Origin of the sequence: uncultured Sphaerotilus sp. (genome assembly GCF_963924895.1) — a bacterium.
In the GTDB taxonomy this organism is placed as follows: Bacteria; Pseudomonadota; Gammaproteobacteria; order Burkholderiales; family Burkholderiaceae_C; genus Sphaerotilus.
Genome location: NZ_CAWURG010000049.1, coordinates 54,969 through 112,639, shown reverse-complemented (window position 1 = coordinate 112,639; position 57,671 = coordinate 54,969). Strand labels below are relative to the sequence as shown.

Below are 57,671 nucleotides of genomic sequence, written 5' to 3'. Positions count from 1 at the left end.
CACGCCGTTCGGCAGCGTGTCGATCAGGCCCTTTTCCACCGCGGGGATGAACTCGCGCGGCACCACGCCGCCCTTGATGGCGTCGACGAACTCGAAGCCCTTGCCCGGCTCCTGCGGCTCGATGGTCAGCACGACGTGGCCGTACTGGCCCTTGCCGCCCGACTGGCGCACGAACTTGCCTTCGACTTCGGTGACCTTGTCGCGGATCGTTTCGCGGTAAGCCACCTGCGGCTTGCCGACGTTGGCTTCCACGCCGAATTCGCGCTTCATGCGGTCGACGATGATTTCCAGGTGCAGCTCGCCCATGCCGGAAATGATGGTCTGGCCCGATTCTTCGTCGGTGCGCACGCGGAACGAGGGATCTTCTGCAGCCAGACGGCCCAGCGCGATGCCCATCTTTTCCTGGTCGGCCTTGGTCTTCGGCTCGACAGCCTGCGAGATCACCGGCTCCGGGAACACCATCTTTTCCAGCGTGATGATCGCGTCCGGATCGCACAGGGTTTCGCCCGTGGTCACGAACTTCAGGCCCACGCAGGCGGCGATGTCACCGGCCAGAATTTCCTTGATTTCTTCGCGCTGGTTGGCGTGCATCTGCAGGATGCGGCCGATGCGTTCCTTCTTGCCCTTGATGGGGTTGAAGACGGAAGCGCCGGACTGCAGCACGCCCGAGTACACGCGCACGAAGGTCAGCTGGCCGACGAACGGGTCGGTCATCAGCTTGAATGCCAGCGCAGCGAACTTCTCGGTGTCGTCGGCCCGGCGGCTGGTTGGCTCGTCGTCTTCGTCCATGCCCTGGACCGGCGGGATGTCGATCGGCGACGGCATGAAGTCGATGAGCGCGTCGAGCATGCGCTGCACGCCCTTGTTCTTGAACGCGCTGCCGCACAGCATCGGCTGGATTTCGCAGGCGATGGTGCGCGTGCGCAGGGCCAGCTTGATCTCGTCTTCGGTGAGGTCACCGGTTTCGAGATACTTGTTCATCAGCTCTTCGGTCGCCTCGGCGGCAGCTTCGACCATCTTCTCGCGCCATTCGGCAGCGACAGAGACCAGATCAGCCGGGATTTCCGCGTAGTCGAACTTCATGCCCTGGGAGGCTTCGTCCCAGAAGATGGCCTTCATCTTCAGCAGGTCGACCACGCCCTTGAAGCCTTCTTCTGCACCGATCGGCACCACGACGGGCACCGGGTTCGCGCGCAGACGCGTCTTCATCTGCTCGACGACCTTGAAGAAGTTGGCACCGGTACGGTCCATCTTGTTCACGAACGCGAGGCGGGGAACCTTGTACTTGTTGGCCTGGCGCCAGACGGTTTCCGACTGGGGCTGCACGCCACCCACGGCGCAGTACACCATGCAGGCACCGTCGAGCACGCGCATCGAACGTTCGACTTCGATGGTGAAGTCCACGTGTCCGGGGGTGTCGATGATGTTGATGCGGTGTTCCGGCAGGGAACGGTCCATGCCCTTCCAGAAGCAGGTCGTGGCAGCCGACGTGATGGTGATGCCGCGTTCCTGTTCCTGCTCCATCCAGTCCATCGTGGCCGCGCCATCGTGGACTTCACCGATCTTGTGGTTCACGCCCGTGTAGAACAGGATCCGCTCGGTGGTGGTGGTTTTGCCGGCGTCGATGTGGGCCGAGATACCGATGTTGCGGTACCGCTCGATGGGGGTCTGGCGAGCCATGGTGTCACTCCAAATGCAAAGACTGCCCCAGACGGTCGATCGGACCGAAGAGGGCAGTCAGGGGGTTCAAGGTCGGATGGACCGGATCAGTCTTGGTTTCTGAATCAGAAACGGAAGTGCGAGAACGCCTTGTTGGCTTCAGCCATGCGGTGCACTTCGTCGCGCTTCTTCATCGCGCCGCCACGGCCTTCGCTGGCTTCGAGCAGTTCGTTGCACAGACGCTGTGCCATCGACTTCTCGCTGCGCTTGCGGGCGGATTCCTTCAGCCAACGCATGGCCAGGGCCATCCGGCGGACAGGGCGAACTTCCACGGGAACTTGGTAGTTCGCACCGCCGACACGGCGGGACTTGACTTCGACCATCGGCTTGACGTTGTTCAGCGCGGTCATGAAGATTTCGAGCGGCTCCTTGCCGGCCTTCTTCTCCACCTGCTCCAGCGCACCATAGATGATGCGCTCGGCGACGGCCTTCTTGCCCGATTCCATGACGACGTTCATGAACTTGGACAGATCGACGGATCCGAACTTCGGATCAGGCAGGATCTCGCGCTTGGGTACTTCGCGGCGACGTGGCATTTCAATTCCTTTCGAGGCTTCAGTTGGCTACCGGTGCCCGAGTCATTCGGGACATGTTGGCGGCCTTGGATGTCACTCACAGCCTGGACATCCACTTACTCCCGACAGCCTGGCCTTGACCATACGGCTGAACGGTGACGAAGTGACGACCGGATCCGGTACGTCAAATCACGGACAGGCTTATTTGGCCTTGGTGTTCTTCGGACGCTTCGCGCCGTACTTGGAACGCGATTGCTTGCGGTCCTTGACGCCCTGCAGGTCGAGGGAGCCGCGCACGATGTGGTAACGCACACCCGGCAGATCCTTCACACGACCGCCGCGCACGAGCACGACCGAGTGTTCCTGGAGGTTGTGGCCTTCACCGCCGATGTACGAGATGACCTCGAAACCGTTGGTCAGGCGCACCTTGGCGACCTTCCGCAGAGCCGAGTTCGGCTTCTTGGGGGTCGTGGTGTAGACGCGGGTGCAGACACCGCGGCGCTGCGGGCAATTCTGCATCGCAGGCGACTTGGACTTCGTGACTTCGACCTCACGGCCGTGGCGCACGAGCTGGTTGATGGTGGGCATGGGTAACTTGTTCCCGTTTGAAGTTACGATGGTTCCCGGTCGTTCCGATGACCACTTCGCATGGCGATTTGCCAATGCCGAGCGCTCGGAAATTTCCGAAAAGCCTTCGATTGTACGCGTCTTCGCGCAATGGGGGCAATGCGGAGTGACATCGGGCGCGATCGGGTGCGACAGCGGCGCGACACCGGGGGCTTCCGCTAGAGTCCGGGCATGCCCTTTCCTGCCGCTCCCGCCGATCCTTCCGATGTCCGGTTTCCTTCGATCGAGGGCCTGCGTGCGTTCGAGGCGGTGGCACGGCTGGGCTCCTGCGAGCGTGCGGCCGATGAACTGTCCGTCACGGCCAGCGCCATCTCCAAGCGGGTGGCCACACTCGAAGATCTGCTCGGCACGCCGCTGTTCAGCCGCAGCCTGCGCGCCCTGTCGCTGACCGCCGCCGGCCGCGAGTACCTGGAGCAGGTGCGCATCGCCCTGGGCTTGCTGGCCGCCGTGCCGCTGCACCGCCGGCAGGCACAGCGTGTGCAGCGCCTGCGCGTGAGTTCGCCACCGACGTTCGCGCGCCAGATCCTCGTGCCGGCGCTGGCCGACTACACCGCCGCCCACCCCGAGGTCGAACTGGAGATCGTGCTGTCGATTCCCTACATCGACGGCGGGCAGGCCGATGCCGACGTCGAGATCCGCAACGGCGACGCTGCCGCGGCCGGGGTCGATCCACTGATGGACGACGTGCTGGTGCCGCTGGCCTCGCCGGGGCTGCTGGCGCGGCTGGCGCCGATCACCGTGCCGGCCGATCTCGCGCAGGCGCCGCTGCTGCGCACGCCGCTGGAGCCGTGGACGCCATGGTTCCGCGCCGCCGGGCTGGACTGGCACGAGCCGACGCAAGGCCCGCGCCTGGTCGACCTCGGCCTGACGCTGGAGGCCGCCGTCTGCGGACAGGGTGTCGCGCTGGCCAGGCCTTCGCTGGCGCGCCACTGGCTGCGCAGCGGGGCGCTGGTGCCGCTGTTCCAGATCACGGCCCGGCCGGCGCATCTCTATTACGCCGTGGCCCACAGCGCGCACGAGCCAGCCTTCGGCTTCATCGACTGGCTGGCGGCGGTGGCCACCGATCTGGCCGACGAGGCGACGCAGGAACTTCTTTCCCGTCCAGCCTGACGAAGCTTCCGCGCACGCGGGGCGGGGCGGGCCTACGATCTGCTGCACCAAGACCGAGCCAGACCGAGCCAGACCGAGGAGACCGCCACCATGACCGTCATCACCTGCATCGAAGACCTGCGCCAGCTGGCCGAGCGTCGCGTGCCCCGCATGTTCTACGACTACGCCGACTCCGGCTCCTGGACCGAGGGCACCTACCGCGACAACGAACAGGCTTTCCAGCGCATCAAGCTGCGCCAGCGCGTGGCGGTCAACATGGAGAACCGCAGCACCGCGGTGAAGATGGTCGGCATCGACGCGAAGATGCCGGTGGCGATCGCGCCGGTGGGCCTGACCGGGATGCAGCACGCCGACGGCGAGATCCACGCCGCGCGCGCCGCCGAGAAGTTCGGCATCCCCTTCACGCTGTCCACCATGAGCATCTGCTCGATCGAGGACATCGCCCAGAACACCACCGCGCCGTTCTGGTTCCAGCTCTACATGATGCGCGACCGCGAGGCCATGGTCCGCATGATCGAGCGCGCCCGTGCCGCGAAGTGCAGCGCGCTGGTGCTCACGCTGGACCTGCAGGTCATCGGCCAGCGCCACAAGGACCTCAAGAACGGCCTCACCGCCCCGCCGCGCCCGACGCTCAAGAACATCGTCAACCTGATGACCAAGCCGCGCTGGTGCCTGGGGATGGCCGGCACGAAGCGCCACACCTTCCGCAACCTCGTCGGCCATGTGAAGGGCGTCAGCGACATGCGTTCGCTGTCGGCGTGGACCAACGAGCAGTTCGACCCGCGGCTGTCGTGGGCGGACGTGGCCTGGGTCAAGGAACGCTGGGGCGGCAAGCTGATCCTGAAGGGGATCCAGGACGTCGAGGACGCGCAGCTCGCGGTGGCCAGCGGCGCCGACGCCATCGTGGTCAGCAACCACGGCGGGCGGCAGCTCGACGGCGCGCTGGCCAGCATCGAGGCGCTGCCGGCCATCGTCGAGGCGGTGGGCTCGCGGATCGAGGTCTGGATGGACGGCGGCATCCGCAGCGGCCAGGATGTGCTCAAGGCCTGGGCCCTGGGCGCGCGCGGCACGATGATCGGCCGCGCCATGGTCTACGGCCTCGGCGCGATGGGCGAGGCGGGCGTCACCAAGGCGCTGCAGATCCTGCACAAGGAGCTCGACGTGACGATGGCGTTCACCGGCCACACCCAACTCACGCAGGTGGACCGCAGCATCCTTGTCACCGGTACGATTCCGCGGTAACTATTGGTTTCTGCGGGCTCTGCCCCACGGAGGGCTGAGCACTGGCTGAACGCCTCGGTAGCATCGACCGCAGTCGATCCTTCCCCGTCCCGTTTGCCCTGTGTGAGTCTGTCCGTGCCGTTTGCCACCTCCATCGAAGACCTCCGCAGCCAGGCGCAGCGCCGCATCCCGCGCATGTTCTACGACTACGTGGACGCGGGCTCCTGGACCGAGGGCACCTACCGCGCCAACACCGAGCGCCTGCGCGACATCCGGCTCTGCCAGCGCGTGGCCGTCAACCTGGATGGCCGCCATGTGCGCTCGACGATGCTGGGCCAGCCGGTGGCGATGCCGGTGGCGCTCGGGCCGGCGGGGCTGGCGGGGATGATGCATCCGGACGGCGAGATCCACGCCGCCCGCGCTGCCGAGGCCTTCGGCGTGCCCTTCGCGCTGTCGACGATGAGCATCTGCTCGATCGAGGACGTGGCCGCGGCGACCACGAAACCCTTCTGGTTCCAGCTTTACCTGCTGCGCGACCGCGGCTTCTCGGCCAGCCTGATCGAGCGGGCCAAGGCCGCGCGCTGCTCGGCGCTGATCCTTACGCTGGACGCACCCGTGCTGGGCCGCCGCTACAAGGACGTGCGCAACGGCCTGAGCACATCGCCGCAGTGGTACCGGCCGCGGGTGCTGATGGACTTCGTGCGCCACCCGCGCTGGTGCATGGACATGCTGAAGACGAACCGGCGTGTCTTCGGCAACATCGTCGGCCATGCGCCCGGCGCAGACGACATCGCGAAGATGTCGGACTGGAAACACCTCGAAGTCGACTCCAGCCTCACCTGGGACGACATCGAGTGGGTGCGCCGGCAGTGGGGCGGGCCGCTGATCCTCAAGGGCCTGATGGACCCGGCCGACGCCCGCCGCGCGGCGCAGATGGGGGTGGCGGCCATCGTCGTCTCCAACCACGGCGGCCGGCAGCTCGACGGCACCCCGACCACGATCGATGCGCTGCCCCGCATGGTCGACGCGGTGCAGGCGGTGCCGGGGGCCTCGACCGAGGTCTGGATGGACAGCGGCATCCGCAGCGGGCAGGACGTGCTCAAGGCGCTGGCCCTTGGGGCGCAGGCGACGCTGATCGGCCGGGCCTACCTCTACGGCCTCGCCGCGCAGGGGCAGGCCGGCGTCACCCGCTGCCTGGAGATCCTGTCGGAGGACCTGGAGCTGTCGATGGCCCTGTGCGGCCATGTGCGCGTGGGCACGCTGGACCGCAGCGTGCTGGTCGCCGAGACCTGCCCGACCTGACCCACCGTCCCCGCCGCGCCACCAACAGCGCAGCGAAACCCGGTGTTCTCCAGCGCTGACCCCGGCGGCATCCCCGCCAGACTCACAGGCATCCTGCCCTGAGTCTGTCCGATGCACGCCCTGACCCGTCCCGCTGCTCTTGCCCGTTCCGCGCCGCCCGCCGCCGCGCTGGACACGGGTCTGCCTGCCGCTGGCCGCACCGCGCTGGCGTTGCAGGCGGCGCTGCTGGGCTGTTCGAATTTCGATGAAGGTGCGCGGGTTGCCGTGCGCGAACTGGCGCTGCGCCTCGGCTTCGAGCGGGTCTCGATGGCGCTGGCGCGAGAGAGCACCTTGCAGCTCGTGGCGGTGTCCGATGGCTCGGCCACCGACGCGGCCACACCCGTGCGGTCCGCCTTGCTCGCGGCGCTGGGCGAGACCTTCGACCAGCAGGCCGGCGTCGTCTGGCCGGAGCCGCGGGGCCACACCGGCGTGCCACGCATCACGCGGGCGCACCGGGTGCTGGCGCCGTCGCGTGGGGATTCGGTGGCTGGCGTGCCGCTGGTGGTGCAGGGCGCCTTGCTGGGCGCGCTGTGCTGCGAGCGCCGTGGCGGTGTGCCGGTCGATCCGGATGAACTGGCGACGCTGGAACAGCTGGCCACTTGCATCGCGCCGGTGCTGGCGCTGCTGCGCGACCGCGAGCGGCCGTGGTACCAGCGTCTGCAGGCGGTTGCAACGACCCGCGTGGCGCCGTGGCGCCGCATGTCTCTGATGGGCGCCGCGGTGCTGGCGCTGCTCGTCCTAGTCTGGCCGGCCGACGTGCACCTGGGTGGACAGGCCCGGCTCGAAGGCGCCGTGCAGCGCGTGCTGGCCGTGCCGGCGGACGGTTTCGTGCAGCAGGTCCACGCCCGTCCCGGCGACAGCGTGCGCGCCGGGCAGGTGCTGGTGGAACTGGCCGACCAGGATCTGCAACTCGAACGCCAGCGCTGGCAAAGCCAGCTCGCGCAGCACCAGGACGCCTGGGCCACTGCCAACGCCCGCGCCGACCGCGCCCAGCTGGTGCAGAACCAGAGCCGCATCGACGAGGCGCAGGCCCAGCTCGATCTGGTCGAGGCCCGCCTGCAGCGCGGCCGGCTGGTCGCACCTTTCGACGGCCTCGTCGTGCAGGGCGACCTCAGCCAGCAGCTCGGCGCGCCGGTGCACCAGGGCGACGCGCTGATGACGCTGGCGCCGGGCGACCGCTTCCGCGTCATCGTCGAGGTGGACGAGCGCGACATCGCGCAGGTCCGCATCGGCCAGACCGGCACGCTGGCGCTGACGGCGCTGCCCTGGCAGACGCTGCCGCTGCGGGTGGCGCGCATCAGCCCGGTGGCGAAGGCGGTGGAGGGCCGCAATGTGTTCGAGGTCGAAGCCGCCTTGCCGGAACGCCCCGCCGACCTGCGCCCCGGTCTGCAGGGCCACGCGCAGATCGACGCCGGCCGCGCCGCCAACGGCTGGCGCTGGACCCGCCGGCTGGTGGAATCGGCCCGGCTGGCACTGTGGGCGTGGTGGGGCTGATGGACGCGCCGCTGCACAGCGCGCAGTGGTTCCGCGTGGCCGGGCTGCGGCCGCGGCTGGACGAACAGGCCGCCGTGCAGCGCATGGCCGTGCGCGGCGCGGTCTGGCAGGTGCTGACCCGGCCGGACGGCACGCGCAGCGTGCGCCTGAACGCCACCGCCTGGGCGACGATCGGCCGCTGCGACGGCCGCCACACCCTGCAGCGCCTGTGGGAGATGACGCTGGCCGAGCTGCGCGACGACGCGCCGACGCAGGACGAGCTGCTCGGCCTGCTGGCACGCCTGCACCGCGCCGGCCTGATGAGCTTTGACCGGCAGCCCGACTTCGGCGCGCCGTCGCCGGACGCTGCCACCGACCGCACCACCGCCGATGCGGAGGCACCACGGCAGTCGCTGCTGGCGTGGCGCATCCCCTTCGGTTGTCCGGACGTGGCGTTCGGCTGGCTGGCCGCGCGTCTGCGCTGGCTGTTCACGCCCGCTGCACTGCTGCTGTGGCTGCTGGGCGTGGGCGCGGCGCTGGTTGCCGCCTGGCCGCATGCCGCCGAACTGTCGGCGCAACTGCGCGACTACATGGGCACGCCCCGCGGACTCGCCTGGGCGTGGCTGGCCTACCCGGTGATGAAGGTGCTGCACGAAGTGGGGCACGGTGTGGCGGTCCGGCACTGGGGCGCGCGTGTGCCGCAGTGGGGCGTGACGCTGCTGATGGGCACGCCGGTACCGTATGTGGACGCGTCGGCCACCGCCGCGCTGCCGAGCCGCCGCCAGCGGGCGGTGGTGGCGGCGGCCGGCATCCTGGTCGAGCTGGCGCTGGTGGCGCTGGCCCTCGGCGTGGCGCTGGTGGTGCAGCCGGGCGCGCTGCGCGATCTGACACTGGTGGTGGTGGCCATCGGCGGGCTGTCGTCGCTGCTGGTGAATGCCAATCCGCTGATGCGCTTCGACGGCTACCACCTGCTGTGCGATCTGGCGGACCTGCCGAATCTGGCGCTGCGCAGCGCGTCGCACTGGCTGCACGCCCTGCGCACCCGCGTGCTGCGCATGCCGGGCGAGGCGCCGGTCGTTGCGCTGCCGGGAGAGACGCCGTGGCTGTGGGCCTACGCGCCGGCGGCGCTGGTGATGCGCTGGAGCGTGGCGCTGGGCATGGGCTGGTGGCTCGCCTCGGTGTCCTCGGTGCTGGGCGCGTTGGCGGCGCTGTACTTTGGCTGGACGCTCGTCGGGCAACCGCTGCGGGCGCTGGCGCGCTGGCTGACGGGCTGGTCGCTGGCGCCGGCCGAGCGGCGGCGGGCCGGGTGGTCGATCGCGGCGCTGGCGCTGGGCGTGCTGGTGCCGGCGCTGGCCGTGCCGCTGCCGGACGCCGCGCTGGCGCAAGGCGTGCTGTGGCCGCCGGAGGATGCGCTGGTCCGCACGCAGACCGCCGGGTTTGTCGACACGGTGCTGGTCACCGAAGGCCAGGCGGTGCAGCGCGGCGACCCGCTGCTGCGTCTGGCCGCCCCCACGCTGCTGGCCGAGCGCGAACGCCTCGCCGGCCGCATCGAGGCGCTGCAGGCCGACCGGTTCCAGGCGCTGCGGCAGGACAAGGCGCAGCTCGCGGCGGTCGACCACGCGCTGCAGGCCGCCGAGGCCGAACTGGCGCAGACCGAAGAACAGATCGCCGGCCTCACCGTGCGCGCACAGGCCGGCGGCCGGGTGCACCTGAGCGGCGTGGACGATCTGCCCGGCCGCTGGCTGGTGCGTGGCGCGCTGCTCGGGCATGTCGACACCGGCGAACCCGGCCGGGTGCGCGTGGTCGTCGCGCAGGCGGATGCGGCCGTCATCACCGCCCACCGCGGCCCGGTCGACGTCTGGCTGATCGGCTCCGCCGCGCCGCCGATGCGCGGGGCGCTGGTCGGCACACCGTCCGGTGGTGGCGCACCGCTGCCGAGCGCGGCGCTGGGCGAGCGCCACGGCGGCGGCATCGCCACCGATCCGGCCGATCCGCAGGGGCTGAAACCCGCGCAGCCCGTGCTGCAGGCCGATGTGCGGCTGGAGCAGGCCACTGGCGAGCGCATCGGCGCCCGCGCCTGGGTGCGCTTCGAGCAGGGCCGCGCCCCGCTGGCGTGGCAGGCCGCACGGGCCTTGCAGCAGCAACTGCTGCACCACCTCTCCCCGCAGCCATGACGCCCACCGCGCTCCTGCCCCGGCCCGGGCCGCTGCTCGGGGCCTATCCGCTGCGTGGCCCGTCGCCACCGGCCGCGTGGTCCGGCTGGTGGAGCCGTGCTCCCGCGCCAGCACCTGTGAACCGGGTGGCGGCGATCCGGGCCCAGCAGGCGCGCTGGGCAGCGCTGAGCGAGCTGGAGTTTCGCGCCCACCTGCGCCGCCTGCGCGCCCGGCTGGCGCGCGACGGCTTCGGCGGCGCGCAGCGGGTGCGCGCGCTGGGCTGCGTGGCGGCGGCGGCGCAGCGGGCGCTGGGCCGCAATCCCTACGACACCCAACTGCTCTGCGCCGAGGCCTTGCTCGACGACCACCTCGCCGAGATGGCCACCGGCGAGGGCAAGACGCTGGCCGCCGCGCTGGCCGCCGCGGTGGCCGCGCTCGCCGGCGTCCCCGTGCACGTGATGACCGCCAACGACTACCTCGCCGCCCGCGACGCCGCGCAGCTCGGCCTGCTCTACGGCGTGCTCGGGCTGCGCACCGGCGTCGTGCTCGGCAGCACCGCGCCGGAGGCCCGCCGCGCCGCCTACGCCTGCGACCTGACCTACGCCACCGCCCGCGAGATCGCCTTCGACCACCTGCGCGACCGCGTCCACCTCCAGGCGCAGGGCAGCGAGCTGCAGCGCTGCGCCGCCCGGCTGGCGGGCGGGCGAGGCGCTGCCACCGCTGCTGCTGCGCGGGCTGTGCATGGCCATCGTCGACGAGGCCGACAGCCTGATGATCGACGAGGCGACGATGCCGCTGGTGCTCGCCGAGACGCAGGACGACCCGACCCACCGCGCCGCCTGCTTCCAGGCGCTGATGCTGGCGCGCCGCCTGACCCCGGGCGAGGACCTGCACCTGGACGCCGAGCAGCTCGCCGTCCACTGGACCGAGGCCGGCGCCGAGCGGCTGGAGCAACTCGCCGACAGCCTCGGCGGCGCCTGGCTGAACCGCCGGCACCGGCAGGACCTGGTTGGCGCCGCGCTCGTGGCGCTGCACGGGCTGGAGCCGGACCGCCACTACCTCGTGCGCGAGGGCCGGGTCGAACTGCTCGACGCCGTGACCGGCCGCGCCGCGCCGGGCCGCGTCTGGGCCCGCGGGCTGCAGACGCTGGTCGAGCTGAAGGAGGGCTGCCCCGTGACACCGCCCACCCGCACCAGCGCGCAGACCAGCTACCAGCGCTTCTTCCTCGGCTACCTGCGGCTGTCGGGCATCAGCGGCACGCTGGCCGAGTGCCGGGCGGAGCTGCGCGCGGTCTACGGCCGGCAGATCGTCGCGGTGCCGCTGCGGCGGCCGGGGCTGCGGCAACTGGCGCCGCCGCGGCTGTTCGCGACCGGGCAGGCGCGGGCCGAGGCGATTCCCGCGCGGGTGCAGGCGCTGGTCGCGCAGGGCCGGCCCGTGCTGGTGGGCGTCGACACCGTGGCCGAGGCGCAGGCGCTGTCCGCGCGCCTGAACGCGGCGGGCATCGACCACCAGGTGCTCGACGCGCGCCACGACGCCGACGAGGCCGCCGTCGTCGCGATGGCCGGACAAGCTGGCACCGTGACGGTGGCGACCCGCATGGCCGGGCGTGGCACCGACATCGAACTCGGCGCCGGGGTGGCCGCGCGCGGCGGGTTGCACGTGCTCTGTTGCCAGGACAACGCTTCGGCGCGGCTGGACCGGCAGTTCATCGGCCGCGCCGCGCGCCAGGGCGATCCGGGCAGCGCAGAGGTCTGGCATGCGCTGGATGTCTCGATCTGGCAAAGCGGCGGGGCTTCAGTCGGCTGGCTGCAGTGCCGACAACAGGATGCGCAGGGCGTGCTGTCGGTGCCTGCCACGGTGGTGCTGGCCTGGAGCCGGCGCCTGCAGCGGGCGCACCAGGCGCAGGAGATGCAGCGGCGACGCCGCTTGTTGGAGCAGGACAGGACATGGCAGACACGACTAGCTTTCACACACCTGCACGCCTGAGCGTGCGGGCACGCACCGCCGTGCGGGCCGCGGCCGTGCTGCTGGCGCTGGCGCTGCCCGGCCGGATCTTCGCGGCGGCCCCGCCGACCGGTTCGGTGACGCTGCCGGTGTCGCCGGCGGCTTCCGCGCCGGCGCCCGCCACGCCCCGCGCGGCCAAGCCCACGCTCGGCTGTCTGATCAGCCCGGAGCGGGTGGCCGACATCGGCTCGCCGGTGGTGGGCGTGGTGTCGGAGATCTCGGTGGACAACGGCACCATCGTGCAGGCCGGACAGCCGCTGGTGGTGCTGCGCTCGGACGTCGAGCAAGCCGGGCTGCACGCCGCGCAGGCCCGCAGCGCCATCGAGGCTGACGTCCACGCGGCCAAGGCCAATCTGATGCTCGCCCACCAGCGACACGCGCGTGCGATCGAGCTGCTGAGCGAGGGCTTCGTCTCCGCACAGGCGGTGGAGCAGGCCCGCGCCGAGCGTGACGTGGCCGACCAGAAGCTGCAGCAGGCCCGCGGCCAGCAGGAGGTCAGCCAGCAGGAGCTGCGCGTCGTGCAGGCCCAGCTCGGCCAGCGCACCGTGCGCAGCCCCTTCCGCGGCGTGGTGGTCGAGCGCTTCGTCAATGCCGGCGAGCGCGTCGAGGACAAGCCGCTGCTGCGGCTGGCGATGCTCGATCCGCTGCGGGTCGAGATCGTGATGCCGGCCGGCCGCTGGGGCAGCGTCGCGGTCAACAACACGCTGTCGGTGGTGCCGGAGCTGCCCGGCGCGGTGTCGATGCCGGCGAAGGTCACCCACGTCGACAAGATCATCGACGCGGCCAGCAACACCTTCCGCGTGCGCCTGTCGCTGCCGAACCCGGGCAACCGCCTGCCGGCCGGGGCGCGCTGCAAGGTGGACGAGCCGGGCTTGTCGGCCACTTCGCTGTCCACACGCGGCAGTCTCTGAGCGTCCGGACCTTCCCACGCATGCCGTTGCCCGCCGCCCGTGTCCGCGCCCGTGTCCTGATGGAGACGCTGGAGCCGCGCATCCTCTACTCGGCCGATCTGGCGGCGGTGGCGGCCATGGCGGGCGGTGACGCCGGGTTGGCGCAGGAACAGCGGCTGCAAAACACGGCGCAAGCCACTGCACAAACCACCACGCAGACCGCAGACCAGACGGCGGTCCGCACCGAGATCGCCTTCGTGGACCTCGGCCTTCCCGAGGCGCGCACGCTGGTCGACGGCCTGCTGGCGGAACGCGCCGCCGGCCGCCCGATCGAGGTCGTCACCATCGCCGCGGACCAGGACGGGCTGGCCGTCATCAGCCGCACGCTGGACGAGCGGCAGGCGGCGGGCGAGACCTTCGACGCCGTCCACGTCTTCAGCCACGGCCAGTCGGGCGTGGTGGCGCTGGGCACGTCCACGCTCGATGCCGACAGCCTGCTGCGGCGGGCGGGCGAGATCGCCGGCTGGGGCAGCGCGCTGAGCGCACAGGCCGACCTGATGCTCTACGGCTGCGATGTCGCCGCCGGGGCGAACGGGCTGTTCCTGATCGAGGGGCTGGCCGCGCTCACCGGCGCCGATGTGGCCGCCAGCGACGACCTGACCGGCAGCGCCGCCCGCGGCGGCGACTGGCTGCTGGAGCAGCACACCGGCCAGATCGAGGCGGCGGTGGCGGCGGACGCCGCGCTGCAGCAGAGCTGGGACGGTGTGCTGGGCAGCGAGAGGCAGGTCAACCTCACCACCGCGGGCAACCAGAACACCGACGCCGAGACCCGCGGCAGCCAGCAGGCCGTGACGCTGGACGCTGCCGGCAACTACACCGTCGTCTGGACCAGCGGCGGCCAGGACGGCGGCGGCAAGGGCGTCTACGTGCGCCGCTTCGCCTACGACGGCACGGCGCTGACGGGCGAGATCCTGGTCAACACCACCACCGCCAAGGACCAGAAAAACGCCCGCATCGTCGGCGACGCTTCGGGGCAGTTCGCCGTGGTCTGGACCAGCCAGGACCAGGATGGCACGACCGCCAGCGTCTACTTCCGCCGATTCGCCGCGAATGGCACCGCGCTGACCGGCGAGATTCGCGCCAACGCCAGCGACAGCGGTGACCAGCTCAACGCGGTCATCGGCCTGAATTCAGGCAATGGCGACCTCGTCGTGGCGTGGGAAGGCGATGGTCCGGGTGGTCAGTCGGTCTTCTTCCGCCGTTTCGCGCAGGACGGCAGTGCCCTGGATGCCACGGACCGGGCTGCGGGCACGTTGAACGGAGAGCTGAGCCCCGCTGTGGCGATGGATGCGACCGGGCGATTCGTCATCGCGTGGAATGACGGGCTGCACATCCGCTTCCAGCGCTACGACGCCACTGGGGCGGCCGCCGGTGCCATCACCCAGGTCGACAACGTCTTGTCCGAAAGTGCGGGGGCCTCGATCGCGATGGACAGCACCGGCAACTTCACGCTGGCCTACACCGAGACGAAGACTCTCAAGGGCATCTGGGGCCGCGCCTACCATGCCGATGGCAGCAGTCGTGGCACCTGGTTCTATGTCGATTCCGCCACCGATGCCACCAGTCCGTCGATCAGCCTGGCGCCGGACGGCACGGCGGTGGTCGTCTACCAGAAGGGCGGCGACGGCGGCGGCAAGGGGAGCTACGCCCGGGTCGTCAACGCCGATGGCACCTTTCCGTCTGGCGGTGCTGCCTTCCTGGTCAACCAGACAACGTCAGGTGACCAGCTCTCGGCCTCGGTGGCGGTGCACGATGCCAGCCACTATGTGGTCGCATGGAGCGGCGAGGGGGCGGTCGACAATCTGGCGGTGAGCGTCCGCACCTTCGAGCCGGCGAACACCGCGCCGCAGATCACCAGCGACGGCGGCGGCGCCACGGCGGCGGTGTCCATTCCGGAGAACACCACGGCGGTCACGACGGTCCACGCCACCGACGCCGACTGGCCGGTGCAAGCGCTGGTCTACGCCATCACCGGCGGCGCCGACCAGGCGAAGTTCGCCATCGACAGCCAGAGCGGGGCGCTGACATTCCTCACGCCGCCGAACTTCGAACTGCCGGCGGACGTCGGCGGTAACAACGTCTACAACGTCGTCGTGAGCGCCAGCGACGGGCAGCTCAGCAGCGCCCAGGCCCTGGCGGTGACCGTCACCAATGTCCTTGTGAACGACCAGGTCAGCGCCAAGCCAGACCAGGTCAGCATCGCCTACCAGACCGCCACCAGCGTGAACGTGCTGGCCAACGACCTGCTCGGCACCGGCCCCGCGCTCACGCTGCTGGACCTGGTGCAGCCGACGCACGGCACGGCCGCGATCTCCGCCGGACAGGTGCTCTACACGCCCGACGCCGGCTACGTCGGCAGCGATACGCTGCAATACCGTGTGATCGACAACAGCGAAGGCCTCGCCGGTTACTGGGCGCTCGACGACAACGTCGGCGCCAATGCCGGTGAGCCCAGCCCGGTGGCGGGGGTGCACGGGCAGGCGCTGCAGTTCAACGGCGTCGACGACCGCGTGGCGCTGGCGGGTGTGTCCTACACCCAGGAGTTCACGCTGTCCTACTGGTTCAAGCTGGCCGACAACGTCGGCACCGGCTACCACTATCTGTACGCAGACGGCGCGTCAGGCGCCCAGAACAGCCTCAACGTCTACTTCATCGAAGATGCCACTGTCACCGGGTCCGGCATCCAGAATGTCCTGCGCACCGTGCTGGTCGACAGCAACGATGGCACGGCCATCGCCAACACCTCGGCGCTGGACATCACGGCCACCGGGCTGGCCGACAACCGCTGGCACCAGTACACGCTGACCACCGTGACGGGCACGGGCTCGTTCGTCTACATCGACGGCACCCTGCGCGCCAGCAGCAGCCAGGGTGGAGACACGCTCACGACGAACGGCGCGGTGCTGCTGGGAGCCAGCAGCACGCTCAGCGCCACGCGCTTCCTGACGGGTGCGCTCGACGACGTGGCGCTCTACCACCACACCACACCCGCTTCGTCCGTCGCCGCGCTGGCGAGTGGCCCCGGCGACATCGGCACGGTGACACTCGACGTGGTGCCGGCCAACACGCAGACGCCGGTGATCACCTCGGGCGGTGGCGGTGCTGTGGCGACGGTCAGCCTGGCCGAGAACCTCACCGCGGCCACCGTCGTCACGGCCTACGATACCGACGCTGGCGGGCCGGCCCTGACCTACTCGATCATCGGCGGTGCCGACCAGGCCCGGTTCACCATGGACGCCGCCAGCGGCGCCGTGTCCTTCCGCACTGCGCCGAACTTCGAGCAACCGACCGACACCGGCGCGGACAACGTCTACGACCTCACCGTGCAGGTCAGCGACGGCGTGCACGTCGACACCCAGCAACTCCGGCTGGTGGTCACCGACGCGAACGAATACGGGCTCTCGCCGATCACCGATGCCGATCCTGCGGCCGAGGCGCTCGATGAAAACGCCGCGATCGGCACCCTGGTCGGCTTCACCGCCAGCGCGTTCGATGCCGACGGCACGACCAACACCGTCACCTATTCGCTGGACATTTCGGCCGGCGGACTCTTCGCGATCGATGCCAGCACCGGCGTGTTGAGGCTGGCCGGCACGCTGAACGCAGAGGCCGCCACCAGCCACACCCTGGTCGTGCGCGCCGCCTCGATCGACGGCAGCAACCAGACGCTGCAGGTCACGGTCACCGTGCGCGATCTCAACGAAGCGAGCGTGACGACGCCGTTCGACGCCGATTGGGCGCCGAACACCGTATCGGAGACCGCGGCCATCGGCAGCACCGTGGGCATCACCGCCTCGGCCTTGGACGCGGACGCGACGAACAACGCCGTCACCTACACGCTCACGGACAACGCTGGCGGCCGGTTTGCCATTGGCGCCAGCAGCGGCGTGGTGACGGTCGACAGCGCGCTGGACGCGGAGGTGGCCCTGTCCCACACGATCGTCGTACAAGCGACCTCTGCCGACGGCAGCGTGGCGAACCAGAGCTTCACCATCGCGGTGCAGGACGTGAACGAGTTCAGCGTCACCCCGATCACCGACCTCGACAGCGCGGCAGAGTCGGTCCGCGAAGATGCGGCGATCGGCACTGCGATCGGCTTCCAGGCCCACGCGGTCGATGCGGACGCGACCAGCAGCACCGTCGTCTATTCGCTCGACTACGCAGCCGAGGGGCGCTTCGCGATCGACGCCAGCACGGGCGTGGTGACGGTGGCCGGACTGCTGAACGCCGAAACCGCCACCAGCCATATCCTGATCGTGCGCGCGGCCTCAGGCTACGGCAGCAGCCAGACGCTGCAATTCACGGTCGCGGTACGTGATCTCAACGAAGCGAGCGTGACCGCCCCGTTCGACGCCGATGGGGCACCGAACACCGTGTCGGAGAGTGCGGCCATCGGCAGCGCCGTCGGCCTCACCGCCTCGGCGGTCGATACGGACGCGACGAACAACGCCGTCACCTACACGCTCACGGACAACGCCGGCGGGCGGTTTTCCATCGACTCCAGCAGCGGCGTGGTGAAGGTCGCCAGCGCGCTGGACGCCGAGGTGGCCCTGTCCCACACGGTCGTCGTGCAAGCGACCTCCGCCGACGGCAGCGTGGCCAACCAGAGCTTCACCATCGCGGTGCAGGACGTGAACGAGTTCGGCGTCACCCCGATCACCGACCTCGACAGCGCGGCAGAGTCGGTCCGCGAAGACGCGGCGATCGGCACCGCGATCGGCTTCCAGGCGCGGGCCGTCGATGCGGACGCGACCAGCAGCACCGTCGTCTATTCGCTCGACTACGCGGCCGAGGGGCGCTTCGCGATCGACGCCAACACCGGCGTGGTGACGGTGGCCGGACTGCTGAACGCCGAAACCGCCACCAGCCACATCCTGATCGTGCGCGCGGCCTCAGGCTACGGCAGCAGCCAGACCTTGCAATTCACGGTCGCCGTGCGCGATCTCGACGAAGCCAGCGTGACAACCCCGTTCGACGCCGATGGAGCGTCGAACACCGTGTCGGAGGGTGCGGCCATCGGCAGCACCGTCGGCATCACCGCCTCGGCCGTGGATGCGGACGCGACGAACAACGCCGTCACCTACGCCCTCACGGACAACGCCGGCGGGCGGTTCGCCATCGACTCCAGCAGCGGCGTGGTGACGGTCGACAGTGCGCTCGACGCCGAGGTGGCCCTGTCCCACACGGTCGTCGTGCAGGCGACCTCGGCCGACGGCAGCGTGGCGAGCCAGAGCTTCACCATCGCGGTGCAGGACGTCAACGAGTCCGGCGTCAGCGCGATCACCGACCTCGACAGCGCGGCAGAGTCGGTGCGCGAGGACGCCGTGATCGGCACCGCGATCGGCTTCCAGGCGCGGGCGGTCGATCCGGATGCGACGAACAGCGCCGTCACCTACACGCTGCTCGACAACGCGGGCGGGCGCTTCTCGATCGGGGCCGGTACGGGGGTGTTGACGGTGGTCAGTGCGCTCGACGCAGAAGTCGCACCGAGTCACACGGTGGTCGTGCAGGCGACGTCGGCCGATGGCAGCCTGACGACCCGTAGCGTCACCATCGCCGTGCAGGACGTCAACGAGTTCAATGTCTCCACGCCAGTCGATGCCGACACCGCCACCAACGCGGTGAACGACAACGCCACGACCAACACGCGGGTCGGCATCACGGCCTTCGCCGGGGACCCCGACATCAGTCCGGACCAGATCACCTACGCGCTGGCGGACGACGCCGGCGGGCGGTTTGCCATCGACTCGACCACTGGCGTGGTGACGCTGGCTCGCAGCGTGCTCGCCGACAGCGGCAGCACGCTGAACCTCGTGCTGCAGGCCACCTCCTCGGACGGCAGCGTCGCGACGCAGGCCATGGCGGTCGTGGTGAGCCCGACGAATCTGTACGCGCCGGTCATCACGTCGAACGGCGGAGGCGCCTCGGCGGCCCTCTCGGTGGCGGAAAACACGAGCGGGCTGGTCACCACCCTCGTGGCCACCGACGCCGACGTGTCCGGCGTGCCGCTGAGCTACCAGATCACGGGCGGCGCCGATGCCGCCCGGTTCACGCTGGACGCGGCCACCGGCGCGCTGCGCTTCCTGGCCGCGCCGGATGCGGAGGCAGCGCTCGATGCCGGCGCCGACAACCAGTACGACGTGGTCGTGCAGGCCAGCGACGGCGTGCTGGTCGACACCCAGGCGCTGCGCGTGACGGTGCTTGACGTCAATGAACTGGCCATCAGCGCCATCACCGACCTCGATCCGGCAGCGGATGCCGTGCAGGAGAACGCGGCGATCGGCACCGTGGTGGGGGCGCAGGTCCTGGCGGTCGACGGCGATGCCACGAACAGCACCGTGACCTACTCGCTCGACGACACGGCGGGTGGCCGCTTCGCGATCGGCGCCAGCTCGGGCGTGGTGACGGTGGCCGGTCTGCTGGACGCCGAGACGGCGCTGAGCCACACCATCCTCGTGCGGGCGGCATCAAGCGATGGCAGCGCGACGACGCTGGCGCTGACCATCGCCGTGCAGGACGTCAACGAATACGGCGTCAGCGCCATCTCGGATGCCGACGCCCGGGCGAACAGCGTGCGCGAGGACGATCCGGTCGGCACCACCGTTGGCGTGACGGTGCTGGCGCAGGACCTCGATGCAACCACCAATGCCGTCCGCTATTCGCTCGACGACAACGCGGGCGGGCGCTTCGCGATCAACGCAAGCACCGGCGTGGTCACCATTGCGCAGGTGCTGGACGCCGAGACGGCGTTGAACCACTCCATCGTGGTGCGGGCCGTGTCGAGCGACGGCAACGCGACGACACTGGCGCTGACCATCGCCGTGCAGGACGTCAACGAATACGGCGTCAGCGCCATCACCGACTCCAACGCGCAGGCCAACAGCGTGCGAGAGGACGATCCGGTCGGCACCGTCGTCGGCCTGACCGCGCTGGCGCAGGACCTTGACGCGACCGCCAACGCCGTCACTTACTCGCTCAGTGACAACGCAGGAGGGCGCTTCGACATTGACGCCAACACGGGCGTCGTCACCATTGCCCGGGCGCTGGATGCCGAGACGGCGCAGAGCCACAGCATCGTCGTGCGGGCACTGTCGGCCGATGGCAGCGTGCAGTTGCAGACCTTCAGCATCGCGGTGCGCGATGTCGACGAGTTCGATCTGGTGGCGATCAGCGATCTGGATGCCAGCCCCGACACCGTGGCGGAAAACGCCGCGATCGGTACGCAGGTGGGCTTCACCGCGCAGTCGGTCGATGCCGACGTGAGCAACAACACGGTCAGCTACTCGCTCGACGACACGGCGGGTGGCCGCTTCGCGATCGACGCCAGCTCGGGCGTGGTGACGGTGGCCGGGCTGCTGGACGCCGAGACGGCGTTGAACCACTCCATCGTGGTGCGGGCCGTGTCGAGCGACGGCAGCGCGACGACGCTGTCGCTGACCATCGCCGTGCAGGACGTCAACGAATACGGCGTCAGCGCCATCTCGGATGCCGATGCCCGGGCGAACAGCGTGCGCGAGGACGACCCGGTCGGCACCGTCGTCGGCCTGACCGCGCTGGCGCAGGACCGCGACGCCACCAGCAGCACCGTCGCCTACGCACTCGCCGACGACGCGGGCGGGCGCTTCTTCATCGATGCCAGCACCGGCGTCGTCACCATCGCGCGGGCGCTGGACGCCGAGACGGCGCAGAGCCACAGCATCGTCGTGCGGGCGCTGTCGGTCGATGGCAGCGTGCAGCTGCAGACCTTCGGCATCGCGGTGCGCGATGTCGACGAGTTTGATCTGCTGGCAATCAGTGACGTGGACGGTGCAGCCAATGTCGTCGCGGAGAACGCCGCGGTCGGCACGCGGGTGGGGATCACGGCCCAGTCGGTCGACGCCGACGTCACGAACAACACCGTCACCTATGCGCTCCTCGACAGCGCGGGAGGCCGGTTCGCGATCGACGCTGCCAGCGGCGTGGTCACCGTCGCCGGTCCGCTGGACGCCGAGACCGCCCTGGCCCACACCATCGTCGTGCAGGCGACGTCGAGCGACAACAGCCAGTGGACGCAGGCGTACACCGTCGCGGTGACGGACGTGGACGAGTTCGACCTCGCCGCGGTCAGCGACACGGATGGCGCGGCCGATGCCGTGGCGGAAAACGCCGCGGTCGGCACACGGGTGGGTCTCACCGCGCAATCGGTCGACGCGGACGTCACCAACCACACCGTCACCTACGCGCTGCTGGACAGCGCGGGCGGCCGGTTCGCGATCGACGCGGCCACCGGCGTGGTCACGGTGGCGGGCGCGCTCGATGCCGAAACGGCGCTGAGCCACACGCTGGTCGTGCAGGCCACCTCCGCCGACGGCAGCGTGTGGGCGCAGGCCTTCACCGTGCAGGTGACGGACGTGGACGAGTTCGATCTGGTCGCGGTGAACGACGCGGATGGCGCGGCCGACACGGTGGCGGAAAACGCGGCCGCCGGCACGCCGGTGGGCCTCACCGCCCGGTCCGTCGACGCCGACGCGACGAGCAGCACGGTCACCTATGCGCTGGCGGACAACGCCGGTGGGCGCTTCGCGATCGACGCCACCACGGGCGTGATCACGGTGGCGGGCGCGCTGGATGCCGAGACGGCGATGGCGCACACGCTGGTCGTGCAGGCCACCTCGGCCGATGGCAGCCTGTGGACGCAGGCCTTCACCGTGCGCGTGACGGATGTGGACGAGTTCGACCTCGTCGCGGTGAACGACGCCGATGCGTCCCCCAGCGTGCTGCCGGAAAACGCCGCGGCTGGCACGCTGGCGGGCATCACCGCCCACGCGGTCGATGCCGACGCCACGAACAACTCCGTCACCTACACGCTGGCGGACAGCGCAGGCGGCCGCTTTGCCATCGACGCGGGCACCGGCGTGGTCACGCTGGCCGGCACGCTGGATGCCGAGACGGCGCTGTCCCACACGCTGGTCGTGCAGGCCACCTCCGCCGACGGCAGCCTGTGGACGCAGGCCTTCACCGTGCAGGTGACGGACGTGGACGAGTTCGACCTGGTCGCCGTCGACGACGCGGATGCGACCCGCAATGCGGTCGCGGAAAACGCCGCGGTCGGCACGGCCGTGGGACTGCGGGCGTCGTCGGTCGATGCCGATCTGACGACCAATGCCATCACCTATTCGCTGGACGACTCGGCGGGCGGGCGCTTCGCGGTCGACGCGGCGACCGGCGTGGTGACGCTGGCGCGTGCGGTGCCGGACGAGGGCGTGGCCACGCGCACGGTCGTGCTGCGCGCCACTTCGGCCGATGGCAGCACGGTGGCTGCGTCGTTCGCCATCGCCGTCCTGCCGGTCAACGAACAGGCGCCGGTGATCGACTCGGACGGCGGCGGCGCGGGTGCGGCGCTCGCGGTCGACGAGGGACAGACCGCGGTGACGCAGGTGCTGGCGCATGACAACGATCTGCCCGCCGACACGCTGCGCTACACGGTTTCGGGTGGCGCCGACGCGGCCCTGTTCACCGTCGATGCCGTCACCGGCGTGCTGCGTTTCGCCGCGGCACCCGATGCCGAAGCGCCGCGTGACCAGGGCGCCGACAACCTCTACGAGGTGAGCGTGCAGGTCAGCGACGGCCTGTACACCGACGAGCAGGCGCTGCGCATCACCGTACAGCCGCTCAACGACACGGCGCCGGTGATCACCAGCGACGGCGGCGGCGCCACGGCCGTGCGCCATGTCGCCGAGAACACGCTGGCGGTGACGCAGGTGCAGGCCCGCGATGCCGACTTGCCCGCTGACACGCTGACCTACGCCGTGTCCGGCGGCGCGGACGCCGCGCTGTTCGCGGTCGACGCCACCACCGGCGCGCTGCGCTGGCGCGCCGCACCGGACCGCGAGACGCCCCGCGACGCGGGCGCCGATGGCGTCTACGACGTGACCGTCCGCGTGAGCGACGGGCTGCACACGGCGTCGCAGTCGCTGGCGGTGGTGGTGGACAACGTGGACGAAGCGCCGCGGCTCGACACCAATGCGTTGGCGATTCTCGAAGGCGGCACGGCCCGGCCGGTGCTGCTGGCCAGCGATGTCGACACCCCCGCCGCGGCGCTGGTCTACACCGTGCAGGACCTGACGGGTGGCCGCTTCGAGCAGACCACCGCGCCGGGTGTGGCGGTCACGCGCTTCACGCAGGCCGAGGTCGATGCGGGTGCGATCCGCTTTGTCGCCGATGGCAACGAGGCCGCACCAAGCTACCGCCTGACGCTGGCCGACGCCACGACGACGCTGGCGCCGCAGGCCGCGCAGGTGGCGTTCACGCCCGTGAACGATGCGCCGGTGAGCGCCGCGGTCGATCTCGGCACGGTCGACGAGGACACGGCGCGTGTCATCACCACGGCGGACCTGCTCGTCGGCGCCAGCGATGCCGAGGGCGATGCGCTGTCGGTGTCGACCCTGCGGCTGACGGGCGGCGAAGGCACGCTGGTCGATCTGGGCGGCGGCCGCTGGCGCTTCGACCCGGCCGCGGACTGGCATGGCGCGGTGACGCTGGCGGGCGAGGTCAGCGACGGGCAGGCGGGCGTGGCGCTGGTGGCGGCGCTGCAGGTGCAGGCCGTCAACGACGCGCCGCGCATCACCAGCAGCGGCGGCGCAGCCACGGTGGCGCTCGACCAGGCGGAAAACACCATCGAGGTCACCACGCTGGTCGGCGCGGACGTCGACGCCGACGCGCCGCTGCACTACGCGGTGGTGGGTGGCGCCGATGCGGCGCGCTTCCAGATCGATGCGGCGACGGGCGTGCTGTCCTTCCGCCAGGCGCCGGACCACGAGCAGCCGGCCGATGCCAATGGCGACAACCGCTACGACGTGCGGGTGGAGGTCAGCGACGGCGCGTTGACGGCGCAGCAGGCCTTGCAGATCACGGTGAGCAATGTCGACGAGGCGCCGGTGGTGACGCGCAACGTCGCGCTGATCTCCGATGGCAAGGTCACGCTCGTGCTGCACGCCAGCGACCAGGACACCCCGGCGACCGCGCTGACCTACCGGGTGGACAGCGTGCAGGGCGGGCAGTTCGAATTGGCGACGGCGCCAGGGCAGGCGGTGACCGTGTTCACGCAGGCGGATCTGGACGCCGCCCGCGTCACCTGGGTCGCGCCGGTCGGCAGCACCGCCACGGCCTTCGCGCTGCGCCTGAGCGACGGTCAATCGGAAGTGCGGATCGGTGCACCGACGCAGCAGCGCCAAGCGGCCCCGGCGGTCGAAATGACTTTGGCGGCGGTGGCTGCAGGAGATGCCAGCGCAGCCACTTCGGCCGGCGACAGCGCTGCCACGACGACCACCACGCCGGTGGCGGCGGCTGCGCGGCGGACGGATCCTGTGCTGCCTCCGCCGGCTGACAGCGTGGGTGACGACGGTGCACTCGGCCCCAGGCCGCGCACGGACGAGGACGCTGGTTCAGCACGGGGCGGTGGCGTGCGGCCGGCGGCGGTCGAGGCGCCGGTGGTCCGCTCGCCCGCGGCCCGCGCAGCCGCCGCTGCCGAGCCGCCGGCCGCGGCGGCGCTGGACCTGCCCTCGGAAGGCGGGGAGGCGCCGAAGCGGCTGGTGGCCTACGCCGACCTCTGGGGCTCACGCTCCGGCACCTCGCTGGCCGAGCAGATGGACCGGCTGCGCCAGGAGGTGGCCGACGCGCAGCAGGCCGGCATGGTCTCGCTGGCCTCGACGGCGCTGGTCTCGACCGGCCTGTCGGTGGGCTACGTGATCTGGCTGGTGCGCGGCGGCGTGCTGATGACCAGCCTGATGTCGGTCGTGCCGGCCTGGGCGGGCATGGATCCGCTGCCGGTGCTGGCCGAGATGCGCCGCCACCCGTCTGGCACGGCATCGGCGGACGGCGTCGGCGACGGTGACGACGGCGGGGATGACGGTGGTGACGACCCGATCGAGAAACTGTTCAGCAAGGCCCGTCGCCTGCTGGTGCGCCCGGCCGCCGGGCCGTCGGCGGCACCTGAACTGCCGGAGAGGTCCGCATGAGCATGAAGTTCCGCATGAAACCCCTGTCCTCGCGCTTCCATCTGGCGCTGGGGCTGAGTTCGCTGGTGGTCAGCGTGCTGTTGATGGCGCAGTTTGCCGGGCTGCTGCCCGACCGCGACGCCCCGCTGCGCGCGGCCCGGGTCACGCTGGCCGAGACGGTGGCCGTCAGCAGCATGGTGATGCTCGGCGAGCAGGACCGCGACCGGCTGCAGCAGGTGCTCGACTTTGTCGTGCAGCGCAATCCGGCGCTGCGCTCCGTGCGGCTGCGCCGCGCCGATGGGCTGCTCTATCTCCAGGCGGGCACGCCCGGCGAGGCTGGCGCACCGGAGGTGTCGGCCTCGGACAACGCAGACGCCGGATCGACCGACACCCACCTGCGGCTGCAGCTGGTGCAGGGCGGCATGCCCTGGGGCCAGGCCGAGCTGCAGTTCGATCCGCTGCGCGATACCGCCAACTGGCGTTCGTGGCTGGGATCGACCGAGCTGCTGGTGGCGTCGACCGCGCTGTGCTGCTTCGTGTCGTTCTATGTCTACCTGCGCCGGATGCTGCGCCACCTCGACCCGTCCCGGGTGATTCCGGGCCGCGTGCGCACCGCCTTCGACACGCTGGCCGAGGGCCTGATGGTGCTGGACCCGGCCGGGCGCATCGTGCTGGCGAACCGCGCGTTCAGCGAGGTGGTCGGTGAAGACAGCGACGCGCTGATCGGCCGGCCGGCGACGGGGCTGGGCTGGTCGCAGCCCACGCTGCCGGGGGTGGAGAACACGCCGTGGCAGCAGGTGTTCACCGACGGCCAGCCGCGGCGCAATGTGCTGATGCACCTGACCGACGCCGATGGCCGCGCCCGCACCTTCATGGTCAATGCCTCGCCCGTGCCCGGCGCCGGTGGGCAGCCGGCCGGCACGCTGATCAGCCTGGACGACGTGACGACGCTGGAGGAGAAGGAAGTCCAGCTCCGCCTGGCCCGCGACGAGGCCGAGGCCGCCAACCGCGCCAAGAGCGACTTCCTGGCCAACATGAGCCACGAGATCCGCACGCCGATGAACGCGATCCTGGGTTTTGCCGAGCTGCTGCGCCGCGGCTGGCAGAACAACCCGCAGGACACGCGCCGCCACCTCGACACCATCCTCGGCAGCGGCCGCCACCTGCTGGCGCTGATCAACGACATCCTCGACCTGTCCAAGGTCGAGGCCGGGCGGCTGGAGGTGGAGCGCGTGCCCTGCGCCGTGCACCAGGTCGTGCACGAGGTGGCCGACATCATGCGGCTGCGGGCCGAGGAGAAGGGCGTGCAGCTGGTCGTCGCCTTTCCTGCCGCCTTGCCCGCCACCGTGCTGACCGACCCGGCCCGCGTGCGCCAGATCGTCACCAACCTGATCGGCAACGCGCTGAAGTTCACCCTGCAGGGGAAGGTGACCGTGACGCTGCGCCTGGTGAACGCGGCCGGGGACGCCACGCCGCGCCTGGCGATCGACATCGCCGACACCGGCATCGGCATCCCGGCCGACAAGCTCGACGCAATCTTCGAGCCCTTCGTGCAGGCCGAGGCCTCGACCACGCGCCAGTTCGGCGGCACCGGGCTGGGCCTGGCGATCAGCCGGCGCTTTGCCCGCGCCCTGGGCGGGGACGTGACGGTGAGCAGCACGCCGGGGCAGGGCAGCACCTTCCACGTCCTGCTGGACGCTGGTGCGCTCGACGGCATCGACTGGCTGGCACCGCAGGCGCTCTCGGCCGTGCGGCGCCCGCAGGCCACGGGTGGCGCGACACACTGGCAGTTCGACGCCGGCCGCGTGCTGGTGGTCGACGACGGCGCCGAGAACCGCGAGCTGGTGCGGCTGGTGCTGGAGTCGGCCGGACTGACGGTGCTGGAGGCCTGCGATGGGGCGGTGGCGCTGGACGTGGTGGAACGCGAGGCGCCGGACCTCGTGCTGATGGACGTGCAGATGCCAGTGATGGACGGCTACACGGCCACCCGCACGCTGCGCGAACGCGGCTGCACGCTGCCGGTGCTGGCGCTGACCGCCAACGCCATGAAGGGCTTCGAGCAGCAGATCGAGGCCGCCGGCTTCACCGGCTACCTGACCAAGCCGGTCGACATCGACGCGCTGCTGACCGAACTGGCCGGGCGCCTGGGCGGGCGGCAGGTGGCCGGCGCCTTGCCGGAGCGGGCTGCTGCGCCCGCGTCGACCTCGGTGCCGGTGCCGGTGCTGGCGCAGGCCGCACTGCCGGTCGATAGCGCCCCCATCGTCTCGCGCCTGGCCGACCATCCGCGCCTGTCGCGCGTGGTGCGCACCTTCGGCCGCACGCTGCCCGTCAAGCTGGCCGCGATGCAGTCGGCGCTGGACGATGGCCGCCTGAACGACCTGGCCGATCTGGCGCACTGGCTCAAGGGCGCAGGCGGCACGGTCGGCTTCGATGTCTTCTTCGAGCCTGCGCGTGAATTCGAACGCCTGGCCCGCGCCGGTGAACCGGCTGAACTGGAGCGCGTGATGCGCCAGATCCAGGCGCTCGCCCGCCGGATCGTGATCCCCCACGGCGAAACGGCTGCGGCCGCCACCCTTGCCTGAGACCTCGCGCATGTCTGCACTACAAACGTCCGCCCCGCTCGTCCCGTCCCAGCCGTCCCAGCCGTCGCTGTCGGATGTGACCATCATGATGGTCGACGACGAACCGATGATGACCGACGTCGCCCAGGCCTATCTGGAGGACGCCGGCTACACCCGCTTCGTCGCGGTCCACGATCCGCTGCAGGCCATGGAGATCGCCCGCGCGCAGCGGCCAGGGCTGATCCTGCTCGACCTGATGATGCCGGAGCTGAACGGCTTCGACCTGCTGCGCCTGATCCGCCTGGACGAGCGGCTGCGCTACACGCCGGTGATCGTGCTGACGGCGGCCAGCGACCCCGCCAGCAAGCTGCGCGCGCTGGAGCTGGGCGCGACCGAGTTCCTGTCCAAGCCGGTGGACGCCAGCGAGCTGAAGATCCGCGTGCGCAACAGCCTGGCCTTCAAGGTCTACCAGGACCGGCTCGCCAACGACGACCCGCTCACCGGCCTGCCGAACCGGCGCGTCTTCGTCGAGCAGCTCAAGGCGGGGCTGGTGCGCGCCCGCTACAGCCGCGGCACGCTGGCGCTGCTGCACCTCAACCTCGACCGCTTCCGCCAGATCAACGACACCCTGGGCCACGGCACCGGCGACCTGCTGCTGGCGGCAGTGGCCGAGCGCCTGCGCCAGACCACCCGCGCCACGCACAGCCTGCTCGGCCAGCGCCTGGGCGACACGCCCTTCCTGGCGCGGCTGGGCGGCGACGAGTTCGCGCTGCTGATGCCCGACATTCCGGCGCCCGAGGCGGCGGGCCGGGTGGCGCGGCAGGTGCTGGACGCGCTGTCGCGCTCCTTCCATGTCGACGGACAGGACGTCTACCTCACGCCCAGCATCGGCATCTCGATCTTCCCGGACGATGGGGCCGACGACGCCTCGCTGCTGCGCAATGCCGGCGTGGCGATGCAGCACGTCAAGGCCAGCGGGCGCAACGGCGTCGAGTTCTACAGCGAGAAGATCAACACCGTCTCGGTCGAGCGGCTGCTGCTGGAGACGCAGCTGCGCGGCGCCATCGAGCGCGACGAGCTGGTGCTGCACTACCAGCCCAAGGTCGACCTGCGCACCGGCCACATCGTCGGCGCCGAGGCGCTGCTGCGCTGGCAGCACCCGACGCTGGGGCTGGTGGCGCCGGGGCGCTTCATCCCGATCGCGGAGGAGTGCGGGCTGATCGTCGAGATCGGTGAATGGGTGATCCAGCGCGCCTGCGCGCAGCTGGCGCAGTGGCGGGCCGAGCACCGGCTGGCGGTGCGCGTGGCGGTGAACGTGGCGCGGCACAGCGTCGTGTCCGGCACGCTGCTCGACATCACCCGGGACGCCTTGCAGCGCCACCGTGTGCCGGCCAAGCAGCTCATCCTCGAACTCACCGAGAGCATGCTGATGGACCGCGTCGACGCCACCGCGGCCAAGCTGCACGCGCTGCGGGCACTGGGCGTGGAGCTGTCGATCGACGACTTCGGCACCGGCTACTCCTCGATGAGCTACCTCAAGCAGTTCCCGGTGCAGGAGCTGAAGATCGACCGCTCCTTCGTCAAGGGCACCCCCGGCGACCGCACCGACACCGCCATCGTGCGGGCGCTGGTCGTGCTGGGGCACAGCCTGGGCATGCGGGTCGTGGCCGAGGGCGTCGAGACTGAAGACCAGCGCGTCGCCATGCAGACGCTGCGCTGCGACTGCTACCAGGGCTTCCTGTGCAGCCCGGCGCTGCCGGCCGCCGACTTCATCCAGAAGGTCCGCGAGGTCAACGGCCAGCCGGCCCGCGCCTGATCGGCCGGCCGAGCTGCATCGACAGGACCCCCACGCCGCCACCGTTGCGGACCTGCGTGTAGCCCAGCTGCTGCAGCAGCTGGCAGGCCATGCCCGAGCGCATGCCCGACTGGCAGTACAGCAGCAGCGGGGTCGCCAGATCCGGCACGGCGCGGGCGATGGTCTGCGCGAGCTGGTCCAGCGGCAGGCTGAGCGCGCCGTCGATGTGGCCGCCCGCGAATTCGCCCTCGCTGCGCACATCGATCAGCTGTTCGGTGGCCGGCACGGTGGCCGCGGCGGAGGTAGAAGGTGTGCGATTGAACCAGCCCATGGGCAACTTTCTCGTGTTGTGCGGCAGGAAGGTGAGCGCCATAATATCAGCCAATAACGATATTTAGATGGATCCCGACGCCGGGGTTCAGCCATTCGCCGGAGACTCCGATGACCCTGCCTCAGCCGCCTGCGCCGCGTCCCGCTGCACCTTCGAACACCACGGTGGCCAGCCGCCGGATGGCCTTGCGTCGCCTGGGACTGGGGGCCGGTGCCCTCGGTCTGGGGCTGGTGGCGGGGCCGGAGGGCGCGCTCTTCGCGGCCCAGGTCGGTGACTTCCTGGTCGGCCCGCCCGTGGCCGACGTCGCGCCCCGCCAGCTCAGCCCGCATGTCTGGCTGATCTACGCCCGCGACGGTTTCCCGACCCCCGAGAACCGCGGCCTGATGGCCAGCGTGGTCTTCGTCGTGACCTCGGTCGGCGTGGTCGTGCTGGACTCGGGCGCCTCGCTGCAGATCGGCGAGATGGCGATCCGCATGATCCGCACGGTGACGCCGAAGCCGGTGGTCGCCGTCTTCAACAGCCACTACCACGGGGACCACTGGCTGGGGAACCACGCCTTCGCCCAGACCTTCGGCGCCGATCTGCCCATCCACGCGCTGCCGAACACCATCGCGCAGATCCGTGGCACCGAGGGCAGCACCTGGCGCTCGCTGATGGAGCGCTGGACCAACCAGGCCACCGCGGGCACCGAGGTGGTGGTGCCGAACCGCCCGGTCACGCCCGGCGAGCGCCTGCGCTTCGGCGACGTGACGCTGGTGATGCACCACCACGGCACGGCGCACACCCCGTCTGACCTGTGCGTGCAGGTGGTCGAGGACGGGATCACCCATGTCGGCGACATCGCGATGACGAACCGCATCGCCAACCTCGACGATGGCTCGTACCCGGGCACGTTCAAGTACTACGCCGCGATGCAGGCGGCCACCGGCACCCAGCTCTGGGTGCCCGGCCATGGTGAGCCGGGACGCGACCTGCTCGAGACCTACGGCCGCTTCCTCGCCGGGATCTGGGAGCCCTGCGTGCAGGCCGTGAAGGAAGGGCGGGACCTGGCGTCCGCCAAGGCCCTGGTGCTGCGCGACCCGCGCGTGGCCGTCCGGGGGACGACGATGGCGGGCTTCGACACCAACATCGGCAAGTACGTCAGCCTGGCCTACCTGGAGGCGGAGAAAGAGGCGTTCTGACCGCAGCATGGTTGGAACGCAGGCCGTTTTTCTCGGGCGTCTCCGTGTTTCTACTGAGGCCCGGGTCAGAAAAATTCCATAACATCCGTTTGTGCTTATATCTAAATAGTCAAACAGACTGCAGGACGGATTTTGTGAGTGCTTCCGGGACTTCCGACAGCGATCGGGTCTTCGAGCTGGCAGCCGAGTTGTTCGGGCTGCTCTCGGCGCCTGTCCGGCTGCGCATCGTCTGCGAGTTGCTGGACGGCGAACAGAACGTGGGCCAGCTGACCGAGCGGGTCGGGGCCAGCCAGCCCAACCTGTCGCAGCACCTGGCCACGCTCTACCGCTGCGGCATCCTGGCCCGGCGGCGGGTGGGGGCACAGGTCTGGTACCGGATTGCCAATGACCGCGTGCAGGTGCTCTGCGAGGCTGTGCGCGACGGTTCGAAGATTTGAAGAGGAGCTTTTTCGTGTCCCACGATCCATCCGATGACCGCAACGACCCGGTGACGGGTTCGCGCTTCGGTCGCCTGATCAAGGCGCCCGAGAACTTCCTGGACCCGGCCGGTGTGCGCACCGTCTTCCAGGAGGCCAAGGCCGGCCGGCGCGATTTCATCCGCCGTGCCTTCGCCGGGGCCGCAGCCGCCGGTGCGGCGCCGCTGGTGATGGCGCAGGCCAATCCGGTGCCCAGCGAAGGGGGTGACCCGAACATCCTGAACCTGCCCGCGCACAGCATGGGTCTGGGGCAGGGCGTCGCGGCCAACAACGGCTATGGCCTGCCCTCGCAGTTCGAGCGCAATGTCCAGCGCCGCCAGAGCCCGGGTCTGACGCAGACCACGCAGGCCTCGGTGTCGTTCGCGCCGCTGCAGTCGCTGTTCGGCATCGTCACGCCCAGCGGCCTGCACTTCGAGCGCCACCACCAGGGCTGGTGGGACGTCGACCCGAGCAAGCACCGCCTGATGCTCAACGGCTCCGACCCGACGCTGATGAAGACCCCCAGGGTCTTCACGATGGACGAGATCATGCGGCTGCCGTCGGTGTCGCGCTTCCACTTCATCGAGTGCGGTGCCAACACGGCGGTCGAGTGGGGCAACGTCGCGGTGCCGACGGTGCAGTACACGCACGGCATGGTCTCCTGCAGCGAGTTCACGGGCGTGCCCCTGAAGATCCTGTTCGACCTGTGCGGCGTGGACTACAAGAAGGCCCGCTACGTGCTGGGCGAGGGTGCCGACGGTTCGTCGATGACGCGCACCATCCCGATGGAGCTGGTCGAGTCGGGCGAGGTCTTCGTGGCCTACGGGCAGAACGGCGAGATGCTGCGCCCCGAGAACGGCTATCCGCTGCGGCTGGTGGTGCCGGGTGTCCAGGGGGTGAGCTGGGTCAAGTACCTGCGCCGCATCGAGGTGGGGGATGCGCCCTACGCCGCCAAGGACGAGGCCGTCCACTACATGGACCTGGTGCCCGGTGGCCTGCACCGGCAGTACACCAATCTGCAGGAGTGCAAGAGCGTGGTGACGACACCCTCGGGTGGTCAGGTGCTGCTCGACAAGGGCTTCTACAACATCTCCGGGCTGGCCTGGTCGGGCAAGGGCCGGATCAAGAAGGTCGATGTCTCGGTGGATGGTGGCCGCAACTGGCGCACCGCGCGCCTCGAAGGCCCCGTGCAGAACAAGGCGCTGACCCGCTTCAACCTCGACTGGATCTGGGACGGCAAGCCCGCGCTCATCCAGAGCCGCGCCACCGACGAGACCGGCTACGTGCAACCGGTCTACCGGCAACTGCGTGCCGTGCGCGGCACGCGCTCGATCTACCACAACAACGCCGTCCAGACCTGGCTGGTGCAGGAAAGCGGGGAGGTGAAGAATGTCCAGCTCTCGTGAACGTCTGAATCTGGTCGTCGCGGCCACGCTGGTCCTGCTGTCCGGCGCTGCGCTGGCGCAGTCGGCGATGCCCGGCATCGGCCGGCCGGCGACGCCGAAGGAAATTGCCGCCTGGGACATCGACGTGCGTCCCGACTTCAAGGGCCTGCCCAAGGGGTCGGGGTCGGTCGCCCAGGGCCAGGACGTCTGGGAAGGCAAGTGCGCGCAGTGCCACGGCGTGTTCGGCGAGTCCAACGAGGTGTTCAGCCCGCTGGTCGGCGGCACCACGGCCGAGGACATCAGGACGGGCCGTGTCGCCAAGCTGAACGACACCTCCTTTCCCGGCCGCACCACGCTGATGAAGGTCGCCACGGTCTCGACGCTGTGGGACTACATCAACCGCGCCATGCCGTGGCCCGCACCGAAGTCGCTCAAGACCGACGAGGTCTACGCGGTCACGGCCTACCTGCTCAACATGGGCGGTGTGGTGCCGGACAACTACGTGATGTCGGACAAGAACATCGCCGAGGTGCAGGCCCGCATGCCCAACCGCAACGGCATGACGCTCGACCACGGCCTGTGGCCGGGCAAGGCGATGAAGACCGCCGGCAAGCCCGACGTGAAGGCCGTGGCCTGCATGACGAACTGCGAGGCCGAGCCCAAGGTCGCCTCCTTCCTGCCCGAATACGCCCGCAACAACCACGGCAATCTGGCGGAACAGAACCGCATGGTGGGTGCGCAGCATGGCGCCGACACGACCCGACCGGCTGGCAGCGCGGTCGCGGCGCCAGTCGCTCCGCCCCCGGTCAAGGCCGAGTCCGCACCGACGGTGTCCGCTTTGCTGCAGAAATACAGCTGCACCGCGTGCCATGCGGTCGACAGCAAGCTGGTCGGCCCTGCCTTCCGCGAGATCACCCGCAAGTACGGCAGTCAAGCCGATGGCGTCGCCTACCTCGCCGGCAAGATCAAGTCCGGCGGCGGCGGCGTGTGGGGGCAAATCCCGATGCCGCCGCAGTCCCTGTCCGATACCGAGGCCCGTATGATCGGCCAATGGCTGATCAATGGCGCCAAGAACTGAGGCGCCCTGTATGAATTCACCTAGGAGTTCCACGATGCAAACCCGTCGCGAAATGCTCAGCCGCAGTGCTGGCGTGGCCGCCATGCTGGCTGGCCTGGGCCTGCTGCCCGCCGTGGCACAGGCCGAGTACGCCGCTGCCGCCTTCGAGGCCAAGACCATGGCCGACCTGACCAAGTCCCTCGGCATCTCCACGCCGACCGAAAGCAAGGACATCACCATCACCGGTCCGGACATCGCCGAGAACGGCGCCGTGGTGCCGGTGGGCTGCTCGACGGCCCTGCCGGGCGTCAAGCGCATGCTGATCCTGGTCGAGAAGAACCCGTCCATGCTGTGCGCCGCCTTCGACGTGAGCGATGCGGTCGACGCGAACTTCAACACCCGCGTGAAGATGGGCCAGTCGTCGAACGTGATGGCGGTGGCGGTCATGAACGACGGCAAGGTGCTGTTCGCGCAAAAGGAAGTCAAGGTCACCCTCGGCGGCTGCGGCGGCTGATCAACCAGGAGAAGAACATGGCAGATCCGATGCGCATCCGCGCACAAGTTTCCGGCGACAAGGCCACCGTGCGTGTGCTGATGAGCCACGAGATGGAAACCGGCCAGCGCAAGGACGCCGCCGGCAAGGTGATCCCCGCCTGGTACATCCAGGAAGTCACCGCCGCCCTCAACGGCAAGACGGTGATGACCGCGCAGTGGGGCCCTTCGGTGTCGAAGAACCCCTTCCTGCAGTTCAACATCAAGGGCGCCAAGGCCGGTGACAAGGTCAGCGTGGGCTGGACCGACAACAAGGGCGACAAGCGCAGCGACGAAGCCACGGTGAGCTGAGTCCTCCTGCGCATGGCAGTCTGAACGACCACGACGGCCTCCGCGCAAGCAGGGGGCTGTCGGCGTTTCCACACCCGACGAGACCGACGAGACCGAGGAGACCATGAACAAGACCACCATCGCCAGCGTCCTGCTGGCCTGCGCCCTGCCGCTGATGGCGCAGGAAAAATCCGCTGCCGACGGCATCGCCGAATACCGCGCGATGCTGGCCGACGGCAACCCGGCCGAGCTGTTCGAGGCCAAGGGCGAGGACCTGTGGAAACAGAAGCGCGGTCCGAAGAACGTCTCGCTGGAGCAGTGCGACCTGGGCAAGGGGCCGGGCGTGGTGAAGGGGGCGTTTGTCGAGCTGCCCCGCTACTTCAAGGACACCGGCCGGTCACAGGACCTGGAGTCGCGCCTGGTGAGCTGCATGGAGACGCTGCAGGGCTTCAACGGCGCGGAGATCGCGAAGACGCCCTTCGGCAAGGGCGAGCAGAACAACGTCACGGCGCTGGCGACCTGGATCGCCGCCGAGTCCAAGGGCCTGCGCTTTGCCTTGCCGCAGGACCATGCGCAGGAAAAGCGCATGTACGCGGTCGGCCAGCGGGCCTTCTTCTACCGCGGCGGCCCGCACGACTTCAGCTGCGCCACCTGCCATGGCGAGGAGGGCAAGCGCATCCGCCTGCAGGACCTGCCACAGCTCACCAAGAACCCCGGCGACGGCGTCGGCTTCGCGGCCTGGCCGGCCTACCGGGTCAGCAATGGCCAGATGTGGGGCATGCAGCTGCGCCTGAACGACTGCTTCCGCCAGCAGCGCTTCCCGTACCCCGGCTTCGGCTCGGAGCTGACGATCGCGCTGGCGACCTACATGGGGGTCAACGCCAAGGGGGCCGCCTCGGTGGCGCCCGCCCTCAAGCGTTGAGTCACGCTGAGCTTGAACCCAAGGAACAGAGCATGAACACGTTCAAGAAGATGGCGTTCGCGCTGAGCGCAGTGGCCGTGGCGGCCATCACCGTCGGTTGCGCCACCGGGCCGTCGCCCGAGGAACTCGACCGCGATGCGGTGGCCGTGATCCGCAGCGCTTTCCGCGACGAAGGCATCGCCAAGGTGGACCGCCTGAACCAGGACGCGGCCAACGAGGCCTGCTCGAAGGCGCTCGGCCAGGAGTTGCCGGCTGCCGCCGCCAAGGCCATCGAGGAGGCCAGCCTGAAGGCGGTCAAGGCCCCCTCGGACGGCCAGTACCTGGGCGACTGGAAGCTCGGCGAAGCCATCGCCCAGAGCGGGCGCGGGCTGACCTACACCGATGACGCGAAGACCGTCAACGGCGGCAACTGCTACAACTGCCACCAGATCGACAAGAAGGAAATCTCCTTCGGCACCATCGGTCCGAGCCTCTACAACTACGGCAAGCTGCGCGGTGTCAGCGACCCGGCCAGCGACGCCGCCCGGCCGATCGTCGAGTACACCTGGACCAAGCTGTGGAATGCGCGGGCCTACAGCGCCTGTTCGCAGATGCCGCGCTTCGGCCACATGGGCATCCTCGACGAGGCGCAGATCCGCCACGTGATGGCGCTGCTGCTCGACCCGAAGTCGCCGGTCAACCAGTAGTTCCGACCTGCCCGCGCCAGCGGGCATCCACCGCAAATATCACTGACTGCTGATCCATGAATCTCTCCAAACGTGACTTCATGCAGGTGCTCGGCGCCGCTTCCGTGGCCGGCATGGGCCTGGGCCGCTACGCGGACGCGGATGCGGCCACGGCGCAGCACGGCCTGTACGACGTGCCGACCTTCGGCAACGTCAGCTTCCTGCACATGACCGACTGCCATGCGCAGCTGAAGCCGATCCACTTCCGCGAGCCAAGCGTGAACCTCGGCGTCGGCGCGATGCAGGGGAACCTGCCGCACCTCGTCGGCGAACACCTGCTGAAGTACGTCGGTGTGCGCCCAGGCACTGCACTCGCGCACGGCTTCACCTACCTCGATTTCGAGAAGGCGGCGCGCCGCTACGGCAAGGTCGGCGGCTTCGCGCACCTGGCGACGCTGGTGAAACAGCTGAAGGCCAGCCGCCCCGGCGCGCTGCTGCTCGACGGTGGCGACACCTGGCAGGGCTCGGCCACGTCGCTGTGGACCAATGCGCAGGACATGGTCGACGCCTGCAAGCTGCTCGGCGTGGACGTGATGACCGGCCACTGGGAGTTCACCTACGGCATGGAGCGCGTCAAGGAGATCGTCGAGAAGGACTTCAAGGGCAAGCTCGACTTCGTTGCCCAGAACGTCAAGACCAACGACTTCGGCGATCCGGTCTTCAAGCCCTACGTGATCCGCGAGATCAACGGCGTGCCCTGCGCCATCATCGGCCAGGCGTTTCCGTACACGCCGATCGCGAATCCGCGCTACATGGTCGCCGACTGGGCCTTCGGCATCCAGGACGAGAACATGCAGGCGATGGTGGACGAGGCCCGTGGCAAGGGCGCGCAGGTCGTCGTCGTGCTCAGCCACAACGGCATGGACGTCGACCTGAAGATGGCCAGCCGGGTGCGCGGCATCGACGCCATCTTCGGTGGCCACACGCACGACGGTGTGCCGGTGGCGGTGCCGGTGAGCAATGCGGGCGGCAAGACATTGGTGACCAACGCCGGCTCGAACACCAAGTTCCTCGGCGTGATGGACTTCGACGTGAAGGGCGGCAAGGTGGTGGACTTCCGCTACCGGCTGATGCCGATCTTCGCCAACCAGCTCAAGGCCGATCCGGCGATGGACGCGCTGATCACCAAGGTCCGCGCGCCGTACGAGGCGAAGCTGGCGGAGAAGCTCGGGGTCACCGACGGCCTGCTGTACCGGCGCGGCAACTTCAACGGTTCATGGGACCAGCTGATCTGTGATGCGCTGATGGAGGTGCAGGGCGCCGAGATCGCGTTCTCGCCCGGCTTCCGCTGGGGCACGACGCTGCTGCCGGGCGACGTCATCACGCGCGAGGGGATGATGGACCAGCTCGCCATCACCTACCCCTACGCGACCGTGACCCAGATGAGCGGCGAGATGCTCAAGACGGTGCTGGAGGACGTGGCCGACAACCTGTTCAACCCCGACCCCTACTACCAGCAGGGCGGCGACATGGTGCGCGTGGGCGGGCTGCAGTACACGATGACCCCTGGAGAGAAGGCTGGCAGCCGCATCAGCGACATGCGCCTGCAGGGCAAGGCGGTCGAGGCCGGCAAGCGCTACAACGTCGCCGGCTGGGCGCCGGTGTCCGAGGACGCGGCCAAGGCGGGCAACAAGCCGGTGTGGGACGTGGTCGAGACCTGGCTGAAGGGGCAGGGCGGGCGGGTCAAGGCACGTACCGTCAACACGCCAAAGCTGGTGGGTGTGGGCGGCAACCCCGGACTCGCCGCCTGAATGAACACAGGAGACATGCGATGAAGTTCAACACGATGCTCGCCGCTGCGGTGCTCTCGCTGGCCAGTCTGGCCGCGATGGCGCAGGACAAGGTGGTCTACCACGTCAGCGACACCGCCACGCAGGCGCTGGGGGCGCTGCGCAATGTGCGCAACCACCTCGACACCGATCCCACGGCGAAGATCACCGTGGTGGCCCACGCGCAGGGGATCGATTTCCTGATGGAGGGAGCCAAGGACCGCAACGACGTGCCCTTCGACGCCACGGTGTCGGCGCTGAAGAGCCGCGGCGTGGCCTTCGAGGTCTGCGAGATCACGCTGAAGACCCGCAACCTGAAGCGCGAGCAGTTCATCCAGGAAGCCGATTTCACCCCGTCGGGGGTTGTCCGCCTGACGAAGCTGCAGCTCCAGGGCTACGCCTACATCAAGCCCTGAGCAGACCGGTGCTGTTGCCCAGCCGGAAGACCGACATTGCGCCGACCAGCTGCTGTGCCTGCTCCTTGAGCAGGTCGGCGGCGGCGGCGCTCTCCTCGATCATCGCGGCGTTCTGCTGCGTGACCGTGTCCATCTGGGTCACGGCCTGACCGACCTGGCTGACGCCCTGGCTCTGCTCGGCGCTGGCGGTGCTGATCTCGGCCATGATCTGGTTGACCTGCTGGATGGAGGTGACGATCTGCTCCATCGTGCGGCTGGCTTCCTCGACCAGCGTGCTGCCCTGCTGGACCTGCTCGACGCTGCCGGTGACCAGCAGCTTGATCTCCTTGGCGGCCGTCGCGCTGCGGTGCGCGAGGTTGCGCACCTCGGTGGCCACGACCGCGAAGCCGCGGCCCTGCTCGCCGGCGCGGGCGGCCTCGACGGCGGCGTTGAGCGCCAGGATGTTGGTCTGGAAGGCGATGCCGTCGATCACCGAGATGATGTCGGTGATCCGGACCGAGCTGGCGTTGATGCCCTGCATGCGCTCGGACACCTGCGCCATGACCGCGCCGCCCTTGCTGGCGATGTCACAGGCGCCCTGCGCGAGCTGATTGGCCTGCTGCGCGTTGGCGGCGTTGTGGCGCACGGTCGAGCCGAGCTGCTCCATCGTGGCGGAGGTCTGCTCCAGCGCGCTGGCCTGGTCCTCGGTGCGTCGGCTCAGGTCGTTGTTGCTCTGCGCGATCTGCACGCTGGCGCTGGCGACCTGTTCGGCGCTGCACTGCACACCGTGCACGATGCGCCCCAGGCTGGACTGGATCTTCTGGATCGCCTGCAGCAGCTGGATCGACTCGTCGCTGCCCTCCGGGCGGATCTGATCGGTGAGGTTGCCCTCGGCGAGCTGGTGGGCCGCGTCGACCGCCAGCGTGATCGGGTGGGTCATGCGCCGCGCGAGCCAGAACGCGGCCAGCATCATGGCGATGGCGGCAGCGGCCAGGGCGGCCATGACGACCCAGCGGGTCCGCGCGATGCTGTGGGCCGCGTCGGCCTTCAGGTGGTCGCCGGTGTCCGCGATGCCGGCCGACAGGGCGGCCAGCTTCGGTTCGAGTTCGAGGAAGCTGGCCTGCAGCGCCGTGGAGGCGGCCACCGCGCTCTGCGGATCGGACCTGACGAGCGCCAGCATCTTGCGGGCCGCATCGACGTACTGGTCGACCACGGGTTGCGCCTGCTTCAGCGCCGTCTGGCTGGCTGGGTCGAGCGACAGCGTCGCCAGCCTGGACATCGCTGCGTGGAAGATCCGGGCGTGCTCCGCGAGTCCCTTTTCGGCCTGGCCGAGCGAGTCCGGATCGTTGCGCAGTGCGCCGACCAGAGCGAACAGGGTGTCGCCGCGGATGGCGTCGTGCATCATGTAGGCCTGCTGGCTGGCTTGCAGCGCGGCACTGGACACGACCGTCACATCCAGCTGATCGCCCAGCCTGGCATTGGTCCGCAGGCCCATACCGCCCACCATGGCCGCCAGCGCAGTGCCGGCCAGGCCGAAGGTGATGATCTGGGTGCGCATTTTCATGGGGTACTCCTGCAGGGAGTCCGCATGGTGGCGCGATTGCCGGTCGCCCGTTCCTGAAAAGACGACACGGAATCCGGCCTTCCTTTCGACGCTTCTCAGGGCCGCGCGTAGCCCGCACTCAATTCGGGATCCCCGTGCGGACGCATGGGGGGGACGGGCCGCTTTGCCTCTTCCGGCATGTCCAGCAGCCGATCGGTCAGCATCGCCGCGCCCCACATGGCCGACAGCGTGGCCCACGAGGTCAGCGTGAACACCGCCGCCCCCGACACCCCGGCGCCCACCGCGCAGCCACCGGCCAGCATCCCGCCGAAGCCCATCAGCATGGCGCCGACGATGTAGCGGCGCATCGCCTGCCCACCCTGGAAGCCTTCCAGCTTCAGCTCGCGCCACAGCAGCGCCGACAGGAAGGACCCCAGCGCCACACCCGGCACCAGCCCGAGGTCGAACTTCAGCGGCTGCCCCGGCGGCGAGAGCACCAGCATCAGCGTGTCGGCGGCCGGGCCGGTGAAGGACAGGCTCTGCACCGGCACGATCAGATCGAAGGCCTGCCGCGACATCGCCCAGGTCAGCAGCCAGGCACAGGCCACCACCACGCCCACGCCGATCGCCCCGAACCAGCTCCAGAAGCGCACCCGCTGCCGCCGCGCCCAGACCAGCGCCGCGGCCAGCCACACCGCGCCGAACAGCAGCCCGCCCACGTGGCCGACGCCGGTCAGCGCCAGGATGTCGCGGGCGGCGCCGCCTTCGACCGTCCACCAGCCGGAGACCACCGCGCGCAGCGGCGACAGCAGCCCCGACAGCGCCGACTGCGCCGTCACCGCGAACACGAGGCCCGATAGCAGCGCCCGCAGATTGCCCTGCGCCGCCAGCACCAGCAGCCGGCTGGAGCAGCCGCGCGCCAGGACCATGCCCACGCCGAACAGCGCCCCGCCCACCACCGCGCCCGACAGGCTGCCGCGCGTTGCCAGCTGGCGTGCACCGCTGACGTCCAGCCAGCCGAGCTGGATGAAGGCTTGCGTCAGCAGCACCGCGGTGGAGAAGGTGAACAGCCAGACGGTGAGCTTGCCCTCCTGCGTGCCGCGGGAGAACTCGATCACCGCCGAGCGCAGGCAGAAGCGCGAGCGGTGCGCGAAGAAGCCGAACAGCAGGCCGATGACCGCGCCGGCCAGCGTCACGGTCCACATCTCGCCCAGGCGGGCCATGAGCGATTCCAGCATCGCCGTCTCCATCGTTCAACATCGTTGATGACTGATATAAGACGGCGATGATGCAGCCCGGCCGCAGTGCCGAACTTGATGCAGGTCAGCCTCAGGTGAGCATGTCGGCCCAGATGTTCTTCGCCCAGGCGTCGGCGTAGCGGCCTTCCAGATCGGAGCGCACGTCCGACACCCCGCCCGAGCCGCCGATGGTGAAGAAGCTCTGCTTGGGCGCCTGGTATTCGTGGACGCTGGCGACGTGGATCACGTGCAGATCGTCGACGAAGCTCATGCAGACATTGGTCAGCATCGGGTGGGGGTTGATTTCCAGACCTTGCAGCTCGGCGACGATCGCCGCGGCGGTGACCTTGGCTTGCGAGTTCGCCATGTGGCCGGACTTGGGCATGCCCTGGGCGACCTGGATCGCGTCGCCGATGACGTGGATGTCCTTGGCCGCGGTCGATTCGAAATTCAGGAAGTGGACGTGGCACCAGCGGCCGTTGGCGTTGGCCAGCCCGGTGCTCGCTGCCAGCGCTCCGGCCCGCATCACCGGCAGCACGTTCAGCACGTCCGCTTTCACATCCTCCTGGACGTCGAACTTCACGGTCCGCGTCTTCGCATCGACGCCGACCGCCTTGTGCTGCGGCCGGTACTCGACCATGCCGCCGTACAGCTCCGCCCAGGCCTTCTTGAACAGCGGGCCCTTGGAGGTCACGTCCGGGTTGGCGTCGAGGATCAGCACCTTGGACCGAGGCTTGGCCTTCTTGAAGTAGGCGGCGATGACGCTGGCGCGCTCGTAGGGGCCGGGCGGGCAGCGGTAGGGCGCCTCGGGGATGGTGATGGCACAGGTGCCACCGTCGCGCATCGCCTCGAGCTGCTGGCGCAGCGCCACCGTCTCGGCACCGGCCTTCCAGGCGTGCAGGATCTGGCCGGAGGCGTTGGCCGCCTTCAGCCCCTCGGTCTGCTCCCACATGAAATCGATGCCGGGCGCCATCACCAGCTTGTCGTACTGCACGACGGTGCCGCCGGCCAGCGTGGCGGTCTTCTTCACCGCGTCCACCGACGTGACCAGGTCGTGGACGATGCGCACGCCGTGCTTGTCGCTCAGCCCGCTGTAGGGGTTGGTGATGTCGGCCATCTGGCGCTGGCCGCCGATCACCAGGTTCGACACCGGGCAGGACACGAACTGCCGGTTCGGCTCGACCATCACCACGTCGATGCTGTAGTCCGACAGCAGCCGGAGGTACTTCGAGACGGTCGCGCCGCCGAATCCGCCGCCGACCACGAGCACCTTGGCCTTGGAGGCGGAGGGGCGGTCGAGCAGCGAGGCGCAACCGGCCAGCCCGAGCGAGCCGCCGGCGATCAGGCCCTGGAGGAGATGTCTGCGTTGCATGGTGTGGGGCTCCTCGGTTTATTGAGCGGTCTGGGCGGCGAAGTACTTCGCCAGCGCTTCGAGCTGCTCCTGGGAGTAGCCCCTGGTGATCTGGTGCATCACCGTCGCCTTGCGCTCGCCGGACCGGAAGGCCATCAGCTGGGACAGCAGGTAGTCCTGCGGCAGGCCTGCCAGACGAACCAGTGCCTCACCCGGCACGGCCCGGCCGTCGGTGCCATGGCACTGCGCGCAGGTGGCGGCCAGGGCGCGCAGGCGCAGTCGTTCCGGATCCTTGGCGTGTGCCGCGGGGGTGGACAGCAGGCCGGCGCTGCACAGCAGCACGCCGCTCAGCCAGCGGATGGAGACGCTTGGTCGGGTCATGGGACACGCTCCTCGGGGCTTTGAACTCAGCGCTATAGTGTCTCGAATATCACTGCATACGAATTTAATGGTTTCCCCGGAGACTCGGGTGTGGAGGCGACGCGCATGACGACAGACCGCAGACGAAGCAGAACCGGCGCAGGCCCGGACCGGCGCCGGGTGTGTGCGCAGTTGCTGGCCGGGCCCTGGGTGCTGGGGCCGCTGGCGGCTGCGGCGATGGCCCCTGCGCCCACGCCCACGCCGGTCGGCCAGATGGTGCCGTGGCCGACGGTGCGGCTGCTGGACGGGCGCACCGTCGCGGCCGAACAGCTGCGCGGCCGCGCGGTGGTGGTGACCTTCTTCGCCACCGACTGCGGCTATTGCCAGCGCCACAACCAGCGGCTCGACCAGCTCGCGCGCCACATCGGCGCGCTGCCGCTGACCGTGATCGGCGCGGCGCTGGACCGCGAGGTGGCGCCGGTCGAGGCCTATCTCGCACGCCAGGGCTACACCTTCCCCGTGACGATGGACGCCGCCCCGCTGCGGGCCGTGCTGACCGCCCGGCGCAGTTACCCGGTGACCTGCGTGATCGACCGCCAGGGCGTGCTGCGCGAGGTGATCCCGGGCGAGATGGCCGAGGACGATGTGCGGGGGCTGGTGAAATGGGCCGCCACCTGAAGCGCTGATTAACCCTTCTGCCAGCTGGTGCCCTTCCGGGTACCCACTCGGCCCATGATGTGCCTTCCTGAAGGAGCAGCACATGGGCAAGGGTCCGACCGACATCGCACGGCACGCGGTTGCGGGCCGCGTCCAGGGCTGGCGCTGGCCGGTCCTGCTCGGGGTGGCTGTGGCTGGATTGGTGGCCTGCGGTGGTGGTGGCGGTGAGTCGGTGCCATCTGCAGATGGCGGCAGCACGCCCGTCGTCACACCCCCCGTCACGCCTCCACCCAGCGCCACCTCGGTGTTCGCCACGCAGGAAGCCGCAGCCGTCCTCGACGATCCGCGCACCTACGCCGCGCTGACCGACACCGTCCTGCAGGGCACCGTCATCACCCGCGACACGGCCACCGCCACCTTCGCCGATGTCAATGCCGACATCGACCCGAACGACGCGCTCGAACCCGAGATCGACGCCCACCTCGTGCTCGACGGCTACCCCGACGACGCCAAGCCGCTGAATGCCACGATCCGCCTGCGCGGCAGCTCGTCGCGGCTGGGGGCGCAGAAGTCCTACCGCGTCAAGCTGCTCAAGACCGCGCCGCTGTGGCGCGGCGAGCAGACGCTGCAGTTCAACAAGCATCCCTGGGACCTGACCCGCGTGCGCAACAAGCTCGCGATGGACCTGTTCCGCGACATCCCGCATGTGCCCTCGTTGCGCACCCAGTTCGTCCGGCTCAACCTGACCAACCAGGACAAGGCGGGTGTCGCGTACGCCAGCGCCGATTTCGGCCTCTTCACGCACGTCGAGAAGATGGGCAAGGAGTACCTCGCCAACCGCGGCCTGCCGACCGACGGCAACCTCTACAAGGCCGAGGACTTCCGCTTCCAGCCCGATGCGCGGCTGGCGCTGACCGCCGCGGGGGCGCCGGTGGACAAGGTGGCCTTCGAGCGGGTGCTCTCGCTGGAGGCGGACAGCGGCGACCACACCCGCCTGCGCGCGATGCTCACGGCGCTGAACGACCCGGCGACCGACTTCGCCGCCATCTTCGACCAGTACTTCGACCGCAGCAACTACCTCACCTGGCTCGCCACCGCCGTGCTCATGGGCAACCGCGACACCCTGTCGCAGAACTTCGCGCTCTACCAGCCCAAGGGCAGCGACAAGTTCTACTTCCTGCCTTGGGACTACGACGGCGCGTTCGGCTACGAGGACCAGGCCGATGTCGTCGCTGACGCGAGCCTCTATGCGCCGTGGCAGAAGACGCTGGCCAACTGGTGGGAGGTGCCGCTGCACCGGCGCTTCCTGTCCGATCCGAAGCGGCTGGCCGAGCTGAAGCAGGCGGTGGAGGAGCTGTACACCCGCCACCTCGGCGAAGCGGCCCTGCAGGCGCGGCTCGCGGTCTACCAGCCGCTGGTGGCGCCCTATGTCACCGCGGCGCCCGACCTCACCTGGCTGCCCGGTGTCACCGCCGACCGCGCCGCCGAGTGGCGCGCCGAAATCACCCGCATCGCCGCCTCGCCCCTCCTCAACCGCGAGCGTTTCCTGGCCGGGATGGACGCGCCGATGCCCTTCTTCCAGGCCGTGACGCTGGCCGGCACCAGCCACCGCCTCGAATGGGACGCCTCGGCCGACTTGCAGGGCGACGCTGTCACCTACCGCGTCGAGTTGGCCACCGCGCCGGACTTCGCCAGCAACTCGGTGCTCGTGTCGCAGTCGGGCGTGAGCGCGACCGAGTGGCTGGTGCCAAAACTGGCGGATGGCACGTACTACCTGCGGGTGACCGCCGTGGACGCCAAAGGCAACACGCAGCAGGCGTTCGACCGGGTCAGTGTGGGCGGGAAGACGTGGTTCGGGGTGCTGGGGGTGCGGGTGGCCGGGGCGGCGGTGGCGGTGTTTTGATCTGGTTGAGCGGTTGATGGCACCCGATCTGGCAAAGTCTGGGGGAACGATGTTTCACCCGGGAGGCCACCATGCTGCTCAAGACAGCCGACGACAAGACCAGACGCCTGCAATTGCTGCTGGATCTCCAGCAGTCCACGAAGCTTGATACACGCCAGAAGGATTGGTTGTCCGACGAGTTGTTCCGGCTGCGCAAGGGCATCGAGGGGGAGCGGGACGCCGCTCACTATGTGGACAATTACCTGTGCGACAGCGAGAACAATGCCGTTCTGCACGACCTGCGCTTCGTGGTCGATGGAGAAACGGCGCAGATCGATCACCTGATCCTGGGTCGCACGCTGAATATCTACCTGCTTGAAACCAAGAACTTCGGTGGTGACCTGCACATCAACGAGCATGGCGAATTCAGCGTCGAGTACACCGGGCGTCGGCGATACGGTATCCCGTCCCCGCTGGAACAGAGCCGGCGCCATGAGGTGGTCTTGGCGAAGCTGCTGGACCGCATGGAAATCACCGGGCGAGCCGGCCTGAAACCCACTTTCCACCACATCGTGCTGGTGTCGCCCAAGTCCCTGATCGAGCGACCCGATGCGAAGCGGTTCGACACGTCCCGTGTCATCAAGGCGGACCAGTTCCGGGCATGGCACGAGCGGTTCATCGAGAAGGAAGTGGGGCCGCTGGCCATCCTGGCCGCAGCGGTCAACATGCGCAGCCCATCGACGGTGCGCGAATGGGGTCAAAAGCTCCGGCGTCAGCACAGACCAGTCGAACTGCTGGCCTTGCCCGAGTTCATGGCGCCGCGTCCTGACGTGGTGGCAGCACCACCTCCGCCCACCGTTGCACCGATCCAGTTGCCGCCGATCACACCCGCGCCCGCGGTCGCGGCCCACTTGTCTCCGGTGCCGCGCAAGCGCCTGATCTGTGCGACCTGCGGCGACAAGATCAGCTACTCGGAAGGGAAGTTCTGCTGGAACAACGAGCGGCGGTTTGGTGGATTGCAGTACTGCCGTGCGCACCAGACGGCGTGCCAGTGACAGCAGAGACCGTCGATAACTTGCATCGCGAGGTGCAGTGCAAGCTCGGGCGGTGCCTGATTCGGCTTCAGCAATATGAACAGTTGTTGAAGGCGCTACTACCGGCAACGGATATCCAGACAAGCTGGCAGCCAGGGCAACCCCAGCCACAGACCAGTCTGCAGGCGGCGACCGAACGCCTTCAGCATCAGACCCTTGGCCAACTGGTGAAGGAGTTCATCGGGATTCACTCCGAACCAGAGCAGGAGGCGAAGGAGCCGGACGAAGAACCCGAGCCGGAGGGCGTAATTTTCTTCCGGACGCAATTGCGCATCGAGACGGCTTCCGGCGGTCTTGCCGGCGTCGAATCGAACCTCCGCGGCATGGTGACGATGCGCAACGCACTGATTCACCATTTCCTTGAGCGTTTCGATATCTGGACAGTTGATGGATGCCTGGATGCGGATCGACATCTCGATGAATGCTTCGGGCGCATGGACGCACATTTCCGTGAGCTGCACACCACAGCACTCGCCTTTGATGCAGCGCGGCAAGAGTTGCTGGTGTTGATGCGCTCCCCCGAGTTCATGAACCAGTTTTGCGAGGGCGTCTTTCCGGATGGCCAGATTCACTGGCCATCGACCCGGGTTGTGCAATGTCTGCTTCAGCACTGCGCAGTTGATCCTGTTGCGTGGACGGTACTCGGCCCGGTGATCCAGTCCATGCAGGCGGATTGTCCCGAGGAAGTGCCTTCGAAATACCGCTGCAAGACTTGGCGCCAGTTGCTCAAGCGTTCAGAAGTGTTCGAGGTCCGCACGGACATCGACGACCAGACGGGACAAGGGCGAACCTGGTTTCGTCCGATGGCTTCATCCGGGGTGGGCGCCACATCCTGGTGGCCTGCAAGATGACGCCAGCCTGGATGCCAGGGCGGACGACCATGTCGGGCAGATCTTCGGGTCACGGTGGGTGGCAGTCGACCGGGTCGAGCAACTGCCGCGGCGGCGGCTGGTGGAGGTATTTGCCGGGCGGACCCGTAGACCGCCAGAGATGCGTTCCCGCTCAGGTGGAGGGCGTCGCGCCGGACTGCCACGGCGGTAGCGCGGCTCCGCAGGCGTTGCAGAAGCGGGCCGCGGGCGTGTGGCCTTCGGTCAGACACTCGTGGCAGGTGCGTGTGGTGGGTGAACTGCCAGGAAGGCGTTGGGCGGTGAACTCGGCACTGACGATGCCGGTCGGCACTGCCAGCGTGCCCCAGCCGATCAGCATCATGACCGAGGCAATGATGCGGCCCAGATCGGTCTTGGGCGTGATGTCGCCGAAGCCGACGGTGGTCATGGTCGTGATGGCCCAGTAGATGCCGACCGGGATGCTGGTGAAGCCGTTCTCCGCGCCTTCGACGACGTACATCAGCGTGCCGATCACCAGCACGATCAGGATCACGAAGGACAGGAAGACCAGGATCTTGCGCCGCGAGGCCGCCAGCGCCTGCCCCAGCGCGCCGAATTCGGCGACGTACTCGGTCAGTTTCAGGATCCGGAACATGCGCAGCAGCCGCAGCACCCGCACATCGATCAGCGCGTGCAGGCCGGGCACGAGGATCGCCAGGTAGGTGGGCAGCACCGCCAGCAGGTCGATCACGCCGAACAGGCTGCGCGCGTACCGCGCGGGCTGGCGCACGCAGATCAGCCGCGCCAGATACTCGGCGGTGAAGGCCAGCGTGAACACCCATTCCAGGGTGCCGAGCAGCAGGGCATGGCGCTGGTGGACCTCCGCCATGCTGTCCAGCACGACGACCGCGACACTGGCCAGGATCATGCCGATCAGTGCCAGGTCGAACCACCGGCCGGCCGGCGTGTCGGCCTCGAAAATGACGATGTACATCCGCAAGCGCCAGCCGGCTTCGGGCTTGCCGAGTGGCTGGCGGTCGGTGGCGGGGGCAGAGGAGGTGGCGTTCATGCCGCCTATCCTAGGCTCTCGCGGATGCCGTCCCGGGCCAATGCGGCCGTCAACAGCAAGCGGCGCTGGTTCATCCGGGTCTCCTTGGATCTGTCCGTGCGGCTTGCTCCAGCCATGGCCGGTCGTGTGCGGCCAGGTGGTGTTCACCCTCTTCGAGAATGAAATAGCGAAACGCCTCGGCCGAGGGTGAGAGCACGCGCGACTGCAAGTGCACCACGTTCCAAGTGCGAATGACCGGCGAGTTTTCCACATGGACCAGCTCCAGCACGCCGGCCTGCAACTCCAGCCCGATCGTGTGCAGCGAGAGGAAACTCAGCCCCATGCCGGCCATCACGGCCTGCTTGATGGTCTCGTTGCTGGGCATCTCCATGGCGATGCGGGCTTCGATCCGGTGGTCCTGGAAGAAGCGGTCCATCAGCGCGCGCGTGCCGGACGCGGGTTCGCGGACCAGCATCGGGTAGTGCGCCAGCGCCGACAGCGGCGGGTGGCCCGACTGCAGGATCGGGTGACCCGGCGGCGCCACGAAGACGTGCGGGTGTGCTGCGAACGCCTCGGCGCGGCAGACCAGTTCGCGCGGCGGACGGCCCATGATGGCCAGATCCACGTCCCCCGCTTCCAGCAGCCGCACCAGCTCTTCCCGGTTGGCCCCCACCCGCAACTGCGTCTCGACGCCCGGATGCTCGTCGCGGAAGCGCACCAGCAGCCGTGGCACGAAGTACTTGGCCGTGGCCACCATGCCGATCGACAGGCGCCCGGTGTCGAGGTGGCGCAGGCGGGCCATGGCCACCTCGGCGTCCCGCAGCGTCGCCAGAACCCGGCGCGCATAGACCAGGAAGTACTCGCCCGCCGTGGTCAGCGACACCTTGCGGCCCTGGCGGTCGAACAGCAGCAGCCCCATGGCCTCTTCCAGCTCCTTCACCTGCATCGTCACCGCCGGGGGCGTCAGGTGCAGCCGCTCGGCGGCGCGCACGAAACTGAGTTCGCGCGCCACCTCGGCGAAGACGCGCAGCTGGCGCAGGGTCAGGTTTTTCATCGTGCGTGCCCAGGCCCGTCTGATTCAGTGAAACTGAATCGAAAGTCAAGAAGATGTGAATTTACCTTATCCATCGGTCTTCCTACAGTGGACCCCATTCACCCACCGCAGGAGACAAAGCCATGAACGAACCGGTCGAACTCGGCGTCATCACCGACGCAAAGAAGCGCTACAGCGCCGGCGTCCTGAAGTACCGCCAGATGGGCTACTGGGACGCCGACTACGTGCCCAAGGACACCGACACGCTGTGCCTGTTCCGCATCACGCCGCAGGACGGCGTGGACCCGATCGAGGCGGCGGCGGCCGTGGCGGGCGAGTCGAGCACCGCGACCTGGACGGTGGTGTGGACCGACCGCCTGACCGCCTGCGACAGCTACCGTGCCAAGGCCTACAAGGTCGAGCCCGTGCCGGGCCGGCCCGGTGAGTATTTCGCCTGGGTGGCCTACGACATCATCCTGTTCGAGGAAGGCTCGATCGCCAACATCACGGCCAGCCTGATCGGCAACGTGTTCAGCTTCAAGCCGCTGAAGGCAGCCCGGCTGGAGGACATCCGCATGCCGGTGGCGCTGGTCAAGACCTTCAAGGGGCCGCCCACCGGGCTGGTGGTGGAGCGCGAGCGTCTGGACAAGTTCGGCCGCCCGCTGCTGGGCGCCACCACCAAGCCCAAGCTGGGCCTGTCGGGCCGCAACTATGGCCGCGTGATCTACGAGGGCCTCAAGGGCGGACTCGATTTCATGAAGGACGACGAGAACATCAACTCGCAGCCCTTCATGCACTGGCGGGACCGTTTCCTGTACGTGATGGACGGCGTTAACAAGGCGAGTGCGGCCACCGGCGAGGTCAAGGGCAGCTACCTGAACGTGACCGGCGCGACGATGGAAGACATCTACGAGCGCGCCGAGTTCGCCAAGGAACTCGGGTCCGTGGTGATCATGCTCGACCTTGTGATCGGCTGGAGCGCCATCCAGAGCATGGCCAACTGGGCGCGCAAGAACGACATGATCGTGCACATGCACCGCGCCGGTCATGGCACCTACACCCGGCAGAAGAACCACGGCGTGAGCTTCCGCGTGATGGCCAAGTGGCTGCGCCTGGCGGGTGTGGACCACCTGCACACCGGCACCGCGGTCGGCAAGCTCGAGGGCGACCCGATGACGGTGCAGGGCTACTACAACGTCTGCCGCGACAGCTACACGAAGCAGGACCTGCCGCGCGGCCTGTTCTTCGACCAGGACTGGTGCGACATGAAGAAGGTGATGCCGGTGGCCAGCGGTGGCATCCACGCCGGCCAGATGCACCAGCTGATCGACCTGTTCGGTGACGACGTGATCCTGCAGTTCGGTGGTGGCACGATCGGTCACCCGGCGGGCATCCAGGCCGGTGCGGTGGCCAACCGCGTCGCGCTGGAGTGCATTGTCAAGGCCCGCAACGAGGGCAAGGACATCCGCAACGAAGGTCCGGACATCCTGCGCAAGGCTGCGCTGACCTGCACGCCGCTGAAGCAGGCGCTCGACACCTGGGGCGAGATCTCCTTCAACTACACCAGCACCGACACCAGCGACTACGCGGTCACCCCGTCGGCATCCAACTGAAGCACCCTGGAGCACTCCACCATGATGACCAACCCGACCGGCCGCGTCACGCAAGGCCAGTTCAGCTTCCTGCCCGACCTGACGGACGCCGAGATCACGCTGCAGATCGAATACGGCCTCCAGCATGGCTATGCCTGGAGCATCGAGTACACGGATGACCCGCACCCCCGGAACACCTACTGGGACATGTTCGGCATGCCCATGTTCGACCTGCAGGACGCCGCTGGCGTGCTGATGGAGCTGAACCACTGCCGCAAGACCTTCCCCAACCACTACATCCGGCTGATGGCCTTCTCGTCGGTGCGCGGGGTCGAGAGCATCACGATGAGCTTCATCGTCAACCGGCCCGCCAAGGAACCCGGCTTCGGCCTCGTGCGCCAGGAGGTCCAGGGCCGCAGCATGCGCTACACCGTGCACAGCTACGCGACCGACCGGCCTGAAGCCGAGCGCTACTGAACCGGAACGGGTCGCACGCCATGTACCGCATCGCTCCCTCCATCCTGTCCGCCGACTTCGCCCGCCTGGGCGACGAGGTCAGGAACGTGCTCGCCGCCGGCGCCGACTGGATCCACTTCGACGTGATGGACAACCATTACGTGCCCAACCTGACCTTCGGACCGATGGTCTGCCAGGCGCTGAAGAAACATGCGGTGAAACCGGACGGCACGCCGGCGCCGATCGACGTCCACCTGATGGTCTCGCCCGTCGACGCGCTGGCGCAGGCCTTCTGCAAGGCGGGCGCGGATCTGGTGAGCTTCCACCCCGACGCCTCGGCGCACGTGGACCGCACGCTGCAGCTGATCCAGGCCGAGGGTGTGAAAGCGGGTCTGGTGTTCAACCCGGCCGAGCCGCTGGACGTGCTGGAGTGGGTGATCGACCGCGTGGACCTGATCCTGATCATGAGCGTGAACCCCGGCTTCGGCGGCCAGAGCTTCATCGACTCGGCGCTGCGCAAGATCGAGAAGGCGCGCAAGATCATCGACGCCAGCGGCCGCGACATCCGGCTGGAAGTGGACGGTGGCATCAAGATCGACAACATCCGCCGCGTGGCCGATGCGGGCGCCGACACCTTCGTCGCCGGCAGCGCCATCTTCAACACGCCCGACTACGCCCGCGTGATCGACGCGATGCGCACCGAACTCGCCACCGCAGAGGGGGCAGCATGAACTCGCCGCTTTACCACCTGCCTGGCACGTCCGCGGCTGCGGTGCCGCCAGAGGCCACACCACCTGCATTCAGCGAAGCCCCGCTGCGCACCGTCAACGCGGTGCTGGCCCACAGCCAGGTCGAGACCGTGCTGCAGGAACTGGAGCGCGAACTGATCGGGCTGGTGCCGATCAAGACCCGCATCCGCGATGTGGCCGCGCTGCTGGTGATCGACCGTCTGCGCCAGCAGTTCCAGCTCGCTGCCCAGGCGCCGAGCCTGCACATGTGCTTCACCGGCAACCCCGGCACGGGCAAGACGACGGTGGCGCTGCGCATGGCGGCGATCCTTCACCGGCTCGGCTACATCCGCAAGGGGCATCTGGTCGCCGTGACGCGGGACGATCTGGTCGGCCAGTACATCGGCCACACGGCGCCAAAAACCCGCGAGGTGCTGAAGAAGGCCATGGGCGGCGTGCTCTTCATCGACGAGGCCTACTACCTCTACCGCCCCGAAAACGAACGCGACTACGGACAGGAATCCATCGAGATCCTGCTCCAGGTGATGGAGAACCAGCGCGACGACCTCGTGGTGATCCTGGCGGGCTACAAGGACCGGATGGACACCTTCTTCCAGTCCAACCCGGGCATGAGCAGCCGCATCGCCCACCACCTCGATTTCCCCGACTACAGCGCCGATGAACTGCTGGCGATCGCCGACCGGATGCTGGCCGCGCAGCACTACCGCTTCGGAGACCATGCCCGCGAGACCTTCGCCCACTACCTGGCCTTGCGCCTGCAGCAGCCGCATTTCGCCAACGCCCGCAGCGTGCGCAACGCGCTCGACCGCGCCCGCCTGCGCCAGGCCAGCCGGCTCTACGCCGAGCCGGACCGGGAACTGGACGCCGAGGCGCTGACCACGCTGGCCGCCACGGACTTCTCGGCCAGTCGGGTGTTCGGCATGGCCGGCGCCCTGGCAGCGAATCCCTGACGTCACGACAAGAACTCGCACACCGACATCCCTGCTTTCCGAGGAGACCTGCATGCCCTTGTCCAACCGGTCCACGCTGACCCAGTACCTGATCGAGGAGCGCCGCCGCTTCCCGAACGCCAGCGGCGCGCTGAATGCGCTGATCCTCGATGTCGCGCTCGCCTGCAAGGCGATTGCCCGGGCCGTCGCGTTCGGCGAACTGGGGGACGCGATGGGCGGTGTGGACGCTGCGGCGGTGCAGGGCGGGGCGGTCAATGTGCAGGGCGAGGAGCAGAAGAAGCTCGACGTGCTGAGCAACGAGGTCTTCCTGCGCCGCAACGAGTGGTCGGGTTGCCTGGCCGGCATGGCGTCCGAGGAGATGGAGCAGCCCTGGCAGATCCCCGCCCAGCACCTGCGCGGCAAGTACCTGCTGGTGTTCGACCCGCTGGACGGCTCGTCCAACATCGACGTCAACGTGTCGGTGGGCAGCATCTTCTCGATCCTGCGCGCGCCGCAGGACGTGATCGACAGCGGGCGCGATGTCGTCGAGGCCGATTTCCTGCAGCCGGGTGCGGCGCAGATCGCCGCCGGCTACGCGCTCTATGGCCCGACGACGATGTTCATGCTCAGCGTCGGCAATGGTGTGGCCGGCTTCACGCTGAACCCGAACCTGGGCGAGTTCATGCTGACGCACGCCAACGTCCGGGTGCCCGAGGACACGCACGAGTTCGCGATCAACGCCTCGAATGCGCGCTTCTGGGAGCCGCCGGTCAAGCGCTACGTGGACGAGTGCCTGGCGGGCGCGACGGGGCCTCGGGGCAAGGACTTCAACATGCGCTGGATCGCCTCGATGGTGGCCGAGGCGCACCGCATCCTGATGCGCGGCGGCGTGTTCCTCTACCCGCGCGACACCAAGGACCTGCGCAAGCCGGGCCGGTTGCGGCTGCTGTACGAGGCGAACCCGATCGGCTTCCTGATGGAGCAGGCGGGCGGGCGGGCCTCGACCGGGCAGCTGCCGATGCTGGGTGTGGCGCCGTCCTCGTTGCACCAGCGCATCGGGTTGGTCTTCGGCTCGAAGCACGAGGTCGAGCGCATCGAGCGCTACCACCGCGATCCGCCGCCGCGCGAGCTGCACAACCCGCTGTTCAGCGAACGCAGCCTGTTCCGCGACTGAACCGCTGTCGGGCAGCCAGTGCCCGCGACCCATTCGAACAAGCTCCAGGAGACCCGCCATGTCCGAACGCCATCCCATCATCGCCATCACCGGATCGTCCGGCGCCGGCACCTCGTCGGTGACACGCACCTTCGAGAACATCTTCCGCCGCGAACACGTGCGCGCCGGCATCATCGAAGGCGACAGCTTCCACCGCTACGACCGCAAGGAAATGCGCGTCCGCCAGGCCGAGGCCGAAGCCGCCGGCAACCAGAACTTCAGCCACTTCGGCTCCGAGAACAACCTCTTCCCCGAGCTGGAGCAGCTTTTCCGCAGCTACGGCGAGACCGGCAACGGCATGCGCCGCAAGTACCTGCACGACCCCGGTGAGGCCGCCCCTTACCAGCAGGCGCCGGGCACCTTCACCCCCTGGGAGCGCCTGCCGGAAAACACCGACCTGCTGTTCTACGAGGGCCTGCACGGCGCCGTGGTGACGCCCGAGGTCAACATCGCGCAGCACCCGGACCTGCTGATCGGCGTCGTGCCGGTGATCAACCTGGAGTGGATCCAGAAGCTCTACCGCGACAAGAACGTGCGCGGCTACTCGGCCGAGGCGGTGACCGACACCATCCTGCGCCGCATGCCGGACTACGTGAACTACATCTGCCCGCAGTTCGCGCACACGCACGTCAACTTCCAGCGCGTGCCGGTGGTGGACACCTCGAACCCCTTCATCGCCCGCGACATTCCCTCGCCGGACGAGAGCATCTGCGTGATCCGCTTCGCCAACCCGAAGGGCATCGACTTCCAGTACCTGATGAACATGGTCAAGGACTCGTTCATGTCGCGCGCCAACACGATCGTGGTGCCGGGCGGAAAGATGGAGCTGGCGATGCAGTTGATCTTCACGCCCTTCATCTGGCGAATGATGGACCGGCGCAAGCGCGCGCTCGGTGCCCTGTGAACCCTGAAAGGACACCGATCATGACGATGATCTCTACCCCCGCCGACATGGCCAACGCCCTGCGCGCCCTCTCGATGGACGCCGTCCAGCGCGCCAACTCCGGCCACCCCGGTGCCCCGATGGGCATGGCCGAGATGGCAGTGGCCCTCTGGTCGCGCCACCTGCGCCACGACCCGAGCGACCCGCACTGGCCCGACCGTGACCGCTTCGTGCTCTCGAACGGCCACGCCTCGATGCTGCTCTACGCGCTGCTGCACCTGACCGGCTACGACCTGTCGATCGACGACCTGAAGGCCTTCCGCCAGCTCGGCAGCCGCACCCCGGGCCACCCGGAAGTCGGCCACACGCCCGGCGTCGAGACCACCACCGGCCCGCTCGGCCAGGGCCTGACCAACGCGGTCGGCTTCGCGCTGGCCGAGAAGCTGCTGGCGCGCGAGTTCAACCGCCCCGGCCACGCCATCGTCGACCACCACACCTACGTCTTCCACGGCGACGGCTGCCTGATGGAGGGCATCAGCCAGGAGGCGATCTCGCTGGCCGGCGTGTGGCAGCTGAACAAGCTGGTCGCGCTCTACGACGACAACGGCATCTCGATCGACGGCCCCGTGCAGGGCTGGTTCGCCGACGACACCGCCGCGCGTTTCCGCGCCTGCGGCTGGGACGTGATCGGCCCGATCGACGGCCACGACGTGGCGCTGGTCGACACCGCGCTGGCCCGCGCCCGGGTCAGTGCGCAACGCCCGACGCTCATCATGTGCAAGACCCGCATCGGCCAGGGCTCGCCCAACCGCGCCGACACCGCCAAGGCCCACGGCGAGCCGCTCGGCGCCGCCGAGATCGCGCTGACCCGCGCGGCGATCGGCTGGCCGCACGCGCCATTCGAGGTCCCCGACGCGGTGCGCGTGGCCTGGGACGCGCGCGAAAACGGCCAGGCCGCCCACCGCGGCTGGCAGCAGCGCTTCGAGGCCTACCGCGCCGCCCACCCGGCGCTGGCCGCCGAGTTCGAGCGCCGCGTGCTGCGCCAGACCCTGCCGGCGGACTTCGCGGAGACGGTGGCGGAAACGCTGGTCCGCTTCGGCCAGTCCACCGAGAACGTCGCCTCGCGCAAGGCCTCGCAGAAGGTGCTGGCGCAACTCGCGCCGCGCATCCCCGAACTGCTGGGTGGTTCGGCCGACCTGACCGGCTCGAACCTCACCGATTTCCCCGGCTGCGGGGCAGTGAAGGGCGGCCATGTCGAAGGGCGCCACATCCACTACGGCGTGCGCGAGTTCGGCATGGCGGCCATCATGAACGGGCTGGCGCTGCACGGCGGCTACATCCCCTACGGCGGCACCTTCCTCACCTTCAGCGACTACAGCCGCAACGCCATCCGCATGGCCGCGCTGATGAAGCAGCGCGTCATCCACGTCTTCACCCACGACTCCATCGGCCTCGGCGAGGACGGCCCGACGCACCAGCCGGTCGAGCACGCCGCCAGCCTGCGCCTCATCCCGAACCTGGATGTCTGGCGCCCCTGCGACGAGGCCGAGACCGCGATGGCCTGGGTCCACGCGCTGGCGGCGGCGGACCGGCCGAGTGCGCTGCTGCTGTCGCGCCAGAACCTGCCGGCGCAGCCGCGCACGCCTGAGCAGGTGGTGCAGATCCGCCGTGGCGGCTATGTGCTGAGCGACCGGGCCGGGGCGCGGGCGGTGCTCCTCGCCACCGGCTCCGAGGTCGGCATGGCCGTGGCGGCGCAGCAGCGGCTCGATGCGCTGGGTGTGCCGGTGCGCGTGGTGTCGGTCCCGTCGAGCACGGTGTTCGACCGGCAGGATGCGGCGTGGCGGCGCGCCGTGCTCGGCAGCGGGCTGCCGCGCATCGGTGTCGAGGCCGGCGTGTCGCGCTGGTGGGGCCAGTACGGCTGTGTCGCGGCCCTCGGTGTCGACCGCTTCGGCGAGTCCGGCCCGGCGGCTGCGGTGTTCGAGCACCTGGGCTTGACGGTCGAGGCGCTGGTCGAGCTGGTCCGGCAGGCCTTGACCACGGAGGCTGCGTGAGCATCGACGCGATCACCTTCGACCTGGACGGCACGCTGGTCGACACCGCCGCGGAGATCGCCGAGGCGGTCAACCGCACGCTGGCCGACTTCGGCCTCGCGCCGCGCCCGCTGGACGAGATCACGCACCTGATCGGCAACGGCCTGCATCCGCTGATGGTCCGGCTGCTGCAGCGCCTGCAGGTCGAGCAGCCGGCGCTGGTCGGCCGCCTGTTCGCGGACGAGGTGCTGCCGGTGCTGGACCGGCACTACGCCGCGACCGTCGGCACGCAGGCCCAGC

Annotated in this window: 42 protein-coding genes (2 of these 42 cut by a window edge); 32 read left to right on the top strand and 10 right to left on the bottom strand. The window is 69.2% G+C overall.

Annotated features, from left to right (window positions below):
- From fusA to rpsL, 3 genes are all read right to left on the bottom strand, one after another.
- Positions 1–1,680: the 5' portion of an elongation factor G gene (fusA, locus tag AABN02_RS18180; protein WP_338416318.1), read on the bottom strand. The gene continues 423 nt to the left of window position 1, outside the view; the window shows 1,680 of its 2,103 coding nt (coding positions 1–1,680); its start codon is at positions 1,678–1,680; its stop codon lies beyond the left edge, outside the window.
- Between the two features lie 104 nt (positions 1,681–1,784).
- A complete protein-coding gene (gene rpsG / locus AABN02_RS18175) occupies positions 1,785–2,255 on the bottom strand; it encodes a 30S ribosomal protein S7 (protein WP_179633900.1) in 471 nt (156 codons plus the stop codon).
- Positions 2,256–2,435: 180 nt separating this feature from the next.
- Complete coding sequence (rpsL, locus tag AABN02_RS18170; RefSeq protein WP_179633901.1) at positions 2,436–2,822, bottom strand: 30S ribosomal protein S12; 387 nt, start codon at positions 2,820–2,822, stop codon at positions 2,436–2,438.
- A 210-nt stretch (positions 2,823–3,032) separates the two neighbouring features.
- Here rpsL and AABN02_RS18165 point away from each other — a divergent pair, with 210 nt between their 5' ends.
- From AABN02_RS18165 to AABN02_RS18120, 10 genes are all read left to right on the top strand, one after another.
- On the top strand, positions 3,033–3,971 hold the full coding sequence (locus AABN02_RS18165) for a LysR substrate-binding domain-containing protein (RefSeq protein ID WP_338416317.1): 939 nt from the start codon (positions 3,033–3,035) through the stop codon (positions 3,969–3,971).
- 90 nt (positions 3,972–4,061) lie between these two features.
- On the top strand, positions 4,062–5,213 hold the full coding sequence (locus AABN02_RS18160) for an alpha-hydroxy acid oxidase (protein WP_338416316.1): 1,152 nt from the start codon (positions 4,062–4,064) through the stop codon (positions 5,211–5,213).
- A gap of 102 nt (positions 5,214–5,315) precedes the next feature.
- Positions 5,316–6,494 carry an alpha-hydroxy acid oxidase gene (locus AABN02_RS18155; RefSeq protein ID WP_338416315.1) on the top strand — a complete coding sequence of 393 codons (1,179 nt, stop codon included), beginning with the start codon at positions 5,316–5,318 and terminating at the stop codon, positions 6,492–6,494.
- 111 nt (positions 6,495–6,605) lie between these two features.
- Positions 6,606–8,027 (top strand): HlyD family efflux transporter periplasmic adaptor subunit, encoded by a 1,422-nt coding sequence (locus AABN02_RS18150; RefSeq protein WP_338416314.1) that lies wholly within the window; start codon positions 6,606–6,608, stop codon positions 8,025–8,027.
- On the top strand, positions 8,027–10,180 hold the full coding sequence (locus AABN02_RS18145) for a biotin/lipoyl-binding protein (protein ID WP_338416313.1): 2,154 nt from the start codon (positions 8,027–8,029) through the stop codon (positions 10,178–10,180). The genes AABN02_RS18150 and AABN02_RS18145 overlap by 1 nt, the downstream gene beginning before the upstream one ends.
- Before the next feature lie 690 nt (positions 10,181–10,870).
- The gene (locus AABN02_RS18140) at positions 10,871–12,145 is read left to right on the top strand and encodes a hypothetical protein (RefSeq protein WP_338416324.1); all 1,275 of its coding nucleotides are present in this window, start codon (positions 10,871–10,873) and stop codon (positions 12,143–12,145) included.
- Positions 12,106–13,074 carry an efflux RND transporter periplasmic adaptor subunit gene (locus AABN02_RS18135; protein WP_338416312.1) on the top strand — a complete coding sequence of 323 codons (969 nt, stop codon included), beginning with the start codon at positions 12,106–12,108 and terminating at the stop codon, positions 13,072–13,074. The genes AABN02_RS18140 and AABN02_RS18135 overlap by 40 nt, the downstream gene beginning before the upstream one ends.
- A 20-nt stretch (positions 13,075–13,094) precedes the next feature.
- A complete protein-coding gene (locus AABN02_RS18130) occupies positions 13,095–25,109 on the top strand; it encodes a cadherin domain-containing protein (protein WP_338416311.1) in 12,015 nt (4,004 codons plus the stop codon).
- Positions 25,106–27,670, top strand: a complete 2,565-nt coding sequence (locus tag AABN02_RS18125; RefSeq protein ID WP_338416310.1) for an ATP-binding protein — start codon at positions 25,106–25,108, stop codon at positions 27,668–27,670. The genes AABN02_RS18130 and AABN02_RS18125 overlap by 4 nt, the downstream gene beginning before the upstream one ends.
- 10 nt (positions 27,671–27,680) lie before the next feature.
- A complete protein-coding gene (locus AABN02_RS18120) occupies positions 27,681–29,465 on the top strand; it encodes an EAL domain-containing protein (RefSeq protein WP_338416309.1) in 1,785 nt (594 codons plus the stop codon).
- Here AABN02_RS18120 and AABN02_RS18115 read toward each other — a convergent pair.
- Positions 29,440–29,775 carry a rhodanese-like domain-containing protein gene (locus tag AABN02_RS18115; RefSeq protein ID WP_338416308.1) on the bottom strand — a complete coding sequence of 112 codons (336 nt, stop codon included), beginning with the start codon at positions 29,773–29,775 and terminating at the stop codon, positions 29,440–29,442. The two genes, AABN02_RS18120 and AABN02_RS18115, sit on opposite strands and share 26 nt — an antisense overlap.
- A 110-nt stretch (positions 29,776–29,885) precedes the next feature.
- Here AABN02_RS18115 and AABN02_RS18110 point away from each other — a divergent pair, with 110 nt between their 5' ends.
- The 10 genes from AABN02_RS18110 to AABN02_RS18065 all read left to right on the top strand — a co-directional run bounded on the left by AABN02_RS18110 (position 29,886) and on the right by AABN02_RS18065 (position 38,507).
- Positions 29,886–30,956 (top strand): MBL fold metallo-hydrolase, encoded by a 1,071-nt coding sequence (locus AABN02_RS18110; protein WP_338416307.1) that lies wholly within the window; start codon positions 29,886–29,888, stop codon positions 30,954–30,956.
- 134 nt (positions 30,957–31,090) lie between these two features.
- Complete coding sequence (locus AABN02_RS18105) at positions 31,091–31,393, top strand: metalloregulator ArsR/SmtB family transcription factor (RefSeq protein ID WP_338416306.1); 303 nt, start codon at positions 31,091–31,093, stop codon at positions 31,391–31,393.
- Between the two features lie 14 nt (positions 31,394–31,407).
- Positions 31,408–32,817: a sulfite dehydrogenase gene (gene soxC / locus AABN02_RS18100; RefSeq protein ID WP_338416305.1), complete on the top strand. Its 1,410-nt coding sequence runs from the start codon at positions 31,408–31,410 to the stop codon at positions 32,815–32,817.
- The gene (locus tag AABN02_RS18095) at positions 32,801–33,874 is read left to right on the top strand and encodes a c-type cytochrome (protein WP_338416304.1); all 1,074 of its coding nucleotides are present in this window, start codon (positions 32,801–32,803) and stop codon (positions 33,872–33,874) included. Before soxC ends, AABN02_RS18095 begins: the two co-directional genes overlap by 17 nt.
- 34 nt (positions 33,875–33,908) lie before the next feature.
- A complete protein-coding gene (soxY, locus tag AABN02_RS18090) occupies positions 33,909–34,367 on the top strand; it encodes a thiosulfate oxidation carrier protein SoxY (RefSeq protein WP_338416303.1) in 459 nt (152 codons plus the stop codon).
- Positions 34,368–34,384: 17 nt separating this feature from the next.
- The gene (gene soxZ, locus AABN02_RS18085; protein ID WP_338416302.1) at positions 34,385–34,696 is read left to right on the top strand and encodes a thiosulfate oxidation carrier complex protein SoxZ; all 312 of its coding nucleotides are present in this window, start codon (positions 34,385–34,387) and stop codon (positions 34,694–34,696) included.
- A 103-nt stretch (positions 34,697–34,799) separates the two neighbouring features.
- Positions 34,800–35,597 (top strand): sulfur oxidation c-type cytochrome SoxA, encoded by a 798-nt coding sequence (soxA, locus tag AABN02_RS18080; RefSeq protein ID WP_338416301.1) that lies wholly within the window; start codon positions 34,800–34,802, stop codon positions 35,595–35,597.
- Positions 35,598–35,629: 32 nt separating this feature from the next.
- Positions 35,630–36,283 (top strand): sulfur oxidation c-type cytochrome SoxX, encoded by a 654-nt coding sequence (gene soxX / locus AABN02_RS18075; RefSeq protein ID WP_338416300.1) that lies wholly within the window; start codon positions 35,630–35,632, stop codon positions 36,281–36,283.
- A gap of 56 nt (positions 36,284–36,339) precedes the next feature.
- The gene (gene soxB, locus AABN02_RS18070; protein ID WP_338416299.1) at positions 36,340–38,073 is read left to right on the top strand and encodes a thiosulfohydrolase SoxB; all 1,734 of its coding nucleotides are present in this window, start codon (positions 36,340–36,342) and stop codon (positions 38,071–38,073) included.
- A gap of 20 nt (positions 38,074–38,093) precedes the next feature.
- On the top strand, positions 38,094–38,507 hold the full coding sequence (locus tag AABN02_RS18065) for a DsrE family protein (protein ID WP_338416298.1): 414 nt from the start codon (positions 38,094–38,096) through the stop codon (positions 38,505–38,507).
- Here the strand turns inward: AABN02_RS18065 and AABN02_RS18060 are convergent.
- From AABN02_RS18060 to AABN02_RS18045, 4 genes are all read right to left on the bottom strand, one after another.
- The gene (locus tag AABN02_RS18060) at positions 38,497–40,050 is read right to left on the bottom strand and encodes a methyl-accepting chemotaxis protein (RefSeq protein WP_338416297.1); all 1,554 of its coding nucleotides are present in this window, start codon (positions 40,048–40,050) and stop codon (positions 38,497–38,499) included. The genes AABN02_RS18065 and AABN02_RS18060 overlap by 11 nt on opposite strands.
- Positions 40,051–40,145: 95 nt before the next feature.
- Complete coding sequence (locus AABN02_RS18055) at positions 40,146–41,267, bottom strand: YeeE/YedE family protein (protein ID WP_338416296.1); 1,122 nt, start codon at positions 41,265–41,267, stop codon at positions 40,146–40,148.
- A gap of 91 nt (positions 41,268–41,358) precedes the next feature.
- On the bottom strand, positions 41,359–42,639 hold the full coding sequence (locus tag AABN02_RS18050; RefSeq protein ID WP_338416295.1) for an FAD/NAD(P)-binding oxidoreductase: 1,281 nt from the start codon (positions 42,637–42,639) through the stop codon (positions 41,359–41,361).
- 18 nt (positions 42,640–42,657) lie between these two features.
- Positions 42,658–42,999 (bottom strand): c-type cytochrome, encoded by a 342-nt coding sequence (locus AABN02_RS18045; protein ID WP_338416294.1) that lies wholly within the window; start codon positions 42,997–42,999, stop codon positions 42,658–42,660.
- Between the two features lie 105 nt (positions 43,000–43,104).
- On the opposite strand from AABN02_RS18045, the gene AABN02_RS18040 reads away from it, so the two are divergent.
- The 4 genes from AABN02_RS18040 (at position 43,105) to AABN02_RS18025 (ending at position 47,462) form a co-directional block, all read left to right on the top strand.
- A complete protein-coding gene (locus AABN02_RS18040) occupies positions 43,105–43,656 on the top strand; it encodes a TlpA disulfide reductase family protein (RefSeq protein WP_338416293.1) in 552 nt (183 codons plus the stop codon).
- An 82-nt stretch (positions 43,657–43,738) separates the two neighbouring features.
- The gene (locus tag AABN02_RS18035) at positions 43,739–45,538 is read left to right on the top strand and encodes a CotH kinase family protein (RefSeq protein WP_338416292.1); all 1,800 of its coding nucleotides are present in this window, start codon (positions 43,739–43,741) and stop codon (positions 45,536–45,538) included.
- Positions 45,539–45,609: 71 nt separating this feature from the next.
- The gene (locus AABN02_RS18030; protein WP_338416291.1) at positions 45,610–46,572 is read left to right on the top strand and encodes a nuclease-related domain-containing protein; all 963 of its coding nucleotides are present in this window, start codon (positions 45,610–45,612) and stop codon (positions 46,570–46,572) included.
- Positions 46,569–47,462: a hypothetical protein gene (locus AABN02_RS18025; protein ID WP_338416290.1), complete on the top strand. Its 894-nt coding sequence runs from the start codon at positions 46,569–46,571 to the stop codon at positions 47,460–47,462. Before AABN02_RS18030 ends, AABN02_RS18025 begins: the two co-directional genes overlap by 4 nt.
- Positions 47,463–47,613: 151 nt before the next feature.
- On the opposite strand, the gene AABN02_RS18020 is transcribed toward AABN02_RS18025, so the two are convergent.
- Positions 47,614–48,507, bottom strand: coding sequence for an ion transporter (locus AABN02_RS18020; RefSeq protein WP_338416289.1), 894 nt, complete (start codon positions 48,505–48,507; stop codon positions 47,614–47,616).
- A 70-nt stretch (positions 48,508–48,577) separates the two neighbouring features.
- Positions 48,578–49,540, bottom strand: coding sequence for a LysR family transcriptional regulator (locus AABN02_RS18015; RefSeq protein ID WP_338416288.1), 963 nt, complete (start codon positions 49,538–49,540; stop codon positions 48,578–48,580).
- A 122-nt stretch (positions 49,541–49,662) separates the two neighbouring features.
- Between AABN02_RS18015 and AABN02_RS18010 the strand changes: the two genes are divergently transcribed.
- The 8 genes in view from AABN02_RS18010 to gph are tightly spaced (at most 58 nt apart) and all read left to right on the top strand, a layout consistent with a single transcriptional unit that may run on beyond the window.
- Positions 49,663–51,132, top strand: coding sequence for a form I ribulose bisphosphate carboxylase large subunit (locus AABN02_RS18010; RefSeq protein WP_338416287.1), 1,470 nt, complete (start codon positions 49,663–49,665; stop codon positions 51,130–51,132).
- 21 nt (positions 51,133–51,153) lie between these two features.
- Complete coding sequence (locus AABN02_RS18005) at positions 51,154–51,588, top strand: ribulose bisphosphate carboxylase small subunit (protein ID WP_338416286.1); 435 nt, start codon at positions 51,154–51,156, stop codon at positions 51,586–51,588.
- A gap of 20 nt (positions 51,589–51,608) precedes the next feature.
- The gene (gene rpe / locus AABN02_RS18000; RefSeq protein WP_338416285.1) at positions 51,609–52,298 is read left to right on the top strand and encodes a ribulose-phosphate 3-epimerase; all 690 of its coding nucleotides are present in this window, start codon (positions 51,609–51,611) and stop codon (positions 52,296–52,298) included.
- Positions 52,295–53,266, top strand: coding sequence for a CbbX protein (gene cbbX / locus AABN02_RS17995; RefSeq protein WP_338416284.1), 972 nt, complete (start codon positions 52,295–52,297; stop codon positions 53,264–53,266). The genes rpe and cbbX overlap by 4 nt, the downstream gene beginning before the upstream one ends.
- 52 nt (positions 53,267–53,318) lie before the next feature.
- Positions 53,319–54,419, top strand: coding sequence for a class 1 fructose-bisphosphatase (locus AABN02_RS17990; RefSeq protein ID WP_338416283.1), 1,101 nt, complete (start codon positions 53,319–53,321; stop codon positions 54,417–54,419).
- A 58-nt stretch (positions 54,420–54,477) separates the two neighbouring features.
- Positions 54,478–55,362 (top strand): phosphoribulokinase, encoded by an 885-nt coding sequence (locus AABN02_RS17985; protein WP_338416282.1) that lies wholly within the window; start codon positions 54,478–54,480, stop codon positions 55,360–55,362.
- 20 nt (positions 55,363–55,382) lie between these two features.
- A complete protein-coding gene (tkt, locus tag AABN02_RS17980; RefSeq protein WP_338416281.1) occupies positions 55,383–57,392 on the top strand; it encodes a transketolase in 2,010 nt (669 codons plus the stop codon).
- Positions 57,389–57,671, top strand: the start of a protein-coding gene (gph, locus tag AABN02_RS17975; protein WP_338416280.1) for a phosphoglycolate phosphatase. 416 nt of this gene lie beyond the right edge of the window; 283 of the gene's 699 nt are visible here — the first part of the coding sequence; it begins with the start codon at positions 57,389–57,391; its stop codon lies beyond the right edge, outside the window. The genes tkt and gph overlap by 4 nt, the downstream gene beginning before the upstream one ends.

Coding starts and splice junctions, on each gene's coding strand:
- rpsG (WP_179633900.1), bottom strand. CDS start 2,255: ATGCCACGTCGCCGCGAAGTACCCAAGCGCGAGATCCTGCCTGATCCG.
- rpsL (WP_179633901.1), bottom strand. CDS start 2,822: ATGCCCACCATCAACCAGCTCGTGCGCCACGGCCGTGAGGTCGAAGTC.
- AABN02_RS18165 (WP_338416317.1), top strand. CDS start 3,033: ATGCCCTTTCCTGCCGCTCCCGCCGATCCTTCCGATGTCCGGTTTCCT.
- AABN02_RS18160 (WP_338416316.1), top strand. CDS start 4,062: ATGACCGTCATCACCTGCATCGAAGACCTGCGCCAGCTGGCCGAGCGT.
- AABN02_RS18150 (WP_338416314.1), top strand. CDS start 6,606: ATGCACGCCCTGACCCGTCCCGCTGCTCTTGCCCGTTCCGCGCCGCCC.
- AABN02_RS18145 (WP_338416313.1), top strand. CDS start 8,027: ATGGACGCGCCGCTGCACAGCGCGCAGTGGTTCCGCGTGGCCGGGCTG.
- AABN02_RS18135 (WP_338416312.1), top strand. CDS start 12,106: ATGGCAGACACGACTAGCTTTCACACACCTGCACGCCTGAGCGTGCGG.
- AABN02_RS18130 (WP_338416311.1), top strand. CDS start 13,095: ATGCCGTTGCCCGCCGCCCGTGTCCGCGCCCGTGTCCTGATGGAGACG.
- AABN02_RS18125 (WP_338416310.1), top strand. CDS start 25,106: ATGAGCATGAAGTTCCGCATGAAACCCCTGTCCTCGCGCTTCCATCTG.
- AABN02_RS18120 (WP_338416309.1), top strand. CDS start 27,681: ATGTCTGCACTACAAACGTCCGCCCCGCTCGTCCCGTCCCAGCCGTCC.
- AABN02_RS18115 (WP_338416308.1), bottom strand. CDS start 29,775: ATGGGCTGGTTCAATCGCACACCTTCTACCTCCGCCGCGGCCACCGTG.
- AABN02_RS18110 (WP_338416307.1), top strand. CDS start 29,886: ATGACCCTGCCTCAGCCGCCTGCGCCGCGTCCCGCTGCACCTTCGAAC.
- AABN02_RS18095 (WP_338416304.1), top strand. CDS start 32,801: ATGTCCAGCTCTCGTGAACGTCTGAATCTGGTCGTCGCGGCCACGCTG.
- soxY (WP_338416303.1), top strand. CDS start 33,909: ATGCAAACCCGTCGCGAAATGCTCAGCCGCAGTGCTGGCGTGGCCGCC.
- soxZ (WP_338416302.1), top strand. CDS start 34,385: ATGGCAGATCCGATGCGCATCCGCGCACAAGTTTCCGGCGACAAGGCC.
- soxA (WP_338416301.1), top strand. CDS start 34,800: ATGAACAAGACCACCATCGCCAGCGTCCTGCTGGCCTGCGCCCTGCCG.
- soxX (WP_338416300.1), top strand. CDS start 35,630: ATGAACACGTTCAAGAAGATGGCGTTCGCGCTGAGCGCAGTGGCCGTG.
- soxB (WP_338416299.1), top strand. CDS start 36,340: ATGAATCTCTCCAAACGTGACTTCATGCAGGTGCTCGGCGCCGCTTCC.
- AABN02_RS18065 (WP_338416298.1), top strand. CDS start 38,094: ATGAAGTTCAACACGATGCTCGCCGCTGCGGTGCTCTCGCTGGCCAGT.
- AABN02_RS18060 (WP_338416297.1), bottom strand. CDS start 40,050: ATGAAAATGCGCACCCAGATCATCACCTTCGGCCTGGCCGGCACTGCG.
- AABN02_RS18055 (WP_338416296.1), bottom strand. CDS start 41,267: ATGCTGGAATCGCTCATGGCCCGCCTGGGCGAGATGTGGACCGTGACG.
- AABN02_RS18050 (WP_338416295.1), bottom strand. CDS start 42,639: ATGCAACGCAGACATCTCCTCCAGGGCCTGATCGCCGGCGGCTCGCTC.
- AABN02_RS18045 (WP_338416294.1), bottom strand. CDS start 42,999: ATGACCCGACCAAGCGTCTCCATCCGCTGGCTGAGCGGCGTGCTGCTG.
- AABN02_RS18040 (WP_338416293.1), top strand. CDS start 43,105: ATGACGACAGACCGCAGACGAAGCAGAACCGGCGCAGGCCCGGACCGG.
- AABN02_RS18035 (WP_338416292.1), top strand. CDS start 43,739: ATGGGCAAGGGTCCGACCGACATCGCACGGCACGCGGTTGCGGGCCGC.
- AABN02_RS18030 (WP_338416291.1), top strand. CDS start 45,610: ATGCTGCTCAAGACAGCCGACGACAAGACCAGACGCCTGCAATTGCTG.
- AABN02_RS18020 (WP_338416289.1), bottom strand. CDS start 48,507: ATGAACGCCACCTCCTCTGCCCCCGCCACCGACCGCCAGCCACTCGGC.
- AABN02_RS18015 (WP_338416288.1), bottom strand. CDS start 49,540: ATGAAAAACCTGACCCTGCGCCAGCTGCGCGTCTTCGCCGAGGTGGCG.
- AABN02_RS18010 (WP_338416287.1), top strand. CDS start 49,663: ATGAACGAACCGGTCGAACTCGGCGTCATCACCGACGCAAAGAAGCGC.
- AABN02_RS18005 (WP_338416286.1), top strand. CDS start 51,154: ATGATGACCAACCCGACCGGCCGCGTCACGCAAGGCCAGTTCAGCTTC.
- rpe (WP_338416285.1), top strand. CDS start 51,609: ATGTACCGCATCGCTCCCTCCATCCTGTCCGCCGACTTCGCCCGCCTG.
- cbbX (WP_338416284.1), top strand. CDS start 52,295: ATGAACTCGCCGCTTTACCACCTGCCTGGCACGTCCGCGGCTGCGGTG.
- AABN02_RS17990 (WP_338416283.1), top strand. CDS start 53,319: ATGCCCTTGTCCAACCGGTCCACGCTGACCCAGTACCTGATCGAGGAG.
- AABN02_RS17985 (WP_338416282.1), top strand. CDS start 54,478: ATGTCCGAACGCCATCCCATCATCGCCATCACCGGATCGTCCGGCGCC.
- tkt (WP_338416281.1), top strand. CDS start 55,383: ATGACGATGATCTCTACCCCCGCCGACATGGCCAACGCCCTGCGCGCC.